45 protein-coding genes and 1 pseudogene (2 of these 46 only partly in view) are annotated in these 57671 nt (G+C 46.2%); 35 read left to right on the forward strand and 11 right to left on the reverse strand.

The features are described 5' to 3' along the window. The 8 genes from EL84_RS18620 to EL84_RS18655 all read left to right on the forward strand — a co-directional run. Positions 1 to 375: the 3' portion of a DUF2500 domain-containing protein gene (locus EL84_RS18620; protein WP_235431549.1), read on the forward strand. 141 nt of this gene lie to the left of the window's left edge; 375 of the gene's 516 nt are visible here — the last part of the coding sequence; its start codon lies beyond the left edge, outside the window; its stop codon occupies positions 373 to 375. Between the two features lie 235 nt (positions 376 to 610). Further along, positions 611 to 2104: a rhamnulokinase gene (locus EL84_RS18625; protein ID WP_047842634.1), complete on the forward strand. Its 1494-nt coding sequence runs from the start codon at positions 611 to 613 to the stop codon at positions 2102 to 2104. 1 nt (position 2105) lies between these two features. Beyond that, positions 2106 to 2867 carry a DeoR/GlpR family DNA-binding transcription regulator gene (locus tag EL84_RS18630; RefSeq protein ID WP_047842635.1) on the forward strand — a complete coding sequence of 254 codons (762 nt, stop codon included), beginning with the start codon at positions 2106 to 2108 and terminating at the stop codon, positions 2865 to 2867. A 113-nt stretch (positions 2868 to 2980) separates the two neighbouring features. Further along, positions 2981 to 3709: a (Fe-S)-binding protein gene (locus tag EL84_RS18635; RefSeq protein WP_017688927.1), complete on the forward strand. Its 729-nt coding sequence runs from the start codon at positions 2981 to 2983 to the stop codon at positions 3707 to 3709. Next, entirely contained in the window at positions 3706 to 5223 is a 1518-nt protein-coding gene (locus EL84_RS18640) for a LutB/LldF family L-lactate oxidation iron-sulfur protein (protein ID WP_047842636.1), read from the forward strand. The genes EL84_RS18635 and EL84_RS18640 overlap by 4 nt, the downstream gene beginning before the upstream one ends. Next, entirely contained in the window at positions 5213 to 5938 is a 726-nt protein-coding gene (locus EL84_RS18645) for a LutC/YkgG family protein (RefSeq protein WP_017688925.1), read from the forward strand. Before EL84_RS18640 ends, EL84_RS18645 begins: the two co-directional genes overlap by 11 nt. Positions 5939 to 6154: 216 nt before the next feature. Then, the gene (locus EL84_RS18650; protein WP_047842637.1) at positions 6155 to 6709 is read left to right on the forward strand and encodes a glutathione peroxidase; all 555 of its coding nucleotides are present in this window, start codon (positions 6155 to 6157) and stop codon (positions 6707 to 6709) included. Between the two features lie 299 nt (positions 6710 to 7008). Beyond that, the gene (locus EL84_RS18655; RefSeq protein ID WP_047842638.1) at positions 7009 to 10182 is read left to right on the forward strand and encodes a bifunctional cytochrome P450/NADPH--P450 reductase; all 3174 of its coding nucleotides are present in this window, start codon (positions 7009 to 7011) and stop codon (positions 10180 to 10182) included. A gap of 199 nt (positions 10183 to 10381) precedes the next feature. Here EL84_RS18655 and EL84_RS18660 read toward each other — a convergent pair whose 3' ends face one another. Beyond that, positions 10382 to 10804 carry a hypothetical protein gene (locus EL84_RS18660; RefSeq protein ID WP_036608832.1) on the reverse strand — a complete coding sequence of 141 codons (423 nt, stop codon included), beginning with the start codon at positions 10802 to 10804 and terminating at the stop codon, positions 10382 to 10384. 123 nt (positions 10805 to 10927) lie between these two features. Between EL84_RS18660 and EL84_RS18665 the strand changes: the two genes are divergently transcribed. Next, on the forward strand, positions 10928 to 11272 hold the full coding sequence (locus tag EL84_RS18665; protein WP_047842639.1) for a hypothetical protein: 345 nt from the start codon (positions 10928 to 10930) through the stop codon (positions 11270 to 11272). A 172-nt stretch (positions 11273 to 11444) separates the two neighbouring features. On the opposite strand, the gene EL84_RS18670 is transcribed toward EL84_RS18665, so the two are convergent. The 7 genes from EL84_RS18670 to EL84_RS18700 all read right to left on the reverse strand — a co-directional run bounded on the left by EL84_RS18670 (position 11445) and on the right by EL84_RS18700 (position 21131). After that, entirely contained in the window at positions 11445 to 13100 is a 1656-nt protein-coding gene (locus tag EL84_RS18670; protein WP_047842640.1) for an MGH1-like glycoside hydrolase domain-containing protein, read from the reverse strand. Between the two features lie 30 nt (positions 13101 to 13130). Next, positions 13131 to 14459, reverse strand: coding sequence for an ABC transporter substrate-binding protein (locus EL84_RS18675; RefSeq protein ID WP_047842641.1), 1329 nt, complete (start codon positions 14457 to 14459; stop codon positions 13131 to 13133). A gap of 38 nt (positions 14460 to 14497) precedes the next feature. Continuing rightward, entirely contained in the window at positions 14498 to 15337 is an 840-nt protein-coding gene (locus EL84_RS18680) for a carbohydrate ABC transporter permease (protein WP_047844271.1), read from the reverse strand. A 5-nt stretch (positions 15338 to 15342) separates the two neighbouring features. Beyond that, on the reverse strand, positions 15343 to 16257 hold the full coding sequence (locus tag EL84_RS18685) for a carbohydrate ABC transporter permease (RefSeq protein ID WP_047842642.1): 915 nt from the start codon (positions 16255 to 16257) through the stop codon (positions 15343 to 15345). A gap of 116 nt (positions 16258 to 16373) precedes the next feature. Next, on the reverse strand, positions 16374 to 17930 hold the full coding sequence (locus EL84_RS18690) for a response regulator (RefSeq protein ID WP_047842643.1): 1557 nt from the start codon (positions 17928 to 17930) through the stop codon (positions 16374 to 16376). Beyond that, positions 17905 to 19722 (reverse strand): sensor histidine kinase, encoded by a 1818-nt coding sequence (locus tag EL84_RS18695; protein ID WP_047842644.1) that lies wholly within the window; start codon positions 19720 to 19722, stop codon positions 17905 to 17907. The genes EL84_RS18690 and EL84_RS18695 overlap by 26 nt, the downstream gene beginning before the upstream one ends. Before the next feature lie 119 nt (positions 19723 to 19841). After that, the gene (locus tag EL84_RS18700; RefSeq protein WP_036608810.1) at positions 19842 to 21131 is read right to left on the reverse strand and encodes a Gfo/Idh/MocA family oxidoreductase; all 1290 of its coding nucleotides are present in this window, start codon (positions 21129 to 21131) and stop codon (positions 19842 to 19844) included. 127 nt (positions 21132 to 21258) lie between these two features. Between EL84_RS18700 and EL84_RS18705 the strand changes: the two genes are divergently transcribed. The 17 genes and pseudogenes from EL84_RS18705 (at position 21259) to infC (ending at position 39974) form a co-directional block, all read left to right on the forward strand. Further along, positions 21259 to 22161 (forward strand): AraC family transcriptional regulator, encoded by a 903-nt coding sequence (locus tag EL84_RS18705; RefSeq protein ID WP_047842645.1) that lies wholly within the window; start codon positions 21259 to 21261, stop codon positions 22159 to 22161. Next, positions 22158 to 22604 carry a RidA family protein gene (locus EL84_RS18710; protein ID WP_047842646.1) on the forward strand — a complete coding sequence of 149 codons (447 nt, stop codon included), beginning with the start codon at positions 22158 to 22160 and terminating at the stop codon, positions 22602 to 22604. The genes EL84_RS18705 and EL84_RS18710 overlap by 4 nt, the downstream gene beginning before the upstream one ends. A 127-nt stretch (positions 22605 to 22731) precedes the next feature. After that, positions 22732 to 22818 (forward strand): phosphotransferase, encoded by an 87-nt coding sequence (locus EL84_RS33115; RefSeq protein ID WP_152683104.1) that lies wholly within the window; start codon positions 22732 to 22734, stop codon positions 22816 to 22818. Positions 22819 to 23181: 363 nt separating this feature from the next. Further along, entirely contained in the window at positions 23182 to 25404 is a 2223-nt protein-coding gene (locus tag EL84_RS18715; RefSeq protein ID WP_047842647.1) for a class I SAM-dependent methyltransferase, read from the forward strand. Then, positions 25401 to 25979: a histidine phosphatase family protein gene (locus EL84_RS18720; protein ID WP_235431550.1), complete on the forward strand. Its 579-nt coding sequence runs from the start codon at positions 25401 to 25403 to the stop codon at positions 25977 to 25979. The genes EL84_RS18715 and EL84_RS18720 overlap by 4 nt, the downstream gene beginning before the upstream one ends. A 60-nt stretch (positions 25980 to 26039) precedes the next feature. Beyond that, positions 26040 to 26702 carry a PolC-type DNA polymerase III gene (locus tag EL84_RS18725; protein WP_047842648.1) on the forward strand — a complete coding sequence of 221 codons (663 nt, stop codon included), beginning with the start codon at positions 26040 to 26042 and terminating at the stop codon, positions 26700 to 26702. A 22-nt stretch (positions 26703 to 26724) separates the two neighbouring features. Further along, positions 26725 to 27099 carry a hypothetical protein gene (locus tag EL84_RS18730; RefSeq protein ID WP_053061528.1) on the forward strand — a complete coding sequence of 125 codons (375 nt, stop codon included), beginning with the start codon at positions 26725 to 26727 and terminating at the stop codon, positions 27097 to 27099. A gap of 178 nt (positions 27100 to 27277) precedes the next feature. Further along, positions 27278 to 28282, forward strand: coding sequence for an ABC transporter substrate-binding protein (locus EL84_RS18735; RefSeq protein WP_047842649.1), 1005 nt, complete (start codon positions 27278 to 27280; stop codon positions 28280 to 28282). A 216-nt stretch (positions 28283 to 28498) separates the two neighbouring features. Then, positions 28499 to 30052: a helix-turn-helix domain-containing protein gene (locus tag EL84_RS18740; RefSeq protein WP_268794706.1), complete on the forward strand. Its 1554-nt coding sequence runs from the start codon at positions 28499 to 28501 to the stop codon at positions 30050 to 30052. Between the two features lie 877 nt (positions 30053 to 30929). Then, on the forward strand, positions 30930 to 31247 hold the full coding sequence (locus EL84_RS18750; RefSeq protein WP_047842650.1) for a hypothetical protein: 318 nt from the start codon (positions 30930 to 30932) through the stop codon (positions 31245 to 31247). A gap of 17 nt (positions 31248 to 31264) precedes the next feature. After that, positions 31265 to 31390: pseudogene (locus tag EL84_RS32855) on the forward strand (galactose oxidase); the annotation flags it as partial. A gap of 263 nt (positions 31391 to 31653) precedes the next feature. Then, a complete protein-coding gene (locus tag EL84_RS18755; RefSeq protein WP_047842651.1) occupies positions 31654 to 34026 on the forward strand; it encodes a putative PEP-binding protein in 2373 nt (790 codons plus the stop codon). Between the two features lie 115 nt (positions 34027 to 34141). Beyond that, on the forward strand, positions 34142 to 36079 hold the full coding sequence (locus EL84_RS18760) for an LTA synthase family protein (RefSeq protein ID WP_047842652.1): 1938 nt from the start codon (positions 34142 to 34144) through the stop codon (positions 36077 to 36079). Positions 36080 to 36313: 234 nt separating this feature from the next. Beyond that, positions 36314 to 37321, forward strand: a complete 1008-nt coding sequence (locus tag EL84_RS18765) for an LLM class flavin-dependent oxidoreductase (RefSeq protein ID WP_036670607.1) — start codon at positions 36314 to 36316, stop codon at positions 37319 to 37321. A gap of 99 nt (positions 37322 to 37420) precedes the next feature. Continuing rightward, positions 37421 to 38173: a metallophosphoesterase family protein gene (locus tag EL84_RS18770; protein WP_047842653.1), complete on the forward strand. Its 753-nt coding sequence runs from the start codon at positions 37421 to 37423 to the stop codon at positions 38171 to 38173. 256 nt (positions 38174 to 38429) lie between these two features. Beyond that, positions 38430 to 39362 carry a manganese-dependent inorganic pyrophosphatase gene (locus tag EL84_RS18775; protein ID WP_017688903.1) on the forward strand — a complete coding sequence of 311 codons (933 nt, stop codon included), beginning with the start codon at positions 38430 to 38432 and terminating at the stop codon, positions 39360 to 39362. Between the two features lie 120 nt (positions 39363 to 39482). Next, positions 39483 to 39974 carry a translation initiation factor IF-3 gene (gene infC, locus EL84_RS18780; protein WP_047842654.1) on the forward strand — a complete coding sequence of 164 codons (492 nt, stop codon included), beginning with the start codon at positions 39483 to 39485 and terminating at the stop codon, positions 39972 to 39974. A gap of 187 nt (positions 39975 to 40161) precedes the next feature. Here the strand turns inward: infC and EL84_RS18785 are convergent, their stop codons facing one another. Continuing rightward, positions 40162 to 40986, reverse strand: a complete 825-nt coding sequence (locus tag EL84_RS18785) for a protein-glutamine gamma-glutamyltransferase (protein WP_081745900.1) — start codon at positions 40984 to 40986, stop codon at positions 40162 to 40164. A 210-nt stretch (positions 40987 to 41196) separates the two neighbouring features. On the opposite strand from EL84_RS18785, the gene EL84_RS18790 reads away from it, so the two are divergent. After that, positions 41197 to 43944 (forward strand): PAS domain S-box protein, encoded by a 2748-nt coding sequence (locus EL84_RS18790; protein ID WP_047842655.1) that lies wholly within the window; start codon positions 41197 to 41199, stop codon positions 43942 to 43944. Between the two features lie 50 nt (positions 43945 to 43994). Here EL84_RS18790 and EL84_RS18795 read toward each other — a convergent pair whose 3' ends face one another. Beyond that, positions 43995 to 44207, reverse strand: coding sequence for a hypothetical protein (locus EL84_RS18795; protein WP_017688899.1), 213 nt, complete (start codon positions 44205 to 44207; stop codon positions 43995 to 43997). A gap of 117 nt (positions 44208 to 44324) precedes the next feature. Continuing rightward, entirely contained in the window at positions 44325 to 45080 is a 756-nt protein-coding gene (locus tag EL84_RS18800) for a DUF3153 domain-containing protein (RefSeq protein WP_047842656.1), read from the reverse strand. Positions 45081 to 45686: 606 nt separating this feature from the next. Here EL84_RS18800 and EL84_RS18805 point away from each other — a divergent pair. From EL84_RS18805 to EL84_RS18840, 8 genes are all read left to right on the forward strand, one after another. Beyond that, positions 45687 to 47381 carry a M3 family oligoendopeptidase gene (locus EL84_RS18805; protein WP_047842657.1) on the forward strand — a complete coding sequence of 565 codons (1695 nt, stop codon included), beginning with the start codon at positions 45687 to 45689 and terminating at the stop codon, positions 47379 to 47381. Between the two features lie 246 nt (positions 47382 to 47627). Next, complete coding sequence (locus EL84_RS18810; RefSeq protein ID WP_036608771.1) at positions 47628 to 48779, forward strand: iron-containing alcohol dehydrogenase; 1152 nt, start codon at positions 47628 to 47630, stop codon at positions 48777 to 48779. A gap of 519 nt (positions 48780 to 49298) precedes the next feature. Then, entirely contained in the window at positions 49299 to 50468 is a 1170-nt protein-coding gene (locus EL84_RS18815) for a glucose-1-phosphate adenylyltransferase (RefSeq protein ID WP_036608767.1), read from the forward strand. 26 nt (positions 50469 to 50494) lie between these two features. Next, the gene (gene glgD / locus EL84_RS18820; protein ID WP_036608765.1) at positions 50495 to 51598 is read left to right on the forward strand and encodes a glucose-1-phosphate adenylyltransferase subunit GlgD; all 1104 of its coding nucleotides are present in this window, start codon (positions 50495 to 50497) and stop codon (positions 51596 to 51598) included. 450 nt (positions 51599 to 52048) lie between these two features. Continuing rightward, positions 52049 to 54481 (forward strand): glycogen/starch/alpha-glucan phosphorylase, encoded by a 2433-nt coding sequence (locus tag EL84_RS18825; protein ID WP_047842658.1) that lies wholly within the window; start codon positions 52049 to 52051, stop codon positions 54479 to 54481. Positions 54482 to 54745: 264 nt separating this feature from the next. Continuing rightward, positions 54746 to 55615 (forward strand): effector binding domain-containing protein, encoded by an 870-nt coding sequence (locus tag EL84_RS18830; RefSeq protein ID WP_047842659.1) that lies wholly within the window; start codon positions 54746 to 54748, stop codon positions 55613 to 55615. Between the two features lie 42 nt (positions 55616 to 55657). Beyond that, on the forward strand, positions 55658 to 56116 hold the full coding sequence (locus EL84_RS18835) for a VanZ family protein (RefSeq protein ID WP_047842660.1): 459 nt from the start codon (positions 55658 to 55660) through the stop codon (positions 56114 to 56116). 328 nt (positions 56117 to 56444) lie between these two features. Continuing rightward, positions 56445 to 57671, forward strand: partial view of a glycoside hydrolase family 13 protein gene (locus EL84_RS18840; protein ID WP_152683105.1) — the 5' portion only. It continues 465 nt past the right edge of the window; only the first 1227 of its 1692 coding nucleotides appear in the window; it begins with the start codon at positions 56445 to 56447; the stop codon falls past the right edge of the window.

Below are 57671 nucleotides of genomic sequence, written 5' to 3' on the forward strand. Positions count from 1 at the left end.
AATGCATTTGCTTCGATTTTCATTGGTGCCATATTTCTCATCATTGCGGGAGTCATTGTTTTTGTTATTTTTTCAGGCATACGCTCAGGGATGTCAAATAACGCAGCAGCCTTGTTAACCCTGCACTCAACAGTGGTGGCTAAACGAACGGAAGTCTCAGGTGGAAGCGGCGATAGCAGTGCGACTACCCGGTATTATGTTACATTTGAATTCGACAATGGGGAGCGCACTGAACTGATTGTTGGCGGAAACCATTATGGTATGATGGTGGAAAATGATCGAGGGATGCTGACGTATCAGGGGACACGTTTCAAGCATTTTGAGAGAGATGTACAGCCCCAGTCGGGGATAAGTAAAAGCCAGTTTTATACGTGAGAAAAGAAATGCGGCTCCTCCCAGGTGGGAGAGAGTCGTTTTTGCTATACCCAAAAGAAAGAAAAACCGAAGGGTATTCAAACGCTTACAATGGTGATATACTCGTAAAATAAAGTAAAACAGTATTAAACAAAAACAAACAAACAATAAATACAGAATAAAGTACAGGGTTACGGACTGAATCAAGGGATGCCGTTTGGAAAATAGGATGGGTTCGAAAGGTTGGTGAAGCGCGGTGAGTGTGCTGGCTTATGATTTGGGCGCTGGGAGCGGGAGAGCGTTACTGGGACATCTGAATGATCGTGGGATCGAAACGAGCGAAATTCATCGGTTCAAGAATGAACCAGTGAAGGTTGGCGAGCGGATGCACTGGGATATTCTGCGATTACATCATGAATTGTTGCAAGGGCTTACCCTTGTGAAACAGCAGGGAGAAAAGCCGGAGAGCCTGGGGATCGATTCCTGGGGCGTTGATTTTGGTTTGCTCGGCAGTAATGGTGAGTTGCTAGGTAACCCGTATCATTACCGTGATACACAGTTTAACGGCATGATGGATCAGGTACGGCAAGAGCTGACCTCTCAGCGAATCTTCGAACGTACAGGGATTCAGTTTCTTAGCTTTAATACTTTGTATCAATTGGCAACGCTTCAACGTAGCGGTTCCCCGTTACTTCATGAAGCAGAGCGTTTTCTCATGATTCCGGATTTGCTACGTTATTTCCTGACAGGGGAAGCGGTGAATGAGTTCACGAATGCAACCACAACACAATTATACAATCCATCAGCGGGGCAGTGGGATAGTGAGTTGCTGGCGCATATTCGCATTTCGGAGAAATTGTTTGGTGAAGCCGTGCTGCCTGGTACCCGTGTTGGACAATTGCGAAGCAGTATCTGTAACGATCTGGGTCTTTCCCCGATCCCCGTGATCGCTGTTGCGGAGCATGATACGGGTTCAGCCGTTGTGGCTGTTCCTGCGACGGAACGTTCATTTGCTTATCTGAGTTGTGGAACCTGGTCCCTGATGGGTACGGAGATAGATCATCCTGCGATAAGTAGCCAGAGTCTGGCCTTGAACTTCACGAACGAAGGCGGGGCGGGCGGAACCTTCCGTCTGCTGAAGAACATTATGGGCTTATGGATTTTGCAGGAAAGTATGCGGGAGTGGGGTCGTCAGGGGCAGGGAATTAGCTACGAAGCGTTGTTGGCGAAGGCGGAACAGGCAGCTCCATTTGCCAGTTTGTTTGATCCGGATGATGAACTATTCATGCCAGCAGGAGATATGACGACCCGTATACGTCAGTATTGCCGTGATACAGGGCAAGTGGTACCAGAGGATCAGGGGGCTATTGCCCGGGCAATTCTGGAGAGTCTTGCATTGAAGTATAGAAGAGTTCTGGAATGGACGGAGCAATTGTCGGGTCAGACGTTCAACGGATTGCATATGGTCGGTGGAGGCATCCAGAACCGCCTGTTATGTCAGTGGACTGCAAATTCCATTGGCAAGCCGGTATGGGCAGGTCCGGCAGAGGGAAGTGCCATCGGAAATATGGCTGTGCAATGGATGGCGAGCGGAGCTTTTAAAGATATCTGGGAAGCTCGTAAGGCCATTCGTGATTCATTTCCGGTAACTGCGTATGAGCCGCAGGACAGGTCAATCTGGGAAGATGCTTATGGCAGATTTCTGCGTGTGACGGCTTCATCTAATTCACAAGCGGGGAGTGAGGTGTAACATGCTGGCAGCCGAGCGGTATGACCGAATTGTGGAGATGGTGAATGTAAAGGGAAGTATGCGTGTATCCGAGCTTAGTGAGCGCTGCCGGGTGACGGAGGAAACCATCCGGCGGGATCTGGATCGGCTGGAACAGGCAGGACGACTGCGCCGATCTCACGGTGGTGCAGTGAGTGTGAAGGAAGATCAACCGGAGATCCCTTACCGGATCAGGGAGACAACCCATGCGGAAGAGAAAAAACGGATTGCACAAGCGGCTCTGGCAATGATTAATCCGGGTGATCGCATTCTGTTGGATGCGAGCACAACGGCAGGTTATATGGCAGCGAATATGCCGGATTTCCCGCTGACGGTCTTAACCAACTCGATCCAAATTGCCACTGAACTCAGCAACCGTGACAAGGTTGAGGTCATCTCAACAGGGGGTCAGCTGGCATCGCGCTCGTTGTCTTTTGTTGGGCCGCTGGCGGAGCGTTCTTTGGAAACGTATCACGTGGATAAAATGTTTATGTCGTGCAAAGGTGTACATCTCGAAGGTGGCGGAATCAGTGAATCCAATGAACTCCAGGCAAGGCTGAAACAGAAGATGGTTGGCATATCCGATCAAGTCATCTTACTTGCAGATGCCAGTAAATTTGGTGTCCGTGCTTTTGCCCGAGTATCCGGGTTAAATGCAGTCCATACGATCGTTACCAATCAGCCATTGGAGGCTGAACAGACAGAACGTTTGAGCGGATACGATATTGGTATCATCACGGTTTAATCTTTTGGATTTTATCTATATAAATTGAACTAAACATTTACACGAAACGGAGTGTCCAGTGTAAATATTCTTAGTTAATTCATCTACTAATCAGTTAATAGGAGCGTGTAATTATGAAGGTCTCCTTATTTATTACCTGCCTCAGCGATGCCATCTATCCCCGAGTGGGGGAGGCCATGGTCAGATTGCTCGCCGCTCATGGCGTTCGGCTGGATTTTCCGCCGGTGCAGACCTGCTGCGGTCAGCCTTCCTACAATAGCGGGTACTGGGATGAGACTCGGGTAGCGGCCAAAACGATTCTTGAAGCGTTTGACGACAGTGATTTTGTGGTATGTCCTTCGGGATCGTGTACGTATATGATTCATCATTATCCCGAGCTGTTCGCGGATGAACCAGTATGGTTGGAGAAGGCAAAACGATTGGAAGCCAAAGCTTATGAGTTTACTCAATTCCTCGTTCAGGTACTCGGGATAACCGATCTGGGCGCACATTTTCCGCACAAAGTAACCTATCATCCATCCTGTCATGGCAGCCGTCTGCTGGGTGTAAAGGATGAACCGATGGCGCTGCTCTCTCAGGTGAAAGGACTGGAATTGGTTCCGCTTCCTTTCGCTGAGGATTGCTGTGGGTTCGGGGGTACGTTTGCCATTAAAATGTCCGATATTTCGGGAGCGATGGTGACGGAGAAAGTTGATCATGTCAAAGAGACACAAGCTGAAGTGCTGGTTGGTCTGGACATGGCCTGTCTGATGAATATCGCAGGTAATCTGCGTTATCGGAATGAACCGGTGCGTGTGATGCATCTGGCGGAACTACTGTATGAGGGGGTGCGAACAGGATGAGCCAACCGGGAGTTATGGATACTACGGTCAAAGAACGTGCCGGACTGGCCTTGAACGATGATTTTTTGCGTAAAGCGGTCAAATTCACGACAGAACGATTGCGTAACGGAAAGAAGTCTGCCTCAGAAGAACATGGGAATTGGGATGAATGGCGGGAGCGTGGCCGTCAGATTCGTCTGCATACGATTGCGTATCTGGATTATTACCTGAATGAATTTGTGAATAACGCCCGTGCGAACGGGGTTCATATTCATTTTGCAGATACATCGGTGGAAGCAGCGGCGATTGCGCTGGATATTGCGGCGCACAAGCAGGCTTCTACGGTGGTGAAGTCCAAATCGATGGTGTCGGAGGAAGTACATCTGAATCATGTATTGGAGTCGGCGGGCATTGAAGCCATTGAGACCGATCTGGGTGAATACATCATACAGTTGGCAGGCGAAGCCCCTTCTCATATTGTCATTCCAGCGATCCATAAGAACCGCTACCAGATTGCAGAGTTGTTATCGAAGGAAGCGGGCGAAATTCTGGAGCCGGACACAACGGTACTTGCTGGATTTGTTCGCAAAAAGTTGCGTGAGAAATTCCTCGAAGCAGATATCGGCATGACCGGTTGCAATTTTGCGATTGCAGAGACGGGTTCCATGGTTTTGTTCGAAAATGAAGGTAATGCCCGTATGGTATCCACTGTTCCAAAAACGCAGATTACACTGATGGGCATGGAGCGGATCATCCCGTCGTGGACGGATCTGGAGGTCATGGCAACCTTGTTGCCGCGTTCCGCAACAGGTCAGAAACTCACGATGTACATGTCAGGCATCACAGGTCCTCGCCGTACAGCGGATGCGGATGGACCGGATGAAATGCACATTATTATCGTGGACAACGGTCGATCCTTACAGCTCGGTGATCCTGAATTCCAGGAGTTGCTGAATTGTATTCGCTGTGGTGCTTGTCTGAATGCTTGCCCGGTATATCGTCATATTGGAGGTCATGCCTACGGTGGAACATACAGTGGTCCGATTGGCGCAGTACTGACTCCTGCACTCAATGGCAACATTGATGAATGGAACGATATTGCGGGTGCTTCGAGTCTGTGCGGAGCCTGTTATGAAGCATGTCCAGTTAAAATTCCATTGCATGATATGCTCGTTTATCTACGTAGGCGTAAAGTGGAAGACGGCCATGGAAACAAAATGGAAAGCATGGGCATGAAGGGATTTGCCGCTGTTGTATCCAATTCCAAACGTTTCAGTGCGGCCATACGTCTCGGACAGATCGGGCAGAAGGCAGTTGTACGCAACAACGGCATTTCACTCAAATTGGGTCCACTTAAAGGCTGGAACAATTATCGGGTTGCGCCAAGCCTCGCCAAGAAATCCTTCCGGCAACAATGGAACAAGCTGGATCAGGAACTGAACCAGAAGCAATCGGCCATGGATTCTTCCGTTCGCAGTCGTATGGAGCAGATTATTCGTGAACGAGAAGAAGGGGAGGATAAGCATGGTCACTGAACATCAGCAATGGCTCGCGCAATTGGAGAAGAAGTCCATGGAGAAACAGGAGCAGTTCATGAATGATATTGCTTCGAAATTGAGGAGACCAAGGCAACGCCATGCGCCGACCCAACCCTTTCGGGGAGCACCCGACTTTTGGACTGAGCTGGAATGGGATGAAGAGAAGCGTATTCAAGCATTTACGGATAACTTTGTGAGTGTAGGCGCACACATCGCCCGGGTTCAGAACATGGAAGAAGTATCTCAATTTATTGCCAACAAATCTCATGAACTGAGTGCCAGGTATATCATTCGTCAGAATGAACAGGCGTTACAGGATCTCGGATTGGAAGAGCAGCTTCCGGATGTACAGATCTCAGTCTGGAATAGTCAGGCTGATGAGAATTGGAAGGCTCGGGCAGCTGAGGCGGATATCGGTGTGGTTATGGCGGATTATGCAACAGCATACACAGGCTCGGTCACTGTGCTTTCTTCACCGGAAAAAGGTCGTTCAGTCAGTCTCTTGCCTACGGTACTCATCATCATTATTCCAGTAGATCGACTGTACACCAGACTGGGTGAGACGCTGGATCGATTTGACGAAGCGGGAAGAGAGAATCTTCCAGCAGGCATCCACTTTATTTCAGGGCCAAGCCGATCTTCCGATATTGAAAATGATTTAACCATTGGCGTTCACGGACCAGGCATTGTATATGGTTTAATAATGGGTTAACGGTGTGTTGAGCGTGATGGCGCATCATGATTTTGATAACTGTCCGAGATGCAGTATTTGACTGCAGAGGGCAGTTTTTTATTTTTTTTCACTATAGTTAAAAACTATTAAAATTATATTAATTATATATTTCACCTATTAATAATGGAGGTGTATAATCCATCTCAAGAGAGAATTCATATGAGATATAAAAGAGAAAGAGGAGGATGAATATTGATGAGTATATTTTCTTACCAAGTTCCGTTTATGGATGGACATAACGGTGATTTTTCTGCTTTTAAAGGGAAAGTACTGCTTATTGTGAATACAGCAAGTCGGTGTAGCTACTCCCGGCAATTCAGTGAACTTCAGCAGATGTATGAGAAATATGGTGAACAGGGGCTAGAGATTCTGGCGTTTCCATGCAACCAGTTTAACGACAAAGAACCTGGGAATAACACTGAGGTAGCCGAGTATTGCAGAAGTCAGTTTCAGATATCCTTTCCGATCTTGGAGAAAATTGAGGTCGTTGGGCGATCGATGCATCCGTTGTTTCGTTATCTGATTGAAGAAGCGCCATTTCAAGGTTATGATCTGAACACGAAGGAAGGACAGTGGATGGACACCTTTGTGAAGGAGAAGCATCCAGAATTGTATCAAGGTGACGGCATCAAATGGAATTTCACCAAATTCCTGATTGATCGCAGTGGGAACGTCCATGGCCGTTATGAAACGACAGTAGCTCCATTAGAGATGGAGTCAGTTATTCAGAATTTGTTGAAGAAATCATAAGTATACCTTAATCCCTGTCCTGAGGTCCTATGACTTTGGGACTGTTGAAGATTAGAACTGGAAATGTTAGGGTAAAAGAAGATAACGAAGTCCTCCATTTTTTTTGATCAAAAATGACCAATATACCATTTCGGTCAGTTAGTTCTTTGAATGGTTTTATCGTTATCTGGATGAAATATGAAAATGTGCAAAAAATAACTTGAATCTGTTGATCTGAAGAGTAAGTGTAATCGAGTCTGTAAATCAAGTCATTATTTTTAGTTGTAGAACTCTTAACTTGGGAAGAAGGAGTGAGCGTCATGCCACCAATTTCAGTGCCTCAACCAAAAACATTTGGCCCACTGGGCAACTTGCCGCAATTGAACTTTGAAGAGCCGGTGCAATCTTTGGTGAAACTGGCTGAAGAATATGGACCGATCTTTCGTATGGAATACCCGGGGCGAAGTGAATTGTATATTTCAGGTCACGAACTGGTTGCCGAGGTAACGGATGAATCCAAATTCGACAAACGTGTGTGGGCACCCCTTGCAAAGGTTCGTGCTTTTGCAGGAGATGGACTCTTTACGAGTTGGACCGAAGAACCGAATTGGAAAAAAGCCCATAACGTACTGCTGCCAAGTTTCAGTCAACGTGCGATGCAGGGATATCACAACAAAATGATTGATCTGGCTGTGCAGCTGGTTCAGAAATGGTCACGATTGAACCCGGATGAGACGGTTAACGTTCCGGATGATATGACACGTCTTACGCTCGACACGATTGGCCTGTGTGGGTTCAACTATCGGTTTAACAGCTTCTATCGGGAAGAACCACATCCATTCATTACGAGTATGGTTCGTGCGTTGGATGAATCCATGAGTTCATTGCAGCGACTGCGTCTGCAAGACAAGCTGATGATCACCAAAAAGAAACAGTTTGAACAGGATATCCGTTCCATGTTCTCTTTGGTGGATCACATTATTGCCGAGCGCAAAGAGAAACCGCAGGAAGGCGCAGATGATCTGTTGTCCCACATGCTCAGCGGCAAGGACCCGGAAACAGGAGAAACGCTGGATGATAAGAACATCCGTTATCAGATTATTACATTCCTGATTGCTGGACATGAGACCACAAGTGGACTGTTATCCTTCGCCGTTTATTATCTGATGAAGAATCCGGATACGCTGGCTAAAGCACAAGCTGAGGTGGATCAGATTCTGAAAGATCCGGTTCCCACGTACAACCAGGTTCGCAATCTGAAGTATGTTCGCATGGTTTTGAATGAAGCACTGCGGTTATGGCCTACGGCCCCAGCATTTTCCCTGTATGCAAAAGAGGACACGGTACTTGCGGGTCAATATCCTTTGCAAAAAGGAGACAGCGTCAGTGTACTTATTCCCAAGCTGCATCGTGACCGCGAAGCCTGGGGAGACGATGTCGAGGAATTCCGCCCGGAACGGTTCGAAGATCCGAGCAAAGTGCCGCATGATGCCTATAAACCTTTTGGTAACGGTCAACGGGCCTGCATTGGTCAGCAGTTTGCACTTCAGGAAGCAACGCTGGTACTGGGCATGGTGTTGAAGCATTTTGACTTCATAGATCATTCGGATTATCAGTTAAAAGTGAAAGAAACGCTGACGCTCAAACCGGATAACTTCACAATTCGTGTACGTGCGCGTGGCGGGCAGCCAGTCATGGCCGTTCCGGGTGTAGCGGTAGAAGAACCAAAGCCGGTTGCCAAAAGAACGGAGCCGGATGCAACCAATGCCCACCACACACCGATGCTTGTTCTGTACGGTTCCAATCTGGGTACCGCTGAAGGCATTGCACGTGAAATTGCGGATACCGCCAGATATCAGGGTTTCCGGAGTGAGGTCGCTACGCTGGATGATCGTGTTGGCAAACTGCCAAAGGAGGGCGCCGTCATTATTGTCAGTGCATCCTATAATGGTCAGCCGCCAAGTAATGCCAAGATGTTTGTCGAGTGGATCGAACATGCAGATGCGAATGAATTCAAAGGAGTGCGTTTCGCCGTTCTTGGATGCGGTGACCACAACTGGGCCAGCACCTATCAGCGTATTCCGCGTTTAATAGATGAACAGTTATCTTCCAGAGGAGCAGAGCGGTTATCACCGCTGGGTGAGTCAGATGCCAGTGGAGATTTCGAGAAACAGGTGGGGGATTGGACAGAGCAATTATGGCCAGATCTCGCACGAACGATGGGACTGAAACTGAACACAAGCTCCAATAGCGAACGCAGTTCCCTATCTGTACAGTTTGTCAGTGGGCTCGCCGTAACACCGCTTGCGGATACGTATGATGCCCATGTGGCAGAAGTACTTGAGAACAGGGAGCTTCACGACGCGGGCAGTGAACGAAGCACACGTCACCTGGAGATCAAATTGCCTGAAGGCATAACCTACAAGGAAGGGGATCATCTGGGCATTCTGCCACAGAATCCACCGGAACTTGTGGAACGTGTATTGCGTCGTTATGGATTCACCGGAACGGAGCATCTTGTTCTGGATGCATCCGGTCGGAGTGCCGCGCATCTACCGCTGCAACAACCGGTGAACCTCTATGATCTGCTCAGTCATAGCGTTGAGCTTCAGGAGGCGGCAACTCGTGCGCAGTTGAGAGAAATGGCAGCATACACCGTATGTCCACCGCATAAGAAAGAACTTGAAGCGCTGCTTGATGAATCTGTGTATATGGATGAAGTTCGGAACAAACGGATCTCCATGCTGGATTATCTGGAGAAATATGAGGCATGTGAATTGCCGTTTGAGCGTTTCCTTGAATTATTGCCTTCACTAAAAGCCAGATATTATTCGATCTCCAGTTCACCACGTGTTCAGCCCGATCAAGCGAGTATTACGGTTAGTGTTGTGCGTGCCCCTGCATGGAGTGGGCAGGGAGAATACAAAGGAATTGCGTCCAACTATCTGGCTAACCTGAAACCGGGTGACGAGATCGTCATGTTCACGCGGACACCGGAATCCGGCTTCCAACTGCCGGAGGATGCACAGGTTCCCGTTATCATGGTAGGTCCGGGTACAGGTGTTGCTCCATTCCGAGGTTTCTTGCAGGCAAGGCACGTATTGAAGGAACAAGGTCGTGAGGTTGGCGAAGCCCACCTGTACTTTGGATGCCGGAATCCCGAGCATGATTATCTGTACAAAAATGAATTGGAAGCAGCCCAGCAAGAAGGGCTTGTGAAACTTCATACGGCCTTCTCCCGTGTAGATGGGGAGGAGAAATGTTATGTACAACATCTGATGAGAGACGATGCCCGTCATCTGATTCCTTTGTTTGAAGAGGGTGCGCATCTGTATATCTGCGGTGATGGCAGCAAGATGGCACCTGATGTGGAAGCTACACTCCAGCAGGCATACGCTGATATTCATGGCAAATCCGCGAAGCAAGCAGAAGATTGGCTTAATCAGCTTCAGCAGGAAGGTCGTTATGCCAAGGATGTATGGACAGGCATCTGATGTACACATGTGAAGGGTAAGCTTGATCCGTAACTGGCTGAGCGGTGAGATACAGAAGCAGTTCTGTTCTCACCGCTTTTTGACATAAAATGATTCTTCAGCAGATAAGTGGTTGCATGGGTTATAATTATATATTGGAAGGGAGCACCCGTATGCAGACATTTGGGAACCATTGTATGGCTTGCGAAAAGAACCAGCTTTACTTCCGTCTACAAGGCCGTTTCAGGTTTTTTCTTCCGGTGGTTGGCCGATAGATCGACTCGACGCTGGAGAGAGGAAATAATATACGGGAAGGGACTCTGCCTTTTCCCTGGAGTTCAAGATAATCCAGTCCCACGCCCACAAGTCTGATATTGTTAAATGCATTCCTGGAAGGGAAAGTCGTGCGGATTCCCACTCTGACGCCTCGCCGTGTTCGAGGAATATCGAATACCCGAATGGAATTCAGACTAAGTGGAATGAATAACTGCCGGTTTACTTTGATAAACTGCCTTGGATAGACACGACGAATACGTCCCGGTTCCAACCCGGAGAGTGGAGTATTCAGTTCTGCAAGGTGCCCCTGGAGTTCTGCCAGGCGCTGCTGAAGTGTTTTTCCAGTATGGAGATGCTGCCAGCTCATAAGTATTCCTCCGTTCGCCATTTGTACCTAGTATATGAAGGAACGGGGTCGGAAGGTGTACGTTTGATAGCCCATGTTCGTTAAGGCTAACGGGGTTTCTTTTATAATAGAGGAGTGATTCACATGATCGTAGAGATGTATAAAGACCTCATTAAGGATGAGCGTGGCAATTATTATCTAGCAGTGCAGATCGAGGGCAATGAGCTTACGCTCGTTAATGCTTTCGTCGAAGCGGCATTCACACCTGAACTGATCTACAATGAAGAGTTTCGTACCAAGCATAAAGAGATGGAAGGCGGATTTGTAGGCAAAATTGCGATGGACCTGCTAAGGCATGATGTGGTCATGGGGATGAAGCAAATCGACCGCAAACTGTTGAACCTGTCGGATGTGGAACAGCAGTTCACGGTAAATTATATTGATACGATTGAATTTTATCGTCACCCGGCGTGGAACCGGAAGGTGTAAGGTGAAACTCATCTCCTCTGTAACCAGAGAGAGAATGATTTCCGCAGTGGTAGTCAATTTCTATCTTGTGTCCTTATGAATAAGAAATAAAGAAATATAAACGCGCAAAAGGGGAAAGCGCAAGTGCAGGGGAAGTATACCTCGGCAACTTGCGCTTTTTGCATACAAACAATTAACGATACGTAGGATGGATGATGCCAATATCGCGCTCGGTGCTCAAACTTCCATCAGCGTAACGCTGCATTTCATTTCCTTTGACCCGAATCGGAATGCGCTCTCCTTGATAGAAAAGCTCTCCCTCGACCGTGCGAACGCTCATTCCAATAACGCCTTCCAGATGTCCACTATGATCCGTCACCAGTCGAATCCCTGACGGGCCATCCAGATGAACCTTGCCTTCCAGATATACCGTCATGCGATCAGGCGTGTTGACCAATTCATATCCTACTCCGTTGACTTTCCGGCTATAAGCCGTGTTGCCAGATACGATCTCACCATGATCCATGTCGATGGGGAGCAGTCCGGTAAACCAGAGCTGATTCGATCCAACAGGCATAATTCCGCATAGTCGCTCCACATAATCGAGGAGACAGAGGATGGAGGGTGAGTACGTCTCGGTAAAACCTTGTTCTCCGGTCCAGGGGCTTAGTACCTGACCAAATCGCTTATCTTTGGATAGAGCGGACAAGATAGGCTGCATTACCCAAGTTAGCTCTACATATCGATGATGATGCTCGAATGCGTGTGGCGCCCGAATCAGACTCAGGAAATTGGATGCCCCTCCCCAGCTGTTATAGGAGGAAAAGGGATCGAATCTGGGATCATCCATTGAAATCGATGTAAACGGGTATTTAGCGAAAAACTTGCTTGTATTCAACAGGTACCGACGCAGTAGGTTATCGAATAATTCACGGTCGCCCACCTCGCAGGCCATTACGCGGAGCAACACATCAGATTGGACTCTGACCAATTCGTCATTGCGATCCCGATCATAGAAGAACATATCCTGTTCGTCGTAACAATAACGGAAGAGACTTTCCAGGCTAGACTCGGCTTTTGCTTTCCAATCCGTTCCCGATTCCCCCAGTTCTTCAGCCATACGGGACAGATACATGCGCTGACAATAGATATTGGCGGTCAGATCCGGTGCCAGAAAAGGCAGAATCGGAGAATCCGGATGATAGGCAGAAGCATCATTCATATAAGGTGTATCCGGAACATGCCAGAATCGCGGGGATAAGTCATGTCCGGTGTCAAACGTACTGAAGGCCTCTACACAGCCAGTTCCTCGGGTATCACGGTTGCGTGCAATCCACTCATCGTAACGAACCATAGCCTTATACATCGTGTTCAGGAAAGGCGATTGCTTCCCATGATTGCCATGAAGCTGATAGTGGTTCCATACACTGCGTGCCAGCGGAGTGACCAACTGGATTTGCCGGAAAGAGGGTCCGTTTGCCGTGAGTTTATACGGGAGCAATCCATCATCTCTTTGCTGCTTGGCAAATGCGAGGTACGTTGTTTCGGACACAGATGGAAGCAGGCGAGACAGCAGCTCCGCATTGATGGTACCTGTGCTCTCTAACCAACATCCCAGATAGATGCCACCTTCTTGTAAAATAGGATCGTTGTCTCCCATGGGCAGAATACAAGCAAGCAATTTCTCCACCGCTGCAAAATACGTATCTTCCAGTTGTCCGCCCGATGCCGCAAACCGGATACCCGATGCATGCCATTCCTGTAATAACTGCTGATCTTCCGGTTTAACTGGCTGAACTTGATCCATAATCGAAATGTTGCGCAGCCGATTTAATATCTCTTCTGTCATATGTTCCTCCTCACAGTGTCTGGTTTCTGGTTATTGATTCGATTCAAAGATTCGAACGGTCCCGTTATAGAAGTCGGAGACAGCTTGCTCCACACTTTTTCGTCCAAATCCGATCTCTTGATTTGTCGTCTGAGCTAACTTGGAGAACTCTGCAAATCCAGGTGGATTGTAACTCACGTCAAATGGTTCAGTCTTCGTTGCTTCAGAGACAAGATTTGTATAGTTATAGACAATCTCCTCCACAGGGCCTGCACCTTCCTGAAGAAGATTTCGATTGGCTTCCGTAACGGGCACGCCACGGTCATTACCAAGGATTTTGGTTGCTTCAGGATCATGAATCCAGAAGTCCATTAATATAGCTACTTCCTTCGGATGTTTGGTATTTGCATAACCCGATAATCCCTGACTGGATTCAAATACAACACCCGTTCCCTTAGGGCCTCGTGGTACAGGGAGTAGCACCAGAGGATCTTCCGTCAAGCTCTGGAATGCAGCAAGTTGGTTGGATGGTAGTAGAGTCATGGCTGCTTTGCCTGTGATTAACAGGGATTTACTGGTGTCATCATGCGGGTTGGACACCTGCAATTCCGGTGTGACTACACCGCCGGATGCCGAAGTCTTCTCCCAATACTGGAACCATTCCAGAATGTCTTCCTTGGTGAATCCGAGTGTGCCGTTTTTCATGTCATACAGTTGTTTACCCCTTTGTTTTAGAAAAATATCCATCCCGTCGACGGTAAAATTGTACGTCCCATAGAAGCCATCTCCGAGCTTGTCGGACAACTCTTTGCTGATGGCGGCATAGTCCGTCCAGTCCCAATCGGATGCTGGCAAAGGCACGCCGGCTTTCTCAAAGAGTGCCTTGTTAACAACAATTCCTCGTGCGTTCGCACCGGCAGAGATATGTTGCAACTTCCCGTCGAGACGTCCGTATTCGATCATGGTTTCATCCATACCGTCCAAATTCAGTTCGTTGCCAACATACGGGTCCAGATTGAGCAGGACATCTTTTTTGGCATAGTCCACGACATTTCCGCCAAGGAAAAAGATATCTGGTGCTGTGCCTGATGCCAGCTGGGTATTCAGTTTGTCGAAATATCCGGAGGAGGGTGCAAATTCACCTACAATTTTAATATCCGGATGTTTCGCCTGAAAGATCTTCAGGGCTTCATTCGTAATATCTGCCCGTTTCTGGTCACCCCACCACATGATGCGAAGTTCGACCTGTCCGCCCTCGGTCGTTCCATTATCATTACCATTGCCTGCATTATCATTGGCACCTGTATGGTCTGTTCCAGAGCAAGCTGTTACGAGTAACAAAAGTGAAGTAATCATACCAATCATGAAACGTTTGAACATGGTAAATCCCCCTGTCTATTGATATGAGAAACGTGTTGTTACTTCAGACCTGTGGTTGCAATGCCCTCAAGGAAATATCGCTGAAACAATAAAAAGATGATAGTCACGGGAAGCAGTGACAGGGTGGACATGGCAAGTAATGCGCCCCAATCGGATTGTCCTGATGGATCGAAGAGAGAGCGAATGCCCAACTGCACGGTGAACAGATCAATTTTGCTCAGATAGATCATCTGACTGAAAAAATCATCCCAGCTCCACAGGAAGGTGAAGATCGCGGTTGTAATCAGTGCTGGAACGAGCAGTGGCACTACGATTCGGAAAAAGATCTGTGATTGCCCGCAACCGTCAATGGTTGCACTCTCGTCCAGCTCCCGCGGTATACCGCGTATGAATTGAACCATGAGCAAGATGAAGAAGGAATCCTGCGCAAGCCACTTAGGCAGAATCAGCGGGAAATACGTATTAATCCATTGAAGCTCATTATAGAGAATGTACTGAGGCACCAGGGTAACATGGTAAGGCAACATAATCGTAACCAACATCATGCTGAACCACAGGCCTTTGAATCTGAACTTTAATCTGGAGAAGGCGAAGGCTGCAAGGGAACAGGAGATCACATTACCTAACACACTCATGACCGAGATCAGCACGGAGTTGCCGAAGAAACGGCCGAAAGAAATGCCCTGCAGACCTTTCCAGCCATTAATATAGTGCTCCAGCGTGAAGCTGGTTGGGAATAGACTGCCACTGGTGAAAATGAGATGGTTTGGTTTAAACGAACTGAGAATCAACCATAGTACTGGATATAACATCAGTAGACCGAAGAGTATAATGGCGGCATGCCTCCCGGCCTGAACCAGTTGTCGTTTGATTGGCATATGCATTACCTCCCCTCCTGATTGTCCCCGTAGAACACCCAAAATCGGGATGTAACAAAGACGATTGCGGTGAATACCCCGATAATGACCAACATGATCCAAGCCAGAGCCGAAGCATAACCCATATCAAAGAATGAGAAACCTTTCAGATACAGATACAAGGTATAAAACATCGTTGCGTCGAGTGGACCCCCGCGGCCATCTCCGATCACGTAAGCTGGTGTAAACGCCTGAAATGAATTGATCATGCTCATGATCAGGTTAAAAAAGATAACGGGGGAGAGCATGGGCAGAGTGATTCCGAAAAATTGACGTATTTTTCCCGCTCCATCGACATCGGACGCTTCATATAAGTCTGCCGGGATCTGTTTCAGACCAGCAAGAAAGATGACCATGGCAGACCCGAATTGCCACACGGATAGTGTAATGATGGTGTAGACCACATAATCTGGATGCGCAATCCAGGATGGTCCTGAGATACCAAACCAGCTTAAAAACTGATTAACCAATCCATTCCCCTCAAAAAGTTGCCGCCAGACGATTGCAATCGCGACGCTGCCACCCAAGAGGGAAGGGATGTAATATACGGTCCGGTAGATGCCGAGGGCTCGAATTCCCTTGTTCAGCGCCATTGCCACCAATAGGGCGAAGGCGAGCCTTAGTGGAACGGATAGAAAGACATAATAAAACGTCAGCCCAAGGGACCTGCGAAAGGTATCGTCCTCGGTAAAGATGTGAACATAGTTGCTAAGTCCAGTCCAAGTCGGTGATGACAGCAGATTGAATTTGGTCATGGATAAGTATAGGGACGCAACCATTGGTCCCAGTGTCAGACAGAAGAGCCCGATCAGCCAGGGTAGAAGAAACAAGTAGGCTGTGGTATTGTGCTGACCGTATAAGGGCTTGGTCTGTTTTTTCATCATGTGCCTCCCTTCTGAATGGGTAAGAATAATAGTCACCAATTATGAATCCGCTTACAACATACGGCGTTCTCTTGGTAACCACATCATACCGGGGAAGGGGAGAAGCTTGAATCTCATTTCTTCGGATCATGACTATCGATTTTTTCGGAATGCAGCAAGCGATAGTCTGACGGACTCATGTTGAACATTCTTTTGAATTTCGAGCTGAAATAACTTGGTGAACTGAAGCCGGTCAGTTCTGTAATATCCCACACGGTTAATTGGGTTTCCTTCAGCAGTTGCAAGGCGTGTTTCATCCGAACGCCCGTCACATACTGAATAAAAGAGGTCCCTGCACCTTCCTTAAACAGTTCGGAGAAATAGGTAGGATAATAGTTAAACCGTTCAGCGAGTAACGTCAAGGTTAGCTCCTGCATGTAGTTCTCCTCGATATATCGCTTGGCTAAGTCTATAACCGTCTCATCCCCATCTTCTGAAGGAAGTTGTCGACTCAGGAAGTCTTGAGCCCATTGCATTAATAAGCGTTCTGCTTGATCTGGCGTCTTAAGCCAAAGTATCCATTCCGGGGCCATAGGAAAATCCATCAACAATGAAATTTGAAAAATGCTTCGTGTCATTCTGGAGGGAGAAAGCTGGAATGCCTCGTGAAGTTCCTTGCGGATGATGCTGCGGAAGGAGTCCAGTTCCCCTCGAATGAGGTAACGATGCAGCTTGCGTGTTGTTTCTTCAGGTAGTAATGGACTATAGTCCGTTCCTGGCTGAGTGTTAGGCTCGCTGACAGCCCGTTCAGCTGAATTCCATGCCAGAAGGGAATGGATATAACCTTCTTTCCAGTGCTCAAGTCCGGATACAGAAAGTCCCATCCCAATCTTGAGTTCCATGGAAAAAACGGATGCCGTATGTTCCGTAAGCTGTTGGATGAATTCATGCTGCATACCATCTTGCACTATGAAATGCATGATGCCTGCGTGTGCCGAATCATGAAAAACCTGGACATTGTCTGAATCAGACTGGGCGATTTCATAACATACCATTTCGAAAGGAAGATGCATCTGCTCGTGTAATCGATCTTTTCGAATATCCGGCTTGTCCGATTGACTTATACTCGCGGTGATGAAACAGACCTTCTGATCCTGCCATGATTCGAGATGGAACAATCTGAGCCGTTCTGGTATGGAGGAAGGCGGTAGGCGATTGCCTTTGACGAGATCAAGAAGGAAACGTTCCTTCATTTCCTGGTAATACTGAGAGAGTCGCCATTGCATCAATTCGGAATCGCCTCGAACTTTACGTTGTTCATCCAGATTCGCCTTGATTTTGCCTAATGTGGCTTTCAGTTCATCCCGGGTTACAGGTTTCAGTAAATAATCCATGACCTGACTGCGGACCCCCGCTCTGGCATATTGAAAATCTTCATAACCCGTGATAATGATAATCTGAATGGAAGGATTATAACTGCGGCAGACATCCAATAGTCTGATGCCATCCATGACAGGCATATTCATATCGGTAATCAGCAAGTCAAAATGTTCAGATTTCAAAAGTTCATCCGCTTCGATCCCATTAGAGGCTTCTCCTGTTATGACAAAACCCATGCCATGCCAATCGACTTTCAATTTTAATCCTTCGCGAACTTCGATCTCGTCATCTGCGATTAATACGTTGTACATCATATTCCTCCTGTACGGGTAGAGTCAGTTCAATACATGCGCCTCCGTTTTCATCGTTCTCCATGTGAACCGTGAACAAGCCACCATAATGCAGACGGCAACGAGCAATGACATTGCTCAGTCCAATATGCCAGCCTTCATTATGCAATATGGATTCCAATGAGGAGGGAGCAACCGGATGTTGCAATTTATTGATTATTTCTGCTGGAATACCCGGTCCGTTGTCTAAAACGCTGATGTGCAGACGATCATACATCCGGTTGATCCGTATCTGTACCTGAGCTGTCGTCTGATGCTGGAAGCTGTATTTTACTGCATTTTCAATAAGTGGTTGAAGAATAAACTTGATGATGACCACGGAGTTCAGTGTACCTTCTAACGTTACCGAAATGTCGAGTTTATGACCGAAACGAGTCTGCAAAATGGAGATATAACGCTGCACATAATCCAGCTCTTCGGTTAGCGGAACACGGTCGTCATTGGTATTGATAGAAAAGCGCATCATTTTACCCAGATCCTCAATGACCTGAACCGTATCATCCGTTCGGCGCTGAATGGCAAGGCTGCTCACCAGCTCTAGGGTATTAAACATAAAATGTGGATTAATCTGTATGAGAAGTGCTTTATACTCTGCTTGCTGTCGAAGCAGCTTCAGTTCAAATTCATTCTGGATATGCTGGCGCAGCTGGCTGATCATATAACGGAAAGTGAAGATTACATAACTGATCTCACTCTTTACATTTTTATCCGGAGGCAGTAGTGAATCCGCTTGGTCAAAAGCACCTCGTTGAACCTGTCTCATCGCCAGTACCAGTCTGGTCAAAGGTTTGGTTACGCCATGAGATAACCATGCAGCAGCCAAGAGGGAGACCAGAATCAGGGCAATCGTCACCACCACAATTGTGCTTTGGAGCTTATGGAGAGAGAGGTACATTTCCTTTTCAGGTGCGATACCCGCCAACATCCAGCCGGTACGTCCCAGTTTCTTGAATACAAGAATGTCTCGCTGTCCTTCCTGGTTTTTGAGGTATGCCACACCGGATTTGAGCGGGCTGTTTCGAAAACGATCGATCTCTGCGGTAGCTACAGCACCCAACGTTTCTACCTGCTGTGACAGAATAGGATTTCCTTGCTCGCCCAGCAGAAAAATAGTGCTATTCTCCGCAAGATGTATGCGCCGGAGCGGCTCCAGAAAATAAGATTCACTGACATTCACCTTCATGACATTCTGCGCTGTAGCATGATGAAAGGTGCCGATGGGCATCAGCAGACTGACCACCGGATTACCATGATCTCTGACACGTTCATGTTGATCGGTGTGTGCAGGTAACCAGCGTTCTCCCAACGTGTAGAAATTCGTATACCAGGATTCTTTTACAAATGCAGGGTCATATGTTACCTGATTCTCGCTGCCAATTCGCAGTCCATTCCGACGATAGATGGATACATCCGAGATACTGGTGTAACTGTTGGTTGCCTGAGTAAGAAAACGGCTCATCGCAAGATTGGCCAGCATCTTTTCTCCTTCGGGCAGGTTCGGATCACCGATCGCGTTATCCCAGTTTTTGCCCATATCACTATTGAAAACAAGAGAGGCGACATCGTAGATCTGCATCTGCACCATGTCTACGTATGAACCGTATTCCTCCATTTTCTCAAGAGCAGAGGATTCGATGTAAGAGCGAATGACCGTGCGTGATTCCTTGAAGAGCAGGTACGAGAGTGTGCCAAAAGCGAGGACAAACAGGACAACGATAAAGGCAATCAGGCGGTTTTTTAAAGAGAAGAACATAGATTTCCTCCTTCTACCGAGTCAACTTGCGTGCAGATTAATTATAAAAATATAAAAAAGACTGCGTGATATGCGCAGCCTTTAAATGAAATTAATAATGTAGTGCAGACCTGGGAGACTTAGAAACGAACCAGATTATTGACGTTGACAGGCAAACCCGTCGCGATGGCGCGATTGGCAGCAATACCCGTCAGAATGGATCTGGCACCGTCCACATGGTTAGCAGCGCGATGATACGGATCTTCAACAGGCTCTCCAAACAGATCATTCAGCAGAACCGGGTCACCTCCGCCATGTCCACCTGCTTTCTCTTCCACTTCAACCTCATATGGCGCATCAAACATTGGAAGAACCCGCAACGTTTTACCGATCAAAGCACCTTCTTTACTTTTGTCACCCAATGAATTGACATAGGATTGCTCCACAATGTTCATTTCAATCCGGCCTTTGGTGCCATTAATGGCAATGCGATAACCCTCCCATGGCTGGTAGGCAACGAGGGAGTAGGTCAGAATGGCTTTGTTCCGATACTTCACAAGAACACCCATTGTATCCTCAATGTTGATGCCATCCCCAAATACACTCTGATCGCGCTGGTAACCATCTTCCGATTCGGCATCCAGATACATGGACTTCATATGTGCGTCTGAATCCAAATGCAGTGCAAAAGGGTCATCCTTTGCGATCGGGTTGCCGGTTGCCCGGTTGTAGAATTGCGTTACACCGCGTTCTTCTGCGTTTTCTCTGCCGTAATACATCAGATCACCAAATGCAAACACGGTATCCGGTTGCGAGCCAATCCAGAAATTCACCAAATCGAAGTGATGGGTGGATTTGTGCACGAGTAATCCGCCGCTATTACGCTTGTCCCGATGCCAACGGCGGAAATAATCTGCCCCGTGGCGGGTATTCAGCAGCCATTCAAAGTGAACGGAAGTGACTTTCCCGATGGTATCATTCAGAATAAGTTCTCGAATCTTAGTATGGTGCGGTGCATAACGGTAATTAAAGGTGACTCTTACGTTCTGACCAGTCCGCTTGACAGCATCCAGAATCTCCTGACATTTCTCCTCATCGATGGTCATCGGTTTTTCGGTGACAACGTCACAACCCAGTTCCATCGCACGAATGATGTACTTGTGATGGGTGCGGTCAACACTCGTTACGATGACATAGTCAGGCTTCTCGTTCTCAATCATCTGATCAAACTGATCTGCAGGATAAGTGGGTACCTCAGGATACTCGTACTTTTCCTTCAATAGTTGATTCGCGTAGTTCATGCGGACTTGATTTATATCACAAAAGCCGACAAGCTCGGATGTATCCCTATAATCCCGGGTCAAAGCACCATAAAAAAATTCGGCGCGGCCGCCGGTTCCAACTAATACATAACGTTTCTTGTTACTCATGTCTATCGCCTCCTTGAATATAGCTCTAGACTATAACAAGGGAGTACTTCTTTCGCCGCATTTTATGCGTAACCGCTTTCAAATGCCGCATATTTTGCTATAATTTATGGAAAGGAGAGAGGGCGATATGACAGAACCTTTCAGTGCAGATTTTCATGATCCCTCGGATTTACTGCACATCGAATATGATCGTCGCATTGGATATTTTTCGATGACGGATGACCATCTGCATGATCATTATGAGTTATATTACCTGTTGTCTGGTGAGCGTATCTATTTCATTAAGGACCGGACCTACCGGGTAAAGGCTGGTGATCTGGTGTTTGTTGACCGCAATACGGTTCATAAAACATTGGAGAGCGGTATGCCTGACCATGAGCGGATGGTGCTGTATTTGAAGCCTGAGCTTTTTGCAGCCATAGCTATTTCCGCGGAGTTAGTTGAAGGCTTGAAGGAACCCTTCTGTTGGGAGATTCCTATTGTAAGGTTTCCATCTCAAGTCACTGAGGTTCTAGAACGGATGGTTAGCGAAATGGTGGATGAAATGCTTCGTCCTCAACCTGGAAGCAACCTGTTGCTCCGTCACCGGGCTGTTGAATTGTTGCTCCATGCCTATCGTAATCAACACTTGGGCAGGTTAAGCTCCGATGATCGTGAGCCGGTTCTTCATCCCAAGACACAGGCAGTTGTACGTTACCTGAATGAGAACTATCAGAAACCACTGACATTACCGGAGGTGGCGGGCATGTTTCGCATTAGTCCGCATTATCTGAGTCGATTGTTCAAACAAACGACGGGATTTACCTTCAGTGATTATCTGAATCTGTTACGGGTGAAGGAAGCACAACGTTTACTGCGAGAAAGTGAAGAATCCATTACGGATATCGCCTGGCTTGCGGGGTTCAGTAACTTCTCTCATTTTGGCAAGATGTTCAAACGTACCGTTCAGGTATCACCAAGAGTTTATAGACAGGAATACAAGGAATCGGGTTCCGTGAGGACCATAAAAGAGGGAGAGAACATACGATGATTGAAGCGAGATTAAATGAACTGGGGATCATTTTGCCACAGGCCAGTGCCCCCGCAGCGAAATACGCCAATGCCGTTATTGTGAATGGAATTATGTATGTATCCGGGAAAGGACCGGATACCTCCGAACGCGGCAAACTGGGATCAGATTTCACAACAGAGCAGGGGTATGATTTTGCCCGGAATGCTGGACTGGAGGTGCTTGCTGTCGTTCGAGATGTGTTGGGTTCACTGGATCGGGTGAAGAGAGTGGTTAAAGTGCAGGGATTCATCAATGCGTCCGCTTCGTATCAGGAGCATCATAAAGTGCTAAATGGATTCTCGGATCTGATGATGGAGGTATTTGGGGATCAGGGGGTACACGCTCGTTCAGTATTCGGTGCAGTGTCCGTAAGGGATAATTTGCCGCTGATCATTGATTCTATATTTCAGGTAGAGGAGTAGGTATAACGATGACAGAATCGTCTTCATTAAATCCGATCATGTTAACGATTCCTGAGAGCTTCCACACGGAACTTCTCATGATTCGACACCTTACATAGAATGGATTTTCCACTCGAAGTCGTCCAGAATGAAGACAACATTGCCTGATCAACAGCAGATCTGTCATGGCGATTTTCACCCTGATAATGTTATGCTCAGTGAGGCCGGCGACTAATACTGGGTCATCGATTGGATGACTGGTATGTCGGGTGATCCTGCGGGTGATGTGGCTCGAAGCTGGGTAATATTAATGAGTGCCACATTACCGGAAGATACAGATCCTGTTATACGAATGGGTTTTTAAACGGCTCGTGAATCGCTGGTCGAATATTACATCCATCATTATATGCAACTTTCCGGGATTACACGTGAAGCAATAGAGTCCTGGACGCTGCCAGTTGCTGCCGCGCGTCTTGACGAGGATCTGCCCGCTCAAGAGGTGGAACAGCTGCTCAAGTTTGTTCAGGAACGTATCCGTCGGTTAGACGAATCTAACGATATTATATAAAAAAGGTAGAGAAAGAGAGGGGACATATTTATGCTGCATTCATTAAAGGCCATACAATCATACAAGTCAGGTAATACGCCGGAAGCCCAGCAGCAATGGCTGCAACTGCTGGCAGCAGCGGAGAAGCCCCATATTAACCTCGAACGCATTCAATCCATTGCCGAACTTGAGGGCACAAATCCGGTGCTGGACTACACCGAGCGTACACTTCACGTGCTGGAGAAGCTGCAGGTTTCTTTTTGGGTGCGAGAAATTCTGGAGGAAGTATTAATCTGGTCAGAGACGGCGAAGGCCGGATCATGGGAGCAGCGGCGGGCATGGCAAAAGCAGGGCGTTAACTTGTTTGTGCACAATGTGGGGTCCGCCCAGTTATATGATCTATACGCAGGCGCAGAGTACCTGGATAATGACATCGGTAAGAGCAGGGAGACGAGTATAAATCAACCTGGATCTCCGGGTGCTACCCAAAGTAAGAGTACAGATATAAGCGAGCATACTGCGCTGACTTCACACACACCAAGGCATGTGATTATACGTACTCTAATTGCTACGCATGGACTTATTGGTCAATACATACGGGGCGAGATTCCATTTGCCGAGAATGCTTCGCTCCACGCCTTGATCGTCAAAGGGTGGCTTACTACAGATGAACTGCACACCATACTGATGGCATTAAATGAGTGCATTATTGCAGGTGTTGATCCAGCGTTATGGAATCAGGTTCAGGCTGAGGTGCAGCGCATTGTAGGCTGGATTATCGTTGGACCGGATCATGAGGACTGGAGCGTGAAGGAACGGTTATCCCGCTTAAGAAGTTCATCCATTCGGCAGGGAGAAGCTATGGATACGGCTTACGCCAAGCTCCAAACGGAACTGGATGTAGAACAGGCGCTGGCTCCGCTCGCTCATCGCACATTATGGTATGTGGAATCGGCCATGCAGGATTTTTCGTTGCAGGAGATGGTGAAAGTGTTCCTGTTGACGCTTCGCAGCGGGAGCATGCATCCAACATCCATGGAGAGTCGATCTGAAATCGTTCGCCATATCAGCTTCGAACCATTGATGAATACGATGTATTACGATTACAAGGGCGTCAAGAAGCTCAATATCTACAAGAAACGAATGATTGAAAAATATTTGGAACAGTATTCGTGGGAACAGATTGCTGCAGGGGAGCAGATCGTCTATCCCCATCTAACCCATCGCATTGAACGTCATACGGATCTGCCGGATACATTATTCGTGACCTTCGAATTTTCTCCGGCTGCCGAGAAACTGATTGCATTCTGTATTGAAGCGGAAAAGTCGCCGTTATACGAGAAGGCTGTACTGCTGTTATTTGACCTGTTCGGATTACGCCGGGATGCCTATGATCGTTTCCACAACGAAGAGACGTATTTGTCCGATATGAACAGCTCCGGTGATTACAAAAAAGTACTGCTCGACTATATCGTTGGTAAACGAGTACTGGATATTGGTCCAGGTGGAGGAATTCTGCTGGATCTGATTGAGCAGGAAAAACCGGAAGTGGAGCCGATTGGTATCGATATCTCAGCCAATGTCATTGAAGCGCTGGAACGCAAAAAACAACGTGAGGGACATCGTTGGCAAGTGATGAAGGGCGATGCCCTGCAACTGGAGCAATATGTGCAGCCGGGCACAGTGGATACGATTATTTTTTCATCCATTCTGCATGAATTGTATTCATATATTGAACTGGACGGTCGAAGATTTAATTCTGATACGGTTGTAGCAGCGCTGAGAAGTTCATTCCGCGTGCTGTCACCTGGAGGACGAATTCTGATCAGGGATGGTATCATGAGTGAACCTGAGGCACAGAAGCGTCGGATTCGTTTCCTGGAACCGGATGGGATGCGCTGGCTGGAGCGGTATGCAGAGGATTTTCAGGGGCGTGCAATTCAATATGAGCGGGTCTCAGACAATGAGGTCGTATTGCCGATCAACGATGCAATGGAGTTTCTCTACACCTATACGTGGGGCGAAGAGGCATACGTGCATGAAATTCAGGAACAGTTCGGTATATTCACGCCGACAGCCTATGAGAACTGTATTCGAGAAGCGCTGGGTGAACAAGCCGAGATTATTACGTTCCGACATTTTCTCCAGGAGGGGTACACGGAAGCACTTGGAGAACGAATGATCTTCATGAAGGAAAATGGTGAGCCTGCGCCTTTGCCAGACAGTACCTGCCTGATTGTCATTGAGAAGAAAAAAGGGGTGGCGGATGGATGATGAGTGAGGCCAGTACGTTTTTGTATTTTGTCAGACATGCGGAGTCTCGATATGTTGAAGGACAGGAACGCGAGCGTGGACTGACAGAGCAAGGTCATCAAGATGCGGGAACGGTTGCCAGTCTGCTCCATGGGGAGCAGATTCAACTGTTTTATTCTAGCCCCTACAGGCGAGCGGTAGATACGATTCAGATTCTGGCAGATTGGTCAGATGGAATTGTGGTGACAGAGGAAGATTTGCGTGAACGCCAGTTGTCGAGTTCAGATGTGAAGCATGCTAATTTTCGTGAAGCCAAGCAGCAGTTGTACCGTGATCCTACGTATGCGTATTCAGGTGGGGAGTCTGGTGAACAGGCTCGCTCAAGGGCAGTAGCGGTAATCGAGAAAATTTTGGATAAACATGTGGGTCACAAGGTAGTCATCGGAACCCATGGAGATGTAATGACACTTATTTTACAACACTATGATTCTTCCTACGGGTATGACTTTTGGGAGAGTACTACGATGCCGGATATTTTTAAATTGCAGTTTGATGGAACGCGCAAGTTGGTCCAGGTCACCCGATTGTGGGAGTGACAGAGTTATATATGAGAAATGCATTTGCCAGAATGATAGTGGGGAGGAGTGAGTTGGCGGATGAAAATTACGCTTTTGCCTGATACATACTTTATTGAAAATCTAAGCGTATCTCCATTACAGGATAGAATGTACTGCATATTTGATCTCGAAGGTACAGGCATTAATCCTGTGGTGGAGAGTGTGACTCAATTTGGTGCGATGCATTACCAAAGAGGTCAACAATGTAATACAACATTTTCTTCACTTACACGCGCGAACAAACCAATACCAGAACATGTGGCGAAATTAACAGGAATTTCGAATGAGGAAATGTTGGAGGCTCCGTCGTTCGTAGAAGCATTTCAGGAATTTCAGAAATTTATTGGTGATAACGTTCTTGTGACACAAGCTGGATATGAGTATGACCTACCCATCTTGAAGCGGCATTGTGATGAGTATGGGCTTCCGATGTTGACCAACCCGGTGCTCGATACAAAAGCGATGTTCACCTACATTCATCCTGAGATTAACGAGGTCGTTTCTACAGATTTTCTGATTCGGTATTACGATCTGAATACAGATGGAATTCACAGGCACAATGCTTTGGCAGATTGTGGTGTGATCGCTGGTATCTTTGAAAGTATCCTTAGCGAATATGAGGAACTTCAATTGGATCATTTTACAGCCGATCCAAAGCAGATGATGAAACGTTTCGTTATACCAGAGATGTATCTGACTTGACGAGGAACTGGAGGAGAGATCAATGAGCAAAACGGATGTGGAGAAGCTACTGTTGGATCTTAACGAGGGACGGATTCTAACCCAGCAGACATTCGAAGGATTGGATGTGGAAATTTACTTGGATGAAAGGGATGCTTCTGCATTTGCTGACGAGTGGATGCAAGCTTTTGTACGATGGGCTCAAGATACCGCGGTAGCTGAAGAAGAGGTGCTGCGCGCATGCAGGGAACAGGCGTTCAAACAGACTTTGGCTCTCACCGGCGAACCTGAGTTAGCGGGGTATGTGAGTGATGATATGGGTTTAATTGGTGCTGCATTGTTACAGGGTACGGCGAACGATTTCTTTGTGGATCAGTTGTTGGAAAGTTATCGTCAAGGCAGGTTGCCCCTGCGATAAGCGGGGGAGGACCAACAGGGTTGTTTTCGTTTGTATAAAAAAACAACATCAAATGTACATTGTGGGTCGGCTGAGGCATAAGGTACAATTCACCTAAGCAATCGATGAGAATGATAATCATTATATGTGAAATATTCTCACGGTTACATCAACAGATCACATAGGGGTGAAGGGTAACATGGTAGGTTTAGTTAAAGGTTTCAAAGGGTGGGCGATTACATTACTGCTCATGGGTCTGGTTGTTTCAGGATGTAGTACAAATACCGCTACGAATGCGGAACAGACTCCTGCAACTGCAACTGAAAGTGCGGCTTCTGGAGAAAATACTTCTGGAAACGAGACAGAGCCTGCGACACGAGTTGTACAGGATGAATTTGGAGATGTGACGATTCCGGTTCAGCCACAGCGGATTGCTGGAATATATGTGGAAGATTATTTGAAGGCGCTCGATATTACACCTGTAGTGCAGTGGTATAACCCGATGTGGGGTGTACAGGATTATTTAGGACTGGATGTTCCGAAATTTGATACTACGGGCAGTATTGAAGCTTTGTTGGAATATGATCCGGATCTCATCATTGTAGATGGTGGGGTAGATATGGAGAAATATGAGATGTACTCCAAGGTGGCACCGACATATCGTCTGCCTGAGAGCGTACTGCAGGATTCGAATCAAATTTTGAAAACCATTGCCGATGTTGTAGGGAAACCGGACAAGGGTGAAGAAGTTGCTGCGGCATTTGAGGCCAAGATTGCAGATGCTAAGGCGAAGTTGCAGGAAGCGGTCGGGGACGAGACCGTTGCAGTTGTCCGATTGAATGTTAACGATGACACACTGGCACTGTTCGGTTTGAAGAATCGATTTACTGGATTTATTTATTCCGAGCTTGGCCTAACACCTCATCCTCTGGTTAGCAAGATGGAAGAATATCAGGAAATTCTGTCTGAGGAGGCCGTGCCGCAACTTGATGCGGATCATCTTATTATTTTCCCTTCCAATGGAGAATGGTCATCTCCTGAGAACAAGGAAGCCTTGAAGGTACTTGACAGCAAATTGTGGAAATCTCTTCCCGCCGTTAAGAACAATCAGGTATATATTATGGAAAGATCACATTGGCAATCAGGTGCGATTACAGCGAATTCCATGAAAATTGATGATCTCTTGGAAAAAATGACTCCATAATTGAATCGATTACTTAAAGAAAGTTCTTCAGCCAGGGTTGAAGAGCTTTCTTTTTTCGTATACACTATTTTAAATGATAATAATTCTCAGTTAAGGACGATGAACATGTGCCCCACGATAATACAACTGATCCCCAAGCCCTGGCTATGCTCACTTCAGCATATGGAATACGTAGATCACCATCAATCTCATATCGATAAACGTTTGTTATACAGAATGTCTTCTTCACACGCTATATTCGTTGTAATGTCTGGGAAGGGTTCAATAGCTTGCTCAGATCGGGAATTTCATCTGGAAAAAGGAATGATTATGTTTGTTCCGGCTGGAACATCCGTTAAAATAGAAGGTTCTCCTGGGACAGGAAGTGAATTGCAATACTATAAGCTTGATCTGATGGTGGCTGAGTTGAAAGAAGAGACTTCGAACGCTTTGTCTAGAAGAAACACGGAGAAGCAGCAGGAACTTTCCCAAAGTCCAGATTCTCCGACATTATTACCGCTTATGCAACTCAGCTACAGTCCGTGGAGTTCCTGTCTGGAAGCCTTGGAACAAATACTGCGTCAACAGGTCACTGGCGATTGGCTGGAGCAATGGGAGGTACAGCTTCGTTTTCAGGAGTGGTTCCGTGCCTTAATTCGCCAGAGTGCCCCCGAAACAGAAGTACCCGATGACCGTGCCCGTCTTCAAAGTTCAATTCGTTATATTGGCGACCACTATGATCAGACCATAACCGTGGATGAGCTCGCGGCAGATATTGGTCTTACCAGAGCCAGCTACACTCGGCAATTCAAAAAAATTACGGGCAAGCTCCCGCTTGAATATGTAAATGCGGTTCGGCTTGAACGTTCGAAGCAACTATTGCAGCTGACGGATGATCGCATCCATGAAATTGCACAGAATGTGGGATTTAGCAGCGAGTATTATTTTGGTCGCCGATTTAAGCAATACGCTGGTATTTCACCTGGGTTATACCGCCGTCATCACCGTCAAGAGGTTCGTGTCTTTGCTCCGTATCTGGAGGACTTTGTGTTGGCTCTTGGCGTAAAACCTGTACTGCAATGTTCGCATCATTCTTGGGGCAGACAGCATTATTTGGGGTTGGATGACGTACCTGAATTTGATGTGAGCCAGATGGATGCACAGTTTAATCTGGGCAATGTACCTGATTTTATCATGCTGGACAAGGGATATGATCGATGGAATCTGGACCGCTTCGAGCAGGTAGCACCTACGTTTTACGTGGAACATCTGGGAGAAGATTGGCGCTCCATTTTGAGATCGACCGCCGATGTATTGGGAAAGGTGAATCGGGTTCAAGATGTAATTGGTGCGTATGAGGACAAGGCAATGGAAGCTAAGAGTCGGTTATCACGTTATATGCGTGGTCAGACGGTAGCTTTTTTACGCATATCTGCTTCGGATATTACTCTCTATGGGGATAAGCAGGGTTACGTTGGCCCTGTAATATATCAGGATCTTGGACTGACTCCGCACTCCCGTGCGCAGCAATGGACAAGACACGAGCGGAGGATTTTCATTGGATTGGACCAGTTAAGTCAGCTTCATGCGGATCACTTGTTGATTACATTTGACACTGGAAATTCTTCCAAACCTGGAGATGAGCGCGAACTGCTCGATAGGGATGAATGGAAACGTCTGCCTGCGGTGAAGAGCGGCAATGTGTATGAGGTGGACTTTATGTCGTGGATGAATTACGGTGTGATCTCACATGGGAAGAAGATTGAGGATGTATTGCGGTTTATGGCTTGATAATGAATGGTCTGTGAGATGTTTTTCGAAAAAATCAAGAAAACCATATAACTTTCAAAACTATCAAAATTTTGTGATGTAACTCACGGGCACTCTATGAATCTACTGGTATTATCCTTTTCGTTAATCTATAATCTGTTTGTTTAATAGACTAAATAAAGGAATTTTAATTAGATTGAGGAATATATTATAACAGATAGGATATAAACTAAAGGAGCAGATCAATGATAAAGGATAAAATTCCAATTTGGTTCTGGTGTACCTCGGTAGTAGTTGTCATTATGCTAGTATATAACTTGTTTCAAGTAGATTCTCGTATTAACATGCTTGCACTAGGCATTCTAAATATTGCTAATGCCATTCGGATGTGGAAGAAATATCGGAACTCAGCAATTATATTTTTGATAATAGGTGTTCTTTGTGTAGTTTTATTTTTCAAATATCTATATCAATAATCATCTTGAAGCCTGACCGTCATTTATATGACGGTCTTTTTCGTTTCAGAGATTAGAACAATGAAGGCATCATAATGAGTGACAAATGACAAAAATATCTTGTGTGTGGAACAGTCGGAACAGATCGAGTGCCAGTAGATGGAGTGAAATTTCTGTTCGCCATCTGCGAAAAAATATAGACTAGCCATGTGCGCTGAAGGAAATCGATTACTAACGGGTATTGTTCAAGGTTGTCCGGACCTTTCAAGAAATTAGGGACGCGCATATTATTCCCAAGATTGAGGATATACAGCGGTTTATGGCTTGATGGATGGGTTTTGAATAACAATCAGGCTGGATTCAACATCGGAGAAAAGGAAAATATTATAACATTCCATTTTAATGTATAATATAGGAAAAATGAACTGGAGAATAGACATCCTATGAATAAAAAAATCTGGGCCTCGCTTTTAGTAATAGCTGTTATTGGAATGATTCCTGTTACAGCAATATCGACGACTACGGTTGCCGAATCGCATGAAATTTTGGGTGAAGATCTTCCTGAAAGCTTACGATATGATTCTAACCATCCAGATATAATTTATGTGAAGGATTGTGGGGTCTTCGAGAAAGTGGATTCGAGTTTAGTAGATTACGGCGAAGAAGAAGTTGTGTTCGATGATATACAAAAGGTAACAGATAAAACGAATGTAATTGTTGCTTATGATGCAACTTACATCAAAAAAGGTGAATGGGAATAGCTAATTCATTAGATTTACAATCTGGAAGCGGAAAGGCATCATATGCCATTGATAAACACGACAACAACAAAGGGCCATTTAAGAGTCGGAAGGATTATATCCTGTTTGATCGGGTGTTGACGTTTGAGGTAAGTGAATACTAAATAGAATGTGAAGTTCCTTCAGCTTAGTTGAAGGGGCTTCTTTTTGCTTCACTGTGATGAATGAGCCAATGCAACTGCTCGAAAGGCTTGTTTCATCTTATTTTAGTGTAGCGTTTACAAAAAAACTGGATAACGAGCACAAAATGCAAAAGCGGATGTCCTTGACTGAACGATTGTGACATACCATTAGAGTGAAGGCTGATCTGTAACGCAGGGATTGAAGTCTTCAAGCATAGCCATGAATGGCGGATGGGAGAGCTGTAATGACAAAACGGGTAATTCTGTTGGAAGAAGGTACGGCAGAGATGAAAGGGCTAATGGGCAGTAAAGGGGCTGATCTTGCAGAGCTGATCCATGCAGGGCGGTCTGTCCCGGCCGGATTTGTGGTCACAACGGAATGCTGTCGCGAGTTCTGTACCCGTCTTGGACATCTTTCCGGTGAAGGAGAGGAAGAGATTATTAACGCGATCCGGCATCTGGAACAGCAAACCGGGAAGTTCTTCGGACATTCGGAGAATCCGCTACTACTCGCGGTACGTACGGACCAGGATCGAGCCTCAGCAACTGCGACACAATCACTGCTCAATGTTGGTCTGAATGATGTTACTGTGGAAGGACTCGCACGTCAAACCGGTGATCGGTTGTATGCACTCCAATGTTATCTAGATTATTTAGAGGAATATGGACAGCTGGTATATGCAATTCCGTCTGAATTTTTCACAGAAATATCGAGTCATGTCAAGGGTCAGGATGAAGCGGAACTTGAATTATCCATTACCGAATTTAAATATTTAATTGAAGGGGAGGGGCGTAACCCTTTTCCTCAAGATGTTCAAATTCAATTCAAAGAAGCAGTACGTGCGGTATATCATTCACAGCGTATTAAAGCATCCAGATCTCAGGACGAGATCATGCGTAAATCATATTACATCTCTTCGGAGCAAAGCGCTCCTGTTCTTATACAGACGATGATGCATGGAAAATGTGGAGAATCAAGCGGGACCGGAACAATATATACGCGTAACCCACTTACAGGAGAAAAGGGAATTACAGGACAATATGTCCCAACCGGGAACGCGAGCCAAACAGATCACAGCCTCGAGCGTTTACGGAATGACGAACCTGAGCTGTACACAAGTTTGCTGGAGATAGGTAGCCAGCTGGAGACGAATAAGGGAGAAGTGCAGGAAATCACCTTTGTGATTAAATCCGGCGCGTTGTATGTTGTGCAGACCCAGCCCGCACGATTATCCTCAACAGCCACACTGAGGAGTACTGTGGATTTTGTCCATGAAGGACTCCTCAACAAGGAGGATGCACTTCTTCGCATCGAACCTGCGCATATCACGGAAGTGTTGAAGCAACACTACACAGATTCTAACAGCGAAGCGAGCAATGGACATCTGCCCATACAGATCCAGCCAGTAACTAATGATGAATGTCCAGCTTATAACAACTCAGATTCACTTTTATCAGCAGATCTGCAACTACTGCTCAATTGGGCTGATGAAGTGAAAGAGCTGAAGGTACTGGCCAATGTAGATCATCCACAGGATGCCATGACAGCACGGCTACAAGGGGCCGAGGGAATAGGTCTTTGCCGTACAGAACATATGCTATTGTCACCTGTGCGGTTACCATTTGTACAAAAAATGATCCTGGCAGACAGTGAATCCGAACGCAGGCGTGGGTTGGAGCGTCTGTTGCCGATGCAGCAGTCTGATTTTGAACAGATATTCGAAGCGATGGATGGATATCCGGTAACGATACGTTTGCTCGATTCGCCGTTGCATGAACTGTTACCGGATCTGGGAGTGTTGGAGAAACGACGTGAGTGGTTACAAGCAGAGGAGTGGCAGGAGCAAAAAGACCATCAGATTAAACTGGAGGAACTGGAGCGTGTAATTCGCAGAGTCAGTGAATTGCATGAACATAATCCGACATTGGGGCAACAGGCTTGTCGGCTGAGTACGGTGTTCCCGGAGATCGTTGATATGCAGCTGGAAGCGATATTCCGCGCAGCGGTGAAAGGTATCCGGCAAGGCTGGTGGGTACGTCCCGAGATTATGATCCCACAGATCGGTCATGTGCATGAACTTCAGGTGATGAGAGATCTGGTGGATCATGTGGCTGACCAAGTGCTGGGTGAGGAGAAGCGGCATTGTCACTATAGAGTGGGGGCGATGATCGAAGCTCCGAGAGCGGCGCTGACGGCGACACACATTGCTCGCCAGGCTGACTTTTTCTCGTTTGGCACGGATGAGCTGACAGAGATGACATTTGGATATAGTCGCCATGAAGCTGAGAAGCGCCTCCTTCTCCTTCAACGTGATACGGACTCTCGTACGGTAACGAATAATCCATTTCATGTGCTGGATATTGAGGGAGTCGGACAACTCATTGAGATGGCGGTAGTCCAAGGTCGAATTCGAAAACCTCATCTGAAGACAGGGATCTGTGGAGAAAATGTTGTGGATCTGGAGTCGATTACGTTCTGCCACCGCATTGGTCTCGATTACGTAAGCTGTTTGCCTAAACAGATCCCTTATGCACGAATTGCTGCAGCACAAGCAGCCATTAAGGAACAGAGAGAGGGAGCGGACACGCAGAACACGGATATCTCTACAATTGCGTAACGCTCACCCTGTCCTACACGGAACTTCCATGGAATAGCAACCAGAAAACTGTTATACTGAAATATGCGTTTTGTAAAATGAACGTAAAATTTCAGGGTAAGGGTTGAAAGCGACCATGTATAATTCCAAAAATGAACGAACTTCATCACGGACCTTATTTGCCGTGTTATTCATTCTTATGCTGCTGAAGCTGTCACTGTTGCGGTATTTCTTTTTCCAGGGTCTGTCCGGCATCGGTCTGTTAACTGACGCATTAGGCGCACTAACTGTGGTTTGCCTGCTGGATCTGATCGTGCCCAAAGGCTGGAAGCGAGCAGTATACGGAGGATTTAATGTTCTGTTTTCTCTGGTGCTGTTCGCGGCTACGTTGTATAACGTTCATTTCAGTTCGGTACCCACCTATACCGCGCTAAGTGAGCTGGGGCAAGTTGCCCAAGTACGGGGAAGTATCGGACCACTGGTACGACCGGAGCACTTTCTGTTTTTTGCAGACATCGTACTGGCATTGCCAATATGGTTGATTATGCGTAGACGTGCTGGCGGGCGTAACCACAGCAGTTACCGCGATAGCGGTTTGACGTTTGGTAGAATTCGCAGACGTTACTGGGGCAAGCTCGGCGTTGCGCTTACGGCTGCATTCTGCATCGTGCTGTCTGGAAGTTTTATTGTCAAAGGTGAAACGATTGATAACGAGTTGGTGCGAGCGGAGAATCTCGGTTTCCTAAACTATCAGGTATCGTCTGCGATTCTGACGAGCAAAGAAAATGAGGCCATTGCGAATGGCAACATTAACGAAACCATTGCCAAGATCAATGAGCTGGTTAGCCAGTATCCGTATCAGGATACACCAAGTAATGGTACAGCCGTGAAAGCCAAATATTTTGGTCAGGCCAAAGGTAGTAACCTGATTGTACTGCAACTGGAGTCCTTTCAGAATTTCCCGATTAATGCTTCATTGGATGGTCAGGAGTTAACACCGGTACTGAATGATCTGGCCAAAGAAAGCTATTATTTCTCTCATTTTTTCCAACAGATCGGACAGGGAAACACATCAGACGCGGAGTTCATGTCGAACACGTCTATCTATCCAACCGGAGTTGTTCCCATGTCAGCAGGGTATAGTGACCGTGAACTGCCGAGTCTTCCCAAGTTATTAGGAAAAGAGGGATATGAGTCCGAGACGTATCACGTTAATGACGTCACCTTCTGGAACCGGAACAAAATGTATCCGGCACTCGGATTCACTCGTTACTTCGACAAGCCCAGCTTCGAGAACGACAGATTCAATGACTTTGGACCATCGGATGAAGAGCTGTACCGTGTAGGTGTGGAAAAAATGACTGCGCATCAGGCTGCGAATCAGCCGTTCTATGCTCAGTTCATAACGGCATCGAGCCACTCGCCGTTTACGGTTCCCGCTGATCGTGCACGGATCACGATTCCTGCGACCATCACGAATAAACTGCTTTACGATTATCTGCAAGCGATCAACTATACGGATTATGCCATCGGTCAACTCATTAATGAGTTGAAGGCGAAGGGATTATGGGATAATACTACTTTAGTGCTCTACGGAGACCACTTTGGTCTGCCTGCTGACGAAGAGATTACACAGCAGATTCAGGCCAATCTGGGCGTCCCGTATGACGGTAAAGTAAGTCGATTCAACATCCCGTTCATGATCCACACGCCGAAACAGACCAAAGGACAAGTGATTGAGCAGCCAGGCGGTCAGTTGGATATGTTGCCAACGATTATGAATCTGATGGGAGTTTCGCTCCAGAATGAGAAATTCACTGCCTTCGGACATGATCTACTCAACATGGACCACAATGCCTTTGGTATCCGGTATTACTTGCCGACGGGTTCATTTGTCAACGATGACATTATGTTTATCCCGGGTGCGGGCTTTGACGATGGAACAGCCTATTCGCTGAAGACATACGAACCGGTAACGGATTTGGAACCGTATCGTGCCGATTATGAACATGTGCTCAGCCTGATGAAACTGTCTGACGAGTATGTGAAGTTGCTACCGAAACGTGCACCATAAATCAATTTTCTGCAATAGGTCAGATCAAAAACGTCACCAGTTCAAAAGCTGGTGGCGTTTTTTTGCATGTTTCTTGCACAAGTGTGGTAATAAAGAGAATAACTAAAGTTTGAAACTGTAATAATTAATGTTACAATGGAATGAGCAAGAATGAAGTGAGCAAAAGCGCGTAATATTCGCTGATCTCATATTCACAGTACTTATGAACCTAACAGACGAGAGGATTGAATATATATGAAACTGAGTGTACTCGAACATGGACATATCAATGAAGGACGAAGTGTACAGGATACGTTGCAGGAAACGGTGAAACTCGCACAACATGCGGATCAATTGGGGTACTCCCGGTTCTGGATGTCGGAGCATCACGGTAGTGGTGCGCTGTCATTCTCCAGTCCTGAAGTTATGATTGCACATGTGGCTGCACATACTGATCGTATTCGTGTAGGTTCCGGTGGCGTTATGTTACCTCATTATAGTGCCTATAAGGTTGCAGAGAATTTCCGTCTGCTGGAAGCTTTGCATCCGGGGCGGATTGACCTGGGGATTGGCAGAGCACCAGGTGGCATGCCGATTGCCAGCAGAGCTCTGAATGAGGGGAAATCATCGAATGTACAATTCTTCCCGCAACAGATCGCGGATCTGGGCGGATACTTCCACGAGCAGTTGCCCGAGGATCATCGGTTTGCATCCCTGGTAGCCGGACCATCGGTTCCCACGGTACCAGAAGTGTGGTTGCTGGGTTCCAGCTCCGAAGGTGCAAGAATTGCTGCGGCACAAGGGACATCGTATGCGTTTGCCCAATTCTTCGGAACACCAGGCGGCGAAGAAGCGATGAAACATTACCGCAGACATTTCAAGCCGTCCATCCTGAATGACAAACCACATTCAATGATTGCTGTCTCGGCATTCTGCGCGGAGACAGAGGAAGAAGCTGCTGAACTTGCACGCAGCAATGAGCTTTTCTTCTTACGCCTTGGACGAGGTCTTGAACAAAGTTCATTCCCATCTCTGGAGACGGTGAACAACTATCCATACACAGCGATGGAGATGGAACAGATTCGTCAACGTCGTTCTTTTTCCATCGTGGGAACACCGGATCAGGTGAAAGACAAAATTACCGCAATGGCTGAACGCCATGAAGCAGACGAAGTCATTATTGCATCAGCGGTCCATTCGTTTGAAGCACGTCTGCGCTCATTTGGCTTGATTGCAGAAGCCTTTGGACTCAAGCAGGACTAATGGTAAGCAAGCGGGAATAACTACTCTAAACAGACTGGAATCTTGCTCATGCAAGGTTCCGGTTATACTCTTGCGTGATCAGGGAGAGGAGAGATTCACATGCGCAGATGTGTCATTAGTGATATTCATGGCTGTTACGATGAATTTAATGCACTGCTTAAGCTTGCAGATTATAATCCGCAGCAGGATGAATTGATTTTACTCGGTGATTATGTGGATCGCGGTCCAAGCAGTAAACAGGTCATCGAACAGATTATGCAGCTTCAGCAACAGCACGATATTATGGTGATCAAAGGCAATCACGATGCCATGATGGTCAAGGCGTTAACCCAGGATGTTGAGCAATATGATCAACACTGGATCCGTAATGGTGGATTACAGACGATGGCAAGTTATCTGGATCTGGAGCTTACTTATGATGAGCAACAGATAGATTGGGAAGCTTATGCTGAAGCCAAAAAGTGGATACGTACACACTATGAACACCATCTTCTTTTTCTAGAACAGCTTCCGCTGGTGTACGAAATTCCGGGTTATATTTTTGTGCATGCCGGGATCAACCCGGATATCGAGGATTGGAGAAGCCAGTCCGAGCGGGACTTCATTTGGATTCGTGAATCATTCTATTCCAAACCAACGACGATTAGAGAGACGGTCGTATTTGGACACACCCCCGTGAAGCATTTGCATGATGAGTCAGGCATTTGGTTTGACCCGAGCGGAGACAAAATTGGCATTGATGGTGGTTGTGCATACGGAGCACAACTGAACCTGCTGGAGATTAGCGAGGACGGCAGTCTACAGACCTTTTTTGTACGTCAAGGGCAGAGCGCGGAAGAGCCTGAGATTTAATGTTTTCGTTGCGTATCAGAGTTTCATATGCTAATTTATAAGGTTGTACGATGGAATAAATAGGATACATACCATATCGACTTGAGGGTAATGAACCAAGCTTGGCTATTTTCCAAAATGACTTGCCTGAGAATGATTTGCAATTAATTCGCTGTAAAGGGATTGGAATTAAGCCTTATTAGCGCTATAATCAGTAGGGTATGATTGAAATATGACATGTATTATTCTAAATCAGAATTGACGGAGGGCTATGAATATGGAAAAAGCGTTAATCTTCGGTCACAAAAATCCCGACACGGATACGATCTGTTCGGCAATCGCCTATGCGGATCTCAAAACAAAATTGGGTCAGGACGTTGAAGCAGTTCGTCTCGGCGAAGTCAATGGTGAAACCCAGTTTGCACTGGATCAATTCAAAATTGCAGCACCACGTCTGATTAAAACAGCTGCAAATGAAGTAAACAAAGTTATTTTGGTTGACCACAACGAGCGTCAGCAAAGTGTAAGCGATATTGAGGAAGTGACGGTTGTTGAAGTTATCGACCATCACCGTATTGCTAACTTTGAGACAAGCGGACCTCTGTATTTCCGTGCAGAGCCTGTAGGTTGTACAGCAACCATTTTGAATAAAATGTACAAAGAAAATGGTATCGAAGTGAGTGCACCGATTGCTGGCCTGATGCTGTCTGCGATTATCTCCGATTCCCTGTTGTTCAAATCCCCGACTTGCACAGAGCAGGACGTAGCCGCTGCGCGTGAACTGGCTGCCATTGCTGGTGTAGATGCAGACAGCTATGGTCTGGACATGCTGAAAGCTGGCGCGGATCTGAGCCAAAAAACAATTGCTGAACTAATTTCCCTGGATGCAAAAGAATTCGTAATGGGTCAATCCAAAGTGGAAATTGCACAGGTTAATGCCGTTGACGTGAATGATGTTCTCGTGAAGCAACCTGAGCTTGAAGCAGCTATTGATGCGATCATTTCGAGTAAAGGTCTCGACCTGTTTGTATTTGTCGTAACAGACATTCTGAACAACGATTCCGTAGCTTTGGCATATGGTACATCCACTAAAGCCGTGGAGAAGGCTTACAATGTGACGCTGTCTGATAGCAGAGCTATCTTGAAAGGCGTAGTATCACGCAAATCACAAATTGTACCGGTTCTGACGGAAGCGTTCAACACGCTGTAAATCAAACCGATTGGCATATTCATACGCTGATATGTATTACAAATAAGTAGCAATACCATCCTAGCCTGCTCTGATCCGTAAATGGTCAGGACAGGCTTTTGATGTAGAGGAGGAAGAATCATGATCAAAAATGAAAAGATCAAAGCAGCCGAAGTGCAGCTGACCGGCCTGAATGGTGAAGATCTGGGTGTGATGTCCACGCAGGAAGCACTTTTACTTGCAAAGCAGCATAAAGTGGATCTGGTGTGCTTGTCCTTGATGACGAGTCCACCGCCATGCAAGCTGATTGGCGCAGGAGCAGCCAAAGCGGAAGCGCAGCAGGCGAAGAAAAAAGCGAGCAAATCCCCCGATAAACGTAAAGTAAAGGAAATTCGCTTGAACCTTGCGATGGAAGATCATGACCGGGAGACGAAGCAGTCTCAGGCGGAGCGCATTCTGAAGAAGGGTGATTCGGTAAAACTCGTCATCCAGGTGCATGGAGCCAAAGAAGGAGTTGCAGGCAAGGAGTGGGCTGAGCAGCTGAGCAAATCGCTGGCTGAATTCGGTAGCAAAACGACAGGTGTTCAGGTAAGTGGTAAACAGGTTGTTGTGCAACTGGACCCGAATGCGTAAACTGCCAGGTGCGATCCTCGGTGTAGTACAAAGGTAAGGCGAATGTTGATGCAGTAATGATCTTTTGGATGTAAAGAAAGCCCAATGAGGTGGCAGGCTAACTGCTGCTGTATTGGGCTTGTTTGTCATCACTTGGATTGAGGTATTGTTCGCAATTGAATGCAAAAGCCGTTTCCGTTTCAGTAGTTCAACTGCGTAAATAACGGCTGCCACCAAGTCGTACATATAACTGTCCGGGTAAAACAGGCGTAGAACCAGCGGCCATATTATTCTGGCTGTTTTTGGCGAATCGGGATAAATAAAAGAAGTCCGGATAGATCACCATATCCATTAAGTAGGCGGAGACTCGGCTACCTGGAACGCGGAACTGATTCAGGGTACGTATAATCTCTTCGCCACTTGCAATACCAATGCCATGACCATAATACAAGTTCTCGCGCAGCATGAACGTATTCTCTCCCTGCCACTCGGGGGTTTCCGGAGAAACATCCGGATTTTTGAAATACAGCACATCTCCTGGCAGGGCGGTTTCGCTACCGTTTTTTTCGGTTAATCGCAGGTCACTGTCATAATGCCAGTCAAAGAGTAACAGATTTCGAAACAGGGAATTAAAGGCGTCTTCGCGAATGCTTCCCAGCACTCCACCATACAGCACAATAACGGTAGCTGTTGCACATTCAAAAGCATATAAGTGTCCATTCCTCCAGATATCCCGGATGCCGTCGGCAGGGGTCACGTTTGATCTTAGCTCAAACCCACCTTCCGCATTACGATTCCAGTAGGCAGGATTACATCTGGATTTTTCAAAGGATGCAAAACTCACACCGCTTCGATCCAGCCCTTCCGCGGCTTCCACGAGAGAGCCCCTCAAGTCCCATTCAAATCGAAGATGATCCATGGATTGGTACACATACCTCGTTGGACGATTCTGGAGTTGCTGTAACCAATACCATTCAAAATCAGACCATTCCGAGCGGTTCAGCTGGACGGGTTGATTAGCAACAATGATCATGATCCATAACCTCCGTTCCTATTCGAATATTCAACATTGTATAATCGGGAGAGCACGGGTATTGTGTAGTATATGTCGATTCATGCAGGGATTTTGTCTGACCTCGTTTATAAATCATGGCATTTGGGGTAGTACTCTATAGATGAAGTTATGTTCAGGTCGATCTATTCATACGGAATACATTCAGATTCTCATAAAGGAGGACATGTAATGTCGAAATCCATTACAGAGAGCCGATCTCTGTTCGAACAATTGTATACGCACGCACCAATCGGCATTGCTGTCGCATCGCATGTAAATGGACGGTGGTTGCAGCTTAATCCTGCATTTTGCGAGATGCTTGCATACAGTGAAGATGAACTGATCGATACTTCGGTCATACATATGATCTACGAAGAAGATCTGCATATGGAGGAATTCCGCAGCAAGTTCTGGGAAATGACTCATGAAACAAGTCCGATGTACGAGACGGAGGTTCGTCTGAAACGAAAGGACGGTTCGTTATTGTGGGCAACCATTAGAGCTTGCATTGTTAGGGATGAAACGAATGGTGAGCCATTGTATCTGTTGGTACAGGCTGCTGACATTACGAAACAAAAAGATGCAGAGGAAATCCTCATTGTGCAACGTAAGCAATTGGAAGAGAGCAGTCGCATCTCTCGCCTGCTGGCGGAGTCTTCACTAGACCTGATTGCAATACATGATGCCGATTCAAGTCGTACATTTAAATATGTATCGAATGCATGTAAAAGCATGTTGGGCTATGAGTTGGAAGAAGTTATAGGTAAGCCGGGAACATTTGTTATCTATCCGGAGGATGTGCCTTTGGTTGAAGCGTACGTAGAAGAGCAGAGAAAGGGTCTGGCTCCCAAACGGCTCAATTATCGCCTGTTACATAAGGATGGATCTACGGTATGGGCAGATACGATTACGCACTATGTATATGACGATTCAGGTGAATTAATGGAGATGGTCGCCGTAACCCGGGATATCACAGCCAGCCAGCAACAACAGTTAAGCATGCAGGAGTACAGATCGTTATTTGACTGTAATCCCCTAGGTGTGGCTTCTCTTGATCTGGAAGGCAATCTGCTGAAAGCCAATATGGGTCAGGAACAGTTGACAGGACACACCAAAGAGGAGCTGCTGAGTCGGCCTTTTGATCACCTCATTGATCCTGTGGATCTGGAGAAGACTCGATATCATTTTGAGGAAACGGTGAAGGGCAATGCACAGAGCTACGAGATAGGTTTAATTCACAAAAATGGGCAGCGGATTGAAACAAATGTGATTAATGTTCCTATTATACTGGAGAACAAAGTTGTTGGGGTCTACGGGATTACGAGTGACATTACAGAGTCCAAACGTTACGTCGAGGAAATCGAGAATCTTAGTTATGAACGGGCATTGATTTTGAATGGCATGTCTGAGGGTGTTATTGGACTGGACCTGGAAGGGAATCTGAACTTTGCCAATCCGGCCGCTGCGGAGATCATGAACTTCTGTCCAAGTGAATTGAATGGCAAACCATTAGAACAGATGATGATCCAAATGCAGAGCGAAGGCATCCCCTACCCATCCAAGGATACACCAATTCTACAGGCTGTTCGTGAGGGACGAGGTCTGCCACGTACCGAATCCGTATTCTGGAGACAGGATGGGTCCAGTTTCCTGGCAGAGTTCCAATTGAAGCCGATTATGGATCAGGGTAGAACGCGCGGAGCAGTGTTGGTTTTCCGTGATATGACATCTGTTAAGGACATCATACGTGCCAAGGAAGCAGCAGAGCATGCAGACCGGGCAAAGTCCGAGTTTCTCGCCATCATGAGTCATGAGCTTCGTACGCCATTAAACGGCATCATGGGCATGGCCCATCTGTTAATGGAAACCGAGCTGGATGATGAACAGAAAGGTTTTGCGGAAATCATGATTGATAGCGGCGAATCCCTTTTGTACATTCTGAACGAAATTTTGGATTTCAGCAAAATCGAAGCAGGCAAAATGGATCTTGAGCGCGCACCTGTAGATATTAAGGCGATGCTGGGTGGGGTGATCGAGCTGTTTGCACTGAAGGCATCAGAGAAAAATATTGAACTCTATTGTGAAGTGTCGGACCATATTCCTGAACGCATTCGAGGGGATGAGACACGAATCCGGCAGATTTTGATTAATCTGGTGGGTAATGCCGTTAAATTCACAGAGCAGGGCCGTATTATGGTGAGCGTAGGTGCTGATTTCTCAGATGAGCATGGTCAGGATAAACTGATGTTGACCTTTAAGGTGAGAGATACGGGGATTGGCATTCCAATAGAAAAGCAGCATCAGTTGTTCCAATCCTTCTCACAGCTTGATCCGGCCATCAATCGTAAGTTTGGCGGGACAGGTCTAGGCCTTGCGATCAGCAAAAAACTGGTAGAATTAATGGGCGGAGCGATTGGTGTACAGAGTGAGATCGGTGAGGGGGCAGAATTCCAGTTCACCCTCGTAGTGGAGCGGTGGTTAGAGGAGAGTAATGACCCAATCGAAATCACCACGAATGATGAACTGCAATTGGATCGAGCGAATCTTGCCCATGACATCAAAATTTTGATTGCTGAGGATCAAGCGGTCAACAGTCATCTGTTGGAGGAGATGCTGCGAAAGTTTGGCGGAGTATGTGATATCGTTGAGAATGGTGCACAGGCCGTCGATTCATTGAACAAGATTCAATATGACCTGGTGTTTATGGATATTCAAATGCCCGTTATGGATGGGATTGAAGCGACCTGCCACATCAGACAGACCCACCCAGAAATACCGGTTATTGCAGCGATTACAGCTTTTGCAGGCGCCGGTGACCGTGAGGAGTGTCTGAAATGCGGGATGCAGGACTTTATCAGCAAACCGTTTCATTCCACAGAGATTAGCCGCGTACTGAATACATGGGTTCCTTATATTCGCTCTCAAAGGGTAACGTAACAGAAAAATAACCTGCGCCTTGAAATTCAAGGTACAGGTTATTCTGTCATTTACGACCAGCCTCCGATTAAACCGGAGAGAGTCACACATTCGTCATCTTCCAAATCTGCAATCAGAGTGAGTTCTTCGTTGTCTTGTGGATCAACGGAGAATAATTCACGGCGTCCGTCCTCATGCACAATAATGACTAACTGATGGCCGCCCTTTGTATCAAACTGGTACTTAACTCCAATACCAGGTAGTGGGCATTCGCGGATATTCATGAAACCTGTCACCTCTTTAGCTTTGCTTAATAAAAAATTAACCGTTCACACAGTACGGATGTATTCTACTATCCATAACACCGTTTGGCAAGTCACAAATAAAATTGGTGTGAAGAATTAATTTTTTCCGCGATGTGATCTTGCACTGTGGCGCTGTCTGGCCCGCCTGCGACGAACAAAAAACCAAATGAGCAGAGCAGCAATTAATAATAGACCAATGACTGCAATTATGATGATATTCCGGATATTGGGAACCTGTACAGTCAGATCCAGTTTATTCATCTGGAGGGGTGAAACGTGCCAAATGAGCGTTTTTCCGCCATCCTCCACTTGATCCGCATTCGAATCGGCTGCTTTGATGGGCAAAGACAACTTAAAGTCAAAGTTAACGTCTTTTAACAAGAGGTTTTTAAGAAAGCTAGGCACCTTGTTAATTTGATTTTTGATCTCACCATCGGGCATGGACTCCATGAGATCGGCTTCTGCTGTAATGTGCATCTTGGAAGTGAAGAAGCCGGGGGAAGTTGTTTGTTCAACTTTGATCCCTTGTGGTAACTTGGACGTATCAAAGCTGGTTTTATTGCTTTTTTCATAATGGGTGGTCGCTGTGAGCTGCTTCTGATCTCCCTGTTCCGAAACCTCTGCCTGGAAGTTATTTCGATTCAATGCATCTGCGATCAGAGGCATGAGATTGTCTTGTCCAATTTTTCCAAGAGCGGAGTTCTTTACGTTGAGATTGAGATCCAGATCCGTTGATCCATCCATATTTACCGTTAGATGGGCTTCTCCATCAGCACAGGCGGTCAAAACAGATAACATAAGGGCTAATAAAACAGTAAGAAATAGCTGACGGAAGGGAATGCGAGTTGACATGTCTTTCAACCTTTCTGCGTAAAAATCCAAATTCCATTTCATAGAAGTATAGTATACACCGTAAGCATGGCGGATGAAACTTTGCACCGTGCAGCCAGGTACGTATGATTTAGTGTGATCGGGGAAATAATCCATTTATTAAAATTAAAGATTTCGTATTTTTGTCAATGTTCGGTCAATTCAAACGGCGCTTCACCGTGTACACTAGTAGTAGTGTGATGAATATACGGAAGCAGGGAGGTTACATTCATGACATATATCATTATTATGGCTGTTATTATGGTCGTGGGCATGGTCGGAATGGGCTGGTTCTATCAGATTATGGATAAAGACCAAAGCTAGTATTGTTTAAATGTGAAAAGAAGAGAGACAACCTATAAGCTGGCTTCGCTAACGCGAGGCGGGCTTATTTGTGTGGGGAAAAATTTTGAGGCACTAACCTTACATAAGTAAGTAATATTTGTAACCATTCATGTTGCACAATTTGACCGATGGACAAATATTTTTCGTAATTATGGGATTTTTTAGCTGCTCTTTTGTATAATAGGGGGTAGTTTAACTCGGGATACTCCCGAAATTCTGCCAAACAGGAAAGGGTGTACATAAATGAAATTTAGTGAGTATACGTATACACGTCCGAATCTGGAACACATCAAGACATCTTTCCGTGAGCTGTTGAGCGGTTTTGAAGCTGCGGCAACGGTTGAAGAACAGAGTGGGTTCATGGATCAGATTAACGCGCTGCGCAGTGATTTTGAGACACAAGCCCAATTGGTCTACATCCGTCATTCCATTGATACCAATGATGAGTTTTATAAGGCGGAGAACGAATTTCTGGATGAGAATGCACCAATTGTGCAGGAATACATTACGGATTTTTACCGTGCATTGGTTAACTCCAAATTCCGCAACGAGTTGGAACAAAAATGGGGTTCACAGCTGTTCCAGTTGGCGGATCTTTCACTGAAAACATTCAGCCCGGAAATTATTGAAGAGCTCCAGAAGGAGAACAAACTTTCCACAGAATACAATCAGTTGATCGCATCGGCCAAAATTCCGTTCGAAGGTGAAGAGCGCACGTTGCCACAGCTTCATCCATTTGAACTGTCCACGGATCGCTCCATGCGGGAGCGTGCTTCGGAAGCCAGATACACGTTCATGGCTGAACATGAAGCTGAATTCGATCGCATTTACGATGAACTGGTTAAAGTGCGTACACAGATCGCGAAGAAATTAGGTTATCCAAGCTATGTAGAACTCGGTTATGATCGTATGAACCGTACGGATTACAACGCCGAGATGGTTGCCAACTTCCGTGCACAAGTCCGTGATTATATCGTGCCTGTGGCGACCAAGCTCAGAGAGCGTCAGCGTAATCGGATTGATGTGGATACGCTGTATTATTACGATCAGGGTTTCAGCTTCAAGACGGGTAACCCGACACCTAAGGGTGACGCGGACTGGATTATTGAACATGGTAAAAAAATGTACGCTGAATTATCACCAGAGACGGATGCATTTTTCCAGATGATGACCGAAAACGAGCTTATGGATCTGGTAAGCAAAAAAGGTAAACAGGGCGGCGGATATTGTACGTTCCTGAACGATTACAAAGTGCCGTTTATCTTCTCCAACTTCAACGGTACATCCGGTGATATTGATGTATTGACACATGAAGCAGGTCATGCTTTCCAGGTGTATGAAAGCCGTGATTTTGCAGTGCCTGAATACAACTGGCCGACATATGAATCGGCTGAGATTCATTCCATGAGTATGGAGTTCTTCACATGGCCGTGGATGCAGTTGTTTTTCAAGGAAGATACGGACAAGTACAAGTTTGATCACCTGTCTTCCGGTCTGTTGTTCATTCCGTATGGTGTAGCTGTGGATGAATTCCAGCATTTTGTGTATGCGAACCCGGATGCAACACCAACGGAGCGTAAGCAGGCTTGGCGCAACATTGAGAAGACCTATCTGCCACACATCAATTACAAAGATAATGCGTATTTGGAGCAGGGTGGTTTCTGGCATAAGCAAGGTCACATTTTCTCATCGCCATTCTATTACATTGACTATACGTTGGCACAAATCTGTGCATTTCAGTTCTGGAAACGCAGCAATGAGGACATGAAGTCCGCATGGGCCGATTATCTGACATTGTGCAAAGCGGGAGGAAGCCTGTCCTTCACCGGATTGGTTGAACTGGCTGGATTGAACTCTCCATTCGAGGATGGCTGTGTATCCTCCGTAATTGGTGAGATTGAGGCATGGCTTGACGGCGTGAACGATAAGGCGCTGTAAGCCTTCGTAAGGATGCTTTTAGTGTAAGTACCTTCGGTAAGGTATAAGTAGTGGATAAAGCTTTAAGATGGATAAGTAAGACGACTTGGAGACCTTCGGGTGTCTGGGTCGTCTTTTTCATTACGGGGAAAAATCAATCTCAAGTGTAACATTTATCGGATTCATTGTGATTTATTTCACTATATCTGAAAACGGATTCAGTTACAATGAAGATAGTAAATCAGGGGTTACAGGAGGCTGGTTCAAATGGCAACACATGCATATTATGTTCCGCCCGTGAACTTGATGGGTAGAGGCTGTTTACAGGAAGCAGGTCAGATGATTGAACAGATGGGTATCCGCAAGGCGCTGGTTGTAAGCGATCGCCAATTGATTACTTCAGGCGTTGCTGAACAGGTACTGTCTATACTAAGAAAATCAGGGTTAGACTATGTAGTATATGATGAGGTTCAGCCTAATCCAACATGTCAGAATGTACATGATGGACTACAAGTATTCCAGGATCATGGCTGTGACGCAATTATATCGATAGGCGGAGGTTCACCGCAGGATGCTGCCAAAGGCATTGGCATTGTAGCTACGAACGGTGGGCATATCCGTGAATATGAAGGATTTCATCAATCAAAACATAAGTCTGTGCCACTTGTGGCTGTTAACACAACGGCTGGCACATCGAGCGAGGTGACAATTAACTACGTGATTACAGATGAGGAACGTAAAGTAAAGATGGTGATGGTGGACCGCAACAGTCTGGTCTCCCTGTCGGTTAATGATCCTGAGCTGATGCTCAGCAAACCTGCAAGTCTCACAGCGGCCACAGGAATGGATGCGTTGACACATGCCGTAGAAGCGATGGTTACACCAGGTGGATTTACAGTGACAAGTGCGACAGCTGCAGCAGCTGTTGAACTGATCTTTGAATACTTGCCAAGAGCCGTGAGAGACGGCAGTGATCTGGAAGCGCGGGAACATATGACGTATGCGTGTTTCCTTGGCGGGATTGCTTTTAATAATGCGGGCCTGGGTTATGTCCATGCGATGGCGCATCAACTGGGTGGCGTATATGATCTGCCGCATGGTGTCTGTAACGCAATGTTACTCCCCTATGTGGAAGAGTTGAACGCCAAGCATGTACCCGGCAAATTCCGTCATATTGCTAAGGCCATTGGTATGGATGTGAAGGGTAGAAGTGATGAGGAGTGTTCCGATTACGTCATTGAGGCCATACGTCAGCTATCGAAGGAAGTCGGCATTCCTGAGAAACTGTCTGAACTGGGTGTAAAAGATCCCGATGTGGAACTGCTTGCCGATAACGCGATGAAAGATGCCTGTGCACCAGGTAATCCCTATCAACCGTCCAAGGATGAGGTGATGGAGCTGTTTCGCAAAATTATATAGACTGTTTCAGGAACGGATACACCAAAATAACAGACAAAATGAGCCGGGATCGAAAGTCGGCTTTTTTGTCATGTGAACTCATGCTTTTTACTTATTTTTCCACTTAATGATTGCACAAAAACTAAAGGATTTTGCTTCTCTATTATCGAATATAATATGAATAACAGCGGCACGAGAAAGGGTAATCTTACCCGCAACTTGATGTCGATGTTTTCCAGTAAGATTCCCCAGTCCGTTTCGTGTTTAATGTTAAATAGGAGTAGTCTATTTCATTGTTCACGAGCTACACCTTAAGTTCTGCATCTAACATTCACCTCTGTAAGACAGTCAAGCAATTCTACACCAGCATCATCTCTATTTCAGGCTTTACAATCCAAGAAGTTCAACTGCAACAAAGATTCACCGGTTACACATCTGTACAGCAAGCTCCTAATCAAGACAACAGTGTCCACACAACAGAATATCGATTATGGGCTCTGAAATGAATCAGAACGAATGCACGTGGAGGAGGCTGTAATGATGGCGAAAAAAGAAGTTGTAGCGATGCTACTTGCCGGAGGGCAAGGTAAGAGGTTAAAAGGATTGACCAAATCACTGGCTAAGCCAGCTGTATATTTTGGGGGCACGTACCGAATCATTGATTTCCCGCTGAGTAACTGCTCTAATTCTGGTATTGATACAGTGGGTGTATTGACCCAATATGAACCACTTGTCTTACATTCCTATATTGGCATTGGCAGTGACTGGGATCTGGATCGAAAAAACGGCGGGGTATATGTACTTCCTCCACATGAACGTGAAGACGGTAGCAACTGGTACCGGGGTACAGCGGATGCGATCTTCCGGAACCTGAACTTTATTGAACAATTCGATCCTGAGCATGTGCTCATTCTGTCAGGGGATCATATCTATAAGATGGACTACGAAAAAATGCTCCAGTATCACAAAGAAAAAGATGCGGATTGCACCATATCGGTCATTGATGTCTCATTGGAAGAAGCCAGCCGGTTCGGAGTGCTGAACACCAACGATGACTATAGCATCTATGAATTTGAAGAAAAACCTCCTGAGCCCAAGAGCACACTGGCTTCCATGGGTATCTATCTCTTCAAGTGGGATGTACTGAAACGTTTCCTGATCCAGGATGAACAACAGGCATCCACCTCCTATGATTTTGGTAAAGATATTATTCCTTTATTGCTTGAAAATGAAAAATCCTTATATGCGTATCCATTTGAAGGTTATTGGAAAGACGTTGGTACCATTCGCAGTCTGTGGGAATCCAATATGGACCTTTTGGATGAAGACACACCGTTTAATCTGAATGATCCGGACTGGCGTATTTTCACACGTAATCCGAACCAACCTGCACAATACATCTCACCTTCGGGCAAGGTGCGGAATTGTATTATTAGTGAAGGTACTGTAGTGCATGGTGAGGTCAATCATTCTGTTCTGTTCTATGGAATTGAAGTTGGTGAGAACAGTGCGGTCATTGATTCGGTGATCATGCCAAGAGTGAAAATCGGGCAAAATGTGCGCATTTACCGAGCTATTATCGCAGAAGGATTGGTTATTCCGGATGGAACACAGATTTCGCCTGCACCGGAAGATGAGAGTGATATATTGCTCGTGGATCAGGAAGAACTGGAACGTCAGCTTCGCCAAGGAATAACCAGCAAGGCCTAATTGAAGTCAAAAGGACGGTGCATGCGATGAAACAATTGATCGGAGTTATTAACCTTGACCATGAACTTGAAGAATTGAAGGAATTGACGTATTTTCGCTGCGGAGCCGCGGTGCCTTATGCCGGGCGTTACCGTCTGATCGATTTTGTTCTATCCAATATGATGAATGCAGGCATTGAGAGTATTGGTGTATTTGTACGGCGAAAATACCGCTCGTTGATGGACCATCTTGGTGACGGTAAACCTTGGGATTTGGATCGCAAGCATGGTGGCATGTTTATTTTGCCACCAGACTGGAACGATCCAACAGATACATCACAAGGGGACTTGCAGCATTTCCATAACAATTTGGACTTTTTCCACAGAGGGGCAGGACAATATGTTGTGCATGCGGGCAGTCGCCATGTGACCAAAGCAGATCTCCAGGATGTCTACAGGTATCACATCAGTAAAGGAGCGGACGTTACACTGGTCTGCAAAAAAGTAGATCAGCTGCTGCCTGAACATGACGCCTGTGTCAAAGTTGAACATGACGGGGACGGTAACGTGGTGGACATTCACCAAAGCGCTAATCACCCGAATATATATACAGAAATTTTCATCATGGAAAAAGAATTGTTCTTGCGCCAGGTGCAACGCTGCATCGATCATGGCGAGAGCCATTTCTTCCGGGATGTGATTCAAAAAAATCCGGATGGATTGAATATCGCTGCGTATGCATATGATGGCTATCACGCAGTCATCAATTCCATTGACAGTTATTATCGCAACAGTATGGATCTGCTGAACACAGGGCAATATGAACAACTTTTCAAGGAAGATCCGATCCAGACCAAAATTAAATACGAAGCGCCTGCCAAATATCTGGATACCGCCGATGTTAAACATTCACTTCTCGCGAATGGCTGCATCGTAGGTGGAGAGGTGGAGGACAGCATTCTGTTCCGTGGTGTACAGGTGGCCAAGGGTGCCAAAATAAAAGGTTCCATCATCATGCAGAAATGTTACATTGGTGAGGGGACGGTACTTGAGAACGTCATTCTCGATAAAGACGTGAAGCTGACTGGAGGACAGACGCTGATCGGTGACCCGTCAAATCCATACATTTTAGCGAAAAGTACTATTATCTAATGCCCACACGTAACCGATATCTTCTATAAATATATATAAAATAAAAATCCTGTAGGATGGATTTAAGGTTCATGGACGAACGTTGTTTGGTAAGAGCGTAGGCAGTAAGTGAAGGGGACGAAATCGATTCTGAAGAAGCGTAGCGGTCTCCTAAAAGCTTTCTGCAAGAAAGCTGCTTCGAAAGCATATGCTGTCTTCAAATTTTACCCTTGATTATATAAATTCAACTTAAACATTTACACAAAACGGAGAGGACAGAAATGACCTGAAGAAGCGTAGCGCTCGCCTTTATCCCCGGATTTTCCCATTTTAAAAAGGAATCAAAAAAATCTGGGGATAACAGCGATCGGAAGGTTATTCTGTCATCGAAGTGTGCAGTGTAAATATTCTCTAGTTCAATTTATATGAACCGCCACCATCCTGCAGGATTTCCCCGGGAGGAACCTACTTTTGTTTGACAACAAGGAAACGTTCAAGAGTATATTTACACGGAATCTGGTCAGCAAATTGGGCAAACCGATTGAAGAAGCAACACAGGAAGACGTGTACCATGTACTGGGAAGCATGATTCGTGAATATGCAGGCCAGGATTGGGCAGCGTCGAATCAGGGGTTCAAGCAGCGCCAGGATAAACAGGTCTATTACTTCTCGCTGGAATTCCTGATTGGACGTCTGCTCGGCAACAATCTGTTGAATGTGAATGAATTGGAATTGGTGCGTGACAGTTTAGCTGAGCTGGGCTTCTCCTTGGAGGAGATAGAAGAACAGGAGGCGGATGCAGGACTCGGTAACGGAGGTCTGGGACGACTCGCTGCCTGTTTCCTGGATTCACTCGCATCACTACGATATGCAGGACATGGTTGCGGGATTCGATATAAATACGGGTTGTTTGAGCAAAAAATCATCAATGGTAATCAGGTAGAGTTACCCGACAATTGGCTGGATAAGGGCAATGAATGGGAAGTCCGCCGTCCAGACAAAAAGGTGGAAGTACAGTTCTGGGGCCGGGTAGAAGCTCATGAGCAGGATGGAGAATATCAGTTTGTTACAAAAGATGCCGAATCGGTTGTCGCCATTCCCTATGACGTGCCTGTCATCGGTTATGGTCAAACCCATGTGAATACATTGCGTCTCTGGAGTGCCGAGCCAAAGCGCGAGACTTCACTCGACACCCCTTCGAACTATTACGGTTATCTGGATTATAGCCGATCGGTTGAATCGATCTCGGAGTTTCTATATCCAGATGATTCCCAGTATGAAGGAAAGCTGCTGCGATTGAAGCAGCAATACTTCATGTGCTCGGCAGGTGTACAGAGCGCTTTGCGTACGTTCAACAAACTGGAACTACCGTATGATCGTTTGCCTGATAAAGTGGCCTTCCACATTAACGACACGCATCCAACCTTGGTTATACCAGAACTGATGCGCATCCTGATTGATGTGAAGGGGTACGGCTGGGATGAAGCATGGGATATCACAACCCGTACTGTATCGTATACCAATCATACAACGCTTAGTGAGGCGCTTGAGAAGTGGCCTGTATCCATGATCAGCAGGCTGCTGCCACGAATCTACATGATCATTGAAGAGATCAACAAACGCTTCTGTGGCATGCTGCTGGACCGGTATCCGGGAGATCAGGATCGCATAGGGCATTTGGCTATTGTTGCAAACGATCAGGTACGGATGGCACATCTGGCGATTGTAGGCAGTCATAGCGTGAATGGTGTTGCAGCTCTGCACACCGAGATTTTGAAAGAGCGCGAGATGGCTCCGTTCTATGAACTGTATCCAGAGCGTTTCAATAACAAAACGAATGGTATCACTCACCGCCGCTGGTTGATGCATGCCAATCCGAAACTGTCTGATCTCATCACGGATACAATCGGTAACGAATGGATAACAGAGCCGGGCAAGCTGGACCAGTTGGCTGGTTTTGCGGATAATACATCATTCCAGGAGCAGTTCCGTTCAATTAAGCGGGATAACAAAGAGCGGCTTGCTGCGTATATTCTGGACCATACCGGGACAGCAGTGAATCCGGATTCCATCTTTGATGTGCAGGTGAAGAGACTACACGGGTACAAACGTCAACTGTTGAACATTCTGCATGTTATGCATCTGTATAACCGGCTTAAGAATGATGCTTCGTTTGATATGGTACCACGTACGTTCATCTTTGGTGCCAAGGCAGCGCCGAGTTATTATTTTGCCAAGAAAATTATTAAGCTGATCAACAACGTGGCTGACACGGTGAATCGGGATGCGGCCGTGAATGACCGCTTGAAGGTATTTTTCCTCGAAAATTATTCCGTCTCTCTTGCAGAGAAGATCATTCCCGCTGCGGATGTTAGTGAACAGATCTCAACCGCAGGTAAGGAAGCTTCCGGTACGGGCAACATGAAATTTATGATGAACGGGGCTTTAACGATTGGCACGATGGATGGAGCCAACGTGGAGATGGCGGAGCAGGTTGGGGAAGAAAATATGTTCATCTATGGTCTGCGTGCAGACGAAGTACTTGAGTATTATCGTTCCGGCAGCTATCGTCCGAATGAGATCGTGCAGCACGATGAACGCATTCGCGAGGTCGTGGAGCAACTGGTGCATCCAGGTGCATTCTGTTATCGTGACGGGGAGTTCTGGGATATTTATGACTCCTTACTGGCCCATGGTGACGAATACTTTGTATTGCGTGATTTTGCTGCTTATGCAGACGCGCATGCAGCGATTGACCAGGCGTATCGGGATATTCCGGGCTGGACTCGGAAAGCGATATTAAACACGGCACATTCCGGCATATTCTCCAGTGATCGTACCATTAGTGAGTATGCGACAGATATCTGGGATATTCATCCCGTGTCCGGGAACTGGAAAGGTTAAGAATAGATTGTTAAACAAACAAGTCCCCTTGTTCACAAGAGCTATCTCTGTTGGTAAATCAACCAGCGTAGAGAGCATCTCCTTGTAGAACAAGGGGGTTTTGGCATACAGTGTATCATAGTGTCATTCAACTTGAAGAGAATCGGAACTCGCGTATCTTTCGTCATACAAGTTCGCACACAAAATCAAAAAAAAGATCTGGATCTCAGTCATACTACATAAGAAATCGTTTGATATTTTGAATTAGATAGGGGAGCCGTCACTATGGATCATTACACACGAATTCAGCTTGCTATTGAGTATTTGGAGCAGCATTTGCAAGATGATTTTAATATCAGAGAGACGTCCGCTGCTGCGAGCTTTTCGGCGTTTCATTTTCAGCGTTTATTTCAGGCGATCACGGGATTCACGGTACTGGAGTACGTGCGCAGACGCAGATTAACGGAAGCTGTAGGGATGCTGCGGGGCACATCGGAAGGCATACTGGACATTGCGATGAGCTTTGGCTATCAATCTCAAGAGGCATTTACCCGTGCATTTTCAGCCTACTTTGGAATGACACCGGCGAAGCTACGTAAGCTGGAAGTGGATCAGTTGTCTCTTCTGAAGATGCAACAGAGCATTGATTTTAACGATTATCGAACTCGGCTTGATGGAACTTTCCACATGAACACACCCCGTCTGGTCACACGGGAACCGAACTGGATTGTCGGCTATGAATATAAGACCAACCTGAATGACAATCAGCATTATGCTGAAATACCCGGATTTTATCACGATTTTGGCATGGAACAGAAATTCATGGCGATCCCGGAGAGGACACGACCTGATATGGCTTATGGTGTGGCCTGTCATTTTGAAGAGGATGGAGCATTTTCTTTTATTGTGGGTGAAGAAAGCAGTGGAGCATCGCAGGTACTTGAAACCGGTTTTACTTCGATTGAAATTCCGGGCGGCTTGTATGCAGAGTTCACCGTGGAAGGCTCTGGGCAGGATATTCGGAAAATGATCTATGGCAGCTGGCTGCCGCAGTCTAACTATGAACGGAGGGAAGGACCAGACTTTGAAGTGACGGATGTCTGGAAATCGACCCCTGAACAACTGGACATGAAGATCTATATCCCGTTAAAATAGACCTTACCGCTTCGCGGAATTCAAGGTCGGAGGCCGGGATGAATGAGCGAAAAGTCGTGGCTCCACTCCAAGTGGACGCTGACCATTGTTGCTTGCATGGCACTGCTTTACATACTGATTATGGGTATTTTACTGTTTGTCAGTGGACGAACACCTAGCATGTATTATCAATATAATCTCGTACCCTTCGAGACGATTCGTCCACTTCTTATGGAGAGGGAGAGGTACAATACAGATACCTGGGTCAAAAACCTGTTTGGCAATATCGTATTGTTTATTCCGCTGGGTATCTGGATTCCATGGTTGTTTCGGAGGTGTCGTTCGTTCCTGACATTTACATCTACAGTTGTTTTGCTTCTGCTGGGTGTTGAGGTCACACAATTGATTACACGTGTAGGTTCGTTTGATGTGGATGACATCATTCTGAACACAATCGGTGCCGGGATAGGTTACGCCGGATTTAAGTTAATCTTATGTTCACAAAAAAAGACTCGGAATTGAACCGCAGATCGCGGTCCATGACCGGGTCTTTTTGCATAAGATACCTTTCAAATGTTTACAAGGGAATCATTTCGGATAAAACATATTAACGGCTTAATACAGTGAGCAGAGATTATATATAAATTTAACTAAACATTTACACGAAACGGAGAGGACAGAAATAACCTGAAGAAGCGAAAGCGTTCGCCTTTATCACCGGATTTTCCCCTTATAAGGGGAATTCATAAAATCTGGGGATAACAGCGATCGGAAGGTTGTTCTGTCATCGGAGTGTCCAGTGTAAATATTCTTTCGTTCAATTTATATATTGAACAATGATGAGAGCGAGGTGGGCGATATCGTTTGGTGGAAAGAGAGTGTGGTATACCAGATTTACCCGAGCAGCTTTAAAGATTCGGACGGGGATGGATATGGCGACTTGCAGGGGATCTATGAGAAGCTCGATTATTTGGAGAATTTGGGCGTAGATGTGATCTGGCTCTGTCCCATTTACGATTCACCAGGACATGATAACGGATATGATATCCGGGATTACTACGGCATTTTACGCAAGTATGGCACGATGGAGGATTTTGATCGATTATTGGCAGAGGCACACAAGCGTGGTCTCAAGATCATGATGGACCTGGTGCTGAATCATACGTCAGATGAACATGCTTGGTTTGCTGAATCGCGTTCGTCAAAGATGAATCCGAAGCGGGATTATTATATTTGGCGTTCAGGCAAAAATGGGCAGGTGCCGAATAATTGGGAGTCCTATTTTGGGGGTTCGGTGTGGAAGCATGATCCTGAGACAAATGAATATTATCTGCATCTGTATTCCGAACAGCAACCGGATCTCAACTGGAACAATGCACAGATGGCAGAAGAGATGTATGAGATGGTACATTGGTGGCTGGAAAAAGGGGTCGACGGATTCCGTTTCGATGCAGTAGCGCATATCGCCAAGGCAGAGGGTCTGCCAAGTGCCCACAATCCGGATAATCTGCCGGTGGTTCCGGCGTATCAGCTCTTTTCTAACCTGGAACAGGTACACTCCATCCTGAAGAAACTGAATAACATGATCCTGAAACCCTACGGACCCATGACAGTTGGTGAGACTTCGGGACTTGGACCTGAGCAGGCCTTGGCTTATGTCGGGACGGATCGTGACGAGCTTAATATGGTATTCCAGTTTGAGCATATGTTCATTGATGCTAAATCCTCCGGAATTGGTAAATGGAACTATAAGGAATGGAAATTGACAGATCTCAAAGAAATCATGAGCCGGTGGCAAACGGTTTTGCATGGTAGAGGCTGGAACGCCAATTATATGGGGAACCATGATCAGCCACGTCCGGTTTCCCGTTTTGGTGATGATGGTAAATATCGGGTGCGTTCTGCTCAGATGCTGGCGACATGGATGCTCACACTCGAAGGGACCCCCTACATCTTTCAAGGAGAAGAGATCGGCATGACCAATGTCGCTTTCCCGAATATCGAACAATACCGGGACATCGAGACCAAAAATTATTTCAATCATTACATTGGTCAAGGTAAATCAAAGCATGAAGTT

It is taken from the genome of Paenibacillus sp. VT-400, from assembly GCF_001029205.1.
In the GTDB taxonomy this organism is placed as follows: Bacteria; Bacillota; Bacilli; order Paenibacillales; family Paenibacillaceae; genus Paenibacillus; species Paenibacillus amylolyticus.

What these genes read in the sequence shown, in the direction of transcription:
- EL84_RS18630 (WP_047842635.1), top strand. Translation starts at nt 2,106, where the DNA reads ATGCTGGCAGCCGAGCGGTATGACCGAATTGTGGAGATGGTGAATGTA.
- EL84_RS18635 (WP_017688927.1), top strand. Translation starts at nt 2,981, where the DNA reads ATGAAGGTCTCCTTATTTATTACCTGCCTCAGCGATGCCATCTATCCC.
- EL84_RS18640 (WP_047842636.1), top strand. Translation starts at nt 3,706, where the DNA reads ATGAGCCAACCGGGAGTTATGGATACTACGGTCAAAGAACGTGCCGGA.
- EL84_RS18645 (WP_017688925.1), top strand. Translation starts at nt 5,213, where the DNA reads ATGGTCACTGAACATCAGCAATGGCTCGCGCAATTGGAGAAGAAGTCC.
- EL84_RS18650 (WP_047842637.1), top strand. Translation starts at nt 6,155, where the DNA reads ATGAGTATATTTTCTTACCAAGTTCCGTTTATGGATGGACATAACGGT.
- EL84_RS18655 (WP_047842638.1), top strand. Translation starts at nt 7,009, where the DNA reads ATGCCACCAATTTCAGTGCCTCAACCAAAAACATTTGGCCCACTGGGC.
- EL84_RS18660 (WP_036608832.1), bottom strand. Translation starts at nt 10,804, where the DNA reads ATGAGCTGGCAGCATCTCCATACTGGAAAAACACTTCAGCAGCGCCTG.
- EL84_RS18665 (WP_047842639.1), top strand. Translation starts at nt 10,928, where the DNA reads ATGATCGTAGAGATGTATAAAGACCTCATTAAGGATGAGCGTGGCAAT.
- EL84_RS18670 (WP_047842640.1), bottom strand. Translation starts at nt 13,100, where the DNA reads ATGACAGAAGAGATATTAAATCGGCTGCGCAACATTTCGATTATGGAT.
- EL84_RS18675 (WP_047842641.1), bottom strand. Translation starts at nt 14,459, where the DNA reads ATGTTCAAACGTTTCATGATTGGTATGATTACTTCACTTTTGTTACTC.
- EL84_RS18680 (WP_047844271.1), bottom strand. Translation starts at nt 15,337, where the DNA reads ATGCCAATCAAACGACAACTGGTTCAGGCCGGGAGGCATGCCGCCATT.
- EL84_RS18685 (WP_047842642.1), bottom strand. Translation starts at nt 16,257, where the DNA reads ATGAAAAAACAGACCAAGCCCTTATACGGTCAGCACAATACCACAGCC.
- EL84_RS18690 (WP_047842643.1), bottom strand. Translation starts at nt 17,930, where the DNA reads ATGTACAACGTATTAATCGCAGATGACGAGATCGAAGTTCGCGAAGGA.
- EL84_RS18695 (WP_047842644.1), bottom strand. Translation starts at nt 19,722, where the DNA reads ATGTTCTTCTCTTTAAAAAACCGCCTGATTGCCTTTATCGTTGTCCTG.
- EL84_RS18700 (WP_036608810.1), bottom strand. Translation starts at nt 21,131, where the DNA reads ATGAGTAACAAGAAACGTTATGTATTAGTTGGAACCGGCGGCCGCGCC.
- EL84_RS18705 (WP_047842645.1), top strand. Translation starts at nt 21,259, where the DNA reads ATGACAGAACCTTTCAGTGCAGATTTTCATGATCCCTCGGATTTACTG.
- EL84_RS18710 (WP_047842646.1), top strand. Translation starts at nt 22,158, where the DNA reads ATGATTGAAGCGAGATTAAATGAACTGGGGATCATTTTGCCACAGGCC.
- EL84_RS33115 (WP_152683104.1), top strand. Translation starts at nt 22,732, where the DNA reads ATGAAGACAACATTGCCTGATCAACAGCAGATCTGTCATGGCGATTTT.
- EL84_RS18715 (WP_047842647.1), top strand. Translation starts at nt 23,182, where the DNA reads ATGCTGCATTCATTAAAGGCCATACAATCATACAAGTCAGGTAATACG.
- EL84_RS18720 (WP_235431550.1), top strand. Translation starts at nt 25,401, where the DNA reads ATGATGAGTGAGGCCAGTACGTTTTTGTATTTTGTCAGACATGCGGAG.
- EL84_RS18725 (WP_047842648.1), top strand. Translation starts at nt 26,040, where the DNA reads ATGAAAATTACGCTTTTGCCTGATACATACTTTATTGAAAATCTAAGC.
- EL84_RS18730 (WP_053061528.1), top strand. Translation starts at nt 26,725, where the DNA reads ATGAGCAAAACGGATGTGGAGAAGCTACTGTTGGATCTTAACGAGGGA.
- EL84_RS18735 (WP_047842649.1), top strand. Translation starts at nt 27,278, where the DNA reads ATGGTAGGTTTAGTTAAAGGTTTCAAAGGGTGGGCGATTACATTACTG.
- EL84_RS18740 (WP_268794706.1), top strand. Translation starts at nt 28,499, where the DNA reads ATGTCTTCTTCACACGCTATATTCGTTGTAATGTCTGGGAAGGGTTCA.
- EL84_RS18750 (WP_047842650.1), top strand. Translation starts at nt 30,930, where the DNA reads ATGAATAAAAAAATCTGGGCCTCGCTTTTAGTAATAGCTGTTATTGGA.
- EL84_RS18755 (WP_047842651.1), top strand. Translation starts at nt 31,654, where the DNA reads ATGACAAAACGGGTAATTCTGTTGGAAGAAGGTACGGCAGAGATGAAA.
- EL84_RS18760 (WP_047842652.1), top strand. Translation starts at nt 34,142, where the DNA reads ATGTATAATTCCAAAAATGAACGAACTTCATCACGGACCTTATTTGCC.
- EL84_RS18765 (WP_036670607.1), top strand. Translation starts at nt 36,314, where the DNA reads ATGAAACTGAGTGTACTCGAACATGGACATATCAATGAAGGACGAAGT.
- EL84_RS18770 (WP_047842653.1), top strand. Translation starts at nt 37,421, where the DNA reads ATGCGCAGATGTGTCATTAGTGATATTCATGGCTGTTACGATGAATTT.
- EL84_RS18775 (WP_017688903.1), top strand. Translation starts at nt 38,430, where the DNA reads ATGGAAAAAGCGTTAATCTTCGGTCACAAAAATCCCGACACGGATACG.
- infC (WP_047842654.1), top strand. Translation starts at nt 39,483, where the DNA reads ATGATCAAAAATGAAAAGATCAAAGCAGCCGAAGTGCAGCTGACCGGC.
- EL84_RS18785 (WP_081745900.1), bottom strand. Translation starts at nt 40,986, where the DNA reads ATGATCATTGTTGCTAATCAACCCGTCCAGCTGAACCGCTCGGAATGG.
- EL84_RS18790 (WP_047842655.1), top strand. Translation starts at nt 41,197, where the DNA reads ATGTCGAAATCCATTACAGAGAGCCGATCTCTGTTCGAACAATTGTAT.
- EL84_RS18795 (WP_017688899.1), bottom strand. Translation starts at nt 44,207, where the DNA reads ATGAATATCCGCGAATGCCCACTACCTGGTATTGGAGTTAAGTACCAG.
- EL84_RS18800 (WP_047842656.1), bottom strand. Translation starts at nt 45,080, where the DNA reads ATGTCAACTCGCATTCCCTTCCGTCAGCTATTTCTTACTGTTTTATTA.
- EL84_RS18805 (WP_047842657.1), top strand. Translation starts at nt 45,687, where the DNA reads ATGAAATTTAGTGAGTATACGTATACACGTCCGAATCTGGAACACATC.
- EL84_RS18810 (WP_036608771.1), top strand. Translation starts at nt 47,628, where the DNA reads ATGGCAACACATGCATATTATGTTCCGCCCGTGAACTTGATGGGTAGA.
- EL84_RS18815 (WP_036608767.1), top strand. Translation starts at nt 49,299, where the DNA reads ATGGCGAAAAAAGAAGTTGTAGCGATGCTACTTGCCGGAGGGCAAGGT.
- glgD (WP_036608765.1), top strand. Translation starts at nt 50,495, where the DNA reads ATGAAACAATTGATCGGAGTTATTAACCTTGACCATGAACTTGAAGAA.
- EL84_RS18830 (WP_047842659.1), top strand. Translation starts at nt 54,746, where the DNA reads ATGGATCATTACACACGAATTCAGCTTGCTATTGAGTATTTGGAGCAG.
- EL84_RS18835 (WP_047842660.1), top strand. Translation starts at nt 55,658, where the DNA reads ATGAGCGAAAAGTCGTGGCTCCACTCCAAGTGGACGCTGACCATTGTT.